This window comes from Lysobacter sp. Soil_N_23, from assembly GCF_057656135.1.
Window position 1 is genome coordinate 171,396 of record NZ_JBDGKY010000002.1, and the last position, 57,671, is coordinate 229,066.

Sequence of the window (57,671 nt, forward strand, 5' to 3'; positions counted from 1 at the left end):
TCTGCGTGTCGGTGCCTGATGTCGAGGCGGCCTGTGCGCGCTTCGAACAGTTGGGTGTTGCCTTCCAGAAGCGCCTGACCGACGGGCGCATGAAGGACATCGCCTTCATCAAGGATCCCGACGGCTACTGGGTCGAGATCCTGCAGCCGACCGCGCGGGCTTGAGCTGCAACATGGAACTGCCCACCGCCTCTTGAGCCAATTTCTGAAATTGACATGAGGGGCCTTCTGAGGGTGCGGGAAATACCAAGGTGAAAAACTTTGGGCTCGTAAATCCTCGAGGAATATTGATGAAGAGCGGGCATGCAAGTGCGAATGGGATTCTGAAATATGTATGGGTCGTGTTTGTCGTCGTGTCGGGCCAGGCCATATCTCATGAGGGTGCCAATCAGAAGACTCAAGCCAACCGGGCGACTCACATCGATTTGGATGAACAGGTGCAGCAATATTGGGTCGAGCCTCGTCTTGGTGCGTCCTGCTTCAGGTTTAATGAAATCACCGGGGAAATCACGCTGTGCCCTCCCGTAGAACCCAAGCCGTGGAATGGCAAACGTCCGTTTCCAGTTAAGCCACTCGCAGACCGCCCATAACTTGAGCTGAATCCTGGGGCTTCGGGCGGCGTGACACCGTTGGGTGTCGCGCCGGGCGCATCACCCCTCCCGCAACGCCTTCAGATAGCTGCGCCGCCACGCCGTGATGTCATGCGCCCGCAGCAGCGTCATCATCGCCTGCCAGCGCTCGCGTCGCTCTTCCAGCGGCATCGTCATCGCGGCGGCGATGGCATCGGCAACACCGTCGAGGTCATACGGGTTCACGAGCAGGGCGGTATCGAGTTCGCGCGCGGCGCCTGCGAAGGTCGACAGCACCAGAACGCCCGGGTCCTCGGCGTTCTGCGCGGCGACGAATTCCTTGGCGACCAGGTTCATGCCGTCGCGCAGCGGCGTGACCAGGCCGACGCGGGCGAGGCGATAGAAGCCGGTCAACGAGGGGTGCGGGTAGTTGCGGTTGACGTAGCGCACCGGCGTCCAGTCCGGCTCGGCATGGGCGCCGTTGATGTGCCCGGCCAGCTGCTCCAGCTCGCTGCGAAGTTGCTGGTACTCGATCACCTCGCCGCGCGAGACCGGCGCGATCTGCAGATACGTCAACTTGCCGCGGTGCTCGGGGTGTCGCTTGAGGAAGCGGCCGAAGGCGCGGAAACGTTCGGGTAGTCCCTTGGAGTAGTCGAGGCGGTCGACGCCGATCGCCAGCGCCCGCCCGGACAGGCTCGCCGCCAGCCGTCGCACCGCCGGCTTGTTCACCGCGACCGCGGCCTGGTTGGCTATGTGCCCGGTATCGATGCTGATCGGGAATGCGCCGGCGCGCAGGCGGCGTCCGTGCTCGGTCTCCAGGATGCCGTTCTCGATCACGCGACCGCGGCCGAACAGGCGCACGTAGTCCTGGAAGCGCTCGAGATCGCGCCCGGTCTGGAATCCGATCAGGTCGTACGACGACAGTCCCTCGAACAGGCGCTGGTGCTGCGGCAGTGCCGCCAGCAAGTCCGACGACGGCATCGGCACGTGCAGGAAGAATCCCAGTTTGCAGCGCACGCCCAGATCGCGCAGCAGCTTGGCCATCGGGATCAGGTGGTAGTCGTGCACCCAGACCAGGTCGTCGTCGCGCAGCAGCGGCGCCAGCTTCTCGGCGAACAGGGCGTTGACCCGGCGATAGGCGGCATAGGTGGCGCGGCTGTAGTCGACCAGGTCGACGCGGAAATGCAGCAGCGGCCACAGCGTGCGGTTGGCGAAGCCGTTGTAGTAGTCGTCGTGGTCGCGCTTGGACAGGTCGACGGTGACGTAGCGGATGTTGCCTTGCTCGACCTCGTGGGTCTTGCCGGACTGTTCGGCGTCGATCTTGCCGCTCCAGCCGAACCAGAGGCCGCCAGTCTCTTCCAGCGCTGCCTGCAGGGCCACGGCGAGACCGCCGGCGCTGTCGATGCCAGGCAGGGCGACGCGGTTGGAGACCACCACCAGCCGCCCTGTCATGCCGCATCCTGCCAGGGCCGCGACAATCGCATCGCCGCATTGATCAGTCCGACATGCGAGTACGTCTGCGGGAAATTGCCCCAGGCCTCGCCGCCGCCGAACTCCAGGTCCTCCGACAGCAGGCCGAGCGGATTGCGCCGCGCCAGGATGCGTTCGAACAGCGACCGCGCTTCCTCGTGGCGGCCGATCGAGGCCAGTGCATCGATGTACCAGAAGGTGCAGATCGTGAAGCTGGTCTCGGGCGAACCGAAGTCGTCCGGCGCGACGTAGCGGAACAGCGCATCACCACGACGCAGCCCCTTTCCGATCGCCTCCACCGTGCGCACGAAGCGCGGATCGTCGGCCTTGATGAAGCCCAGGTCGGCCAGCAGCAACAGCGATGCATCCAGGCGGTTGCCGTCGAGGGCTTCGACGAAATGGCCCAACTCGCTGTTGTAGGCATGCTCGGTGATGCGCGCGTGCATTTCGTCGGCACGCTGGCGCCAGAACTTCACCTGCGGCGCCAGGTTCAGGTGCACCGCGATCCTGGCCAGGCGATCGCAGGCGGCCCAGCACATCACGCTGGAGTAGGTATGCACTTCGGCGCGCCCGCGGAACTCCCACAGCCCCGCATCGGGCTGGTCGTGCAGCTTGTAGGCCAGCTCGCCCAGCGGTTCGATGCGGGCGAAGATGGCCGCGTCGCCCACGCGTGTCAGGCGCTGGTCGAAGAACAGCTGCGTCGCCGCCAGCACGACGCTGCCGTAGACATCGTGCTGGGCCTGCAGCCAGGCCAGGTTGCCGCGACGCACCGGGCCCATGCCGCGATAGCCGGCCAGGGACGCCACTTCCGACTCGGCCAGTTCGCGCTCGAAGCCGATGCCGTACAACGGTTGCAGCGCACCGTCGTTGGCGGCGACGTTGGCGACGTAGCGCAGGTAGTCCTCCATGCTGCGAGTGGCACCGAGGCGGTTGAGCGCGCGGACGACGAAGGCCGAGTCGCGCAGCCAGCAGTAGCGGTAGTCCCAGTTGCGCACGGTGTTGGCCGCCTCGGGAATGGAGGTTGTCATCGCGGCCACTATCGCGCCGGTTTCCTCGTACTGGCACAGCTTCAGCGTGATCGCGCTGCGGATCACCGGATCCTGCCATTCCAGCGGGATCGACAGATAGCGCACCCAGTCGCGCCAGTAGGCGATGGTCTTCTCCTCGGACTGGCGGACGAAGGTCGCCACCGGCTGGGTCAGCGTTTCGTCGGGGCCAAGCACCAGGTGCAGGTCGCGGTCGAGCACGAACGGCAGGCAGTCGCGGATCAGGCGCACCGGCACGTCGCTGGTCAGTCGCAGGGTGAAGTCGGGGATCAGGAAGCGGATGTGGTTGCTGCCCCAGGTCGTTTCGGGCTTGCTGGCGCCGTAGTCGGCGAGCGGGCGCAGGCGGATGCGGATGCGCGGCAGGCCCGACAACGGGCGTACGTGCCGCAGCAGCATCACCGGTCGATAGAAGCGCTCGTTCTGGTGCCAGCGCGGGGCGAAGTCGATGATCTCGATGGCGCCGCCCTTCGTGTCACGGAGCACGGTGCGGATCACCGCGGTGTTGATCAGGTATTCCTGCTCCGAAGAAGCGAAGTCCTCCAGTTCGATGGCGTAGTCGCCGCCCTGGTGCTGCCGCGGCGACAGCAGGGCGCAGAAGGTGGGGTCGCCGTCGAATGCGGGAACGCAGCCCCAGACGATGCGGGCTCGGGCGTCGATGAGGGCGGCGATGCTGCCGTTGCCGATGATGCCCAGGTCGAGGCTGGTCTGGAGGTCTGCGATTGAAGTCATTCCTGATCAACTCCTGTTCTGTCGTCCCGTCCTGTTCTGTCATCCCGCTCTGTCCTGTCATCCCGAGCGCAGCGAGGGATCTGTTTTCCGCGGCGAAGCAGCAGGTCCCTCGCTGCGCTCGGGACGACGTTGGGCGTTGTCCTAGGCAATCGAGTCATCCAGCCAAGCGCGCACCGCGGCCGGGTCGTGCAATCCGTAGCGCGCGGCACTGGGCTGGCGCGAACCGACCAGGATGCCGAAGCCGCCGTGGCAATTGACCGCGCCAAACCCATGCTCGTCGGTGAGGTCGTCGCCTACGAATACCGGGCGGCGTCCGTGGAATGGCGGCAACGCCAGCAGGTCGAGCACCGCGGCACCCTTGTTCGCACCATCGGGTCGCAGCTCGATGACGCGATTGCCCGGTTGCAGGTGGTAGCCGGGCAGGTCGATCAGGGCGGAGGTCGCGAACTCGTGCAGCGGTTCCTCCGCGGCGGGCGCGCCACGCCAGTGCAGTGCCAGGCCAATGCCCTTGTCCTCGATGCGCGCGCCGGTGTACTTCGCGGCCAGCGCCCGCGCCGAAGCGAGCACGTCATCGAGTGCCGGCGCGCGCGGATGCTGCTCGAGATGGCCGTCGTCGCGCCGCTCCAGCCCATGCAGGCCGACGGCAGGCAGGTGCAGGGGCGAGAACAGCGCATCGAGCTGGACCAGGTTGCGCCCGCTGACCAGCGCCAGCGCACCGTCGAGGCGGCCGTGCAGGATCGCCAGGGTGTCGATCAGGCTCGCTTCGACCGCGACGTCACCGGGGGCGTCGGCGAAATCGAGCAGGGTGCCGTCGACGTCGAGGAACAGGGCCCAGTCGGGCGCGACCGCCGGCGGCAGCGGCAGGTGGGGATGTCGGGAACTCATACACGCCATTGTGAACAAGCGCATGTAAGCATGAGGTGGACGCGCCGCTGCGCGCTTGAATCGCCGCTGGCCGGCCCGCATCTGATGGCCATTGCGGCCTGCCATTGTGGGCTGCCTCAGATATCGAGAGGGATACCATCCATGCGAATGGACAAACTCACATCGCGTTTCCAGCAGGCGCTGGCCGACGCGCAGTCGCTGGCGGTCGGTCGTGACCACAGCGTGATCGAACCGGTGCATCTGCTGACGGCCTTGCTCGAACAGAGCGGCGGCAGCACACGACCGCTGCTGGCGCAGGCTGGCGTCAACGTGCCGCTGCTGCGCGAGCGCCTCGGCGAGGCGCTGGAGAAGCTGCCCAAGGTCAGCGGCCAGGCCGGCAACATCAGCGTCGGCAACGACCTGGCGCGACTGCTCAACGTCACCGACAAGCTGGCCCAGCAGCGCGGCGATGCCTTCATCGCCAGCGAGCTGCTGCTGCTCGCCGCGCTCGACGATGGCGGCGAAGCAGGCCGCGCACTCAAGGCGGCAGGCGCGAATAAACCCAAGCTCGAAGCGGCGATAGAAAAACTGCGTGGAGGCGAGACCGTGCAATCGGAGAATGCCGAGGACCAGCGCCAGGCGTTGGAGAAGTACACCATCGACCTCACCGCCCGCGCCGAGAGTGGCAAGCTCGACCCGGTGATCGGTCGCGATGAGGAAATCCGCCGCACCGTGCAGGTGCTGCAGCGTCGGACCAAGAACAACCCGGTGCTGATCGGCGAGCCCGGCGTGGGCAAGACCGCGATCGTGGAAGGCCTGGCCCAGCGCATCATCAACGGCGAAGTGCCCGAGGGCCTGCGTGGCAAGCGCGTGCTCAGCCTGGACATGGGAGCGCTGATCGCCGGCGCCAAGTTCCGCGGCGAGTTCGAGGAGCGGCTCAAGGCCGTGCTCAACGACCTGTCGAAGAATGAAGGCCAGATCATCCTCTTCATCGACGAACTGCACACCATGGTCGGCGCCGGCAAGGCCGAGGGCGCGATGGACGCGGGCAACATGCTCAAGCCCGCGCTGGCGCGTGGCGAGCTGCACTGCATCGGCGCGACCACGCTCAACGAGTACCGCCAGTTCATCGAGAAGGATGCCGCGCTCGAACGCCGCTTCCAGAAGGTGTTCGTCGGCGAGCCGACGGTCGAGGACACCATCGCCATCCTGCGCGGTCTCAAGGAGCGCTACGCGGTGCACCACGGTGTGGAGATCACCGACCCGGCGATCGTCGCCGCGGCGACGCTGTCGCACCGCTACATCAGCGACCGCCAGCTGCCGGACAAGGCCATCGACCTGATGGACGAGGCGGCTTCGCGCATCCGCATGGAGATCGACTCCAAGCCCGAGGAGCTCGACCGCAAGGAGCGCCGGCTGATCCAGCTCAAGATCCAGCGCGAGGCGCTGAAGAAGGAGAAGGACGCCGAGTCGAAAAAGCGCCTGTCCGACCTCGAGGACGAGATCGGCAAGCTCGAGCGCGAGTTCAACGACCTGGAGGAAGTGTGGAAGGCCGAGAAGGCCATGCTGCAGGGCGCTACCCGCATCAAGGAGCAGATCGAACAGGCCAAGCTGGAACTGGAGGCCGCGCAGCGTCGCCAGGATTTCACCGCGATGAGCGAGATCCAGTACGGCCGCCTGCCAGAGCTGGAGAAGCAGCTCAATGCAGCGCAGGAAGCCGAGACCAAGGGCTTCACCCTGCTGCAGGACAAGGTCACCGCCGAGGAGATCGCGCAGGTGGTGTCGCGCTGGACCGGCATCCCGGTGGCGAAGATGCTCGAAGGCGAGCGCGAGAAGCTGCTGCGCATGGAAGAGCACCTGCACACGCGCGTGGTCGGCCAGGACGAAGCGATCAAGGTCGTGTCCGATGCGGTGCGGCGCTCGCGCGCGGGCCTGTCGGATCCGAACCGTCCCAGTGGCTCGTTCCTGTTCCTGGGCCCGACCGGCGTCGGCAAGACCGAGCTGTGCAAGGCGCTGGCCGAATTCCTGTTCGACTCGACCGATGCGATGGTGCGCATCGACATGAGCGAGTTCATGGAGAAGCACTCGGTCAGCCGCCTGGTCGGCGCGCCCCCGGGCTATGTCGGTTATGAGGAAGGCGGCTACCTGACCGAAGCCGTGCGTCGCCGTCCCTACAGCGTGATCCTGCTGGACGAGGTCGAGAAGGCGCATCCGGATGTGTTCAACATCCTGCTGCAGGTGCTCGACGACGGTCGCCTCACCGATGGCCAGGGCCGCACGGTCGATTTTCGCAACACCGTGATCGTAATGACCAGCAACCTGGGCTCGCACCAGATCCAGGAGCTTGCCGGCGATGGCTCAGCCGAGGCCTACACACAGATGAAGGCAGCGGTGATGGGCGTGGTGCAGGCGCACTTCCGTCCGGAGTTCATCAACCGACTCGACGACATCGTCGTGTTCCACCCGCTCGACAAGGCGCAGATCCGTCAGATCGCGCGCTTCCAGATCGGTGGCCTGGAGAAGCGTATGGGCGAGCGTGGGCTGGGCCTGGAGCTGACCGACAACGCGCTGAACCTGCTCGGCAACGTCGGCTTCGACCCGGTGTACGGCGCAAGGCCGTTGAAGCGGGCGATCCAGCAGCAGCTGGAGAATCCGCTGGCGCAGAAGATCCTTGCCGGCGAGTTCGTCAGCGGCGATACCGTGAAGGTGGATGCCGCGGGTGGACAGCTGACCTTCGCGAAGGCCTGAAGATCGTCGAGCCCCTCTCCCGCATGCGGGAGAGGGGTTGGGGTGAGGGCCGCCGCGCCAGCACCGCCTGCCAGAAAAACCCGCTCTGGAACGCGATCAGCAGGCACACCAGCGTCGCCGTCTCGCCATTGAGGGTGAAATCGCCGACCAGCAGCACGATCACCATGGCGAGCGGGCCGACCATCAGCGCCCGCCTGCATGCCTCGGTGCGCAGACGCCGACGCAGCGGCAACCTTGCCTTGCCCTCGAACGCCTGGCGCGTGGCGACGCCAAGCACGACGAACACCGCCGACAGCATCAGGATCCAGCCACGCCCATGCCAGGGAAGGCCGTCGGCGCTGTCCGACGCCGCGGGCCGGTCACGCGCCATCGCCAGTGAAATGAAGCGGAAACTGCCCGCGGCCGTGCGCGGCGCCGACAGGTCGGTGGCCCCCAGATATGCCCAGCCGCTGATGCCGCCATCGAACTGCACCCGCAACCACGTGCGCGTGCCGATCCCGAACTGGCCGACCTTGCGTGTCTGGCAGACGTGGATCTCGGAACCGGCAGGCAAGGAAGCGATGACTTCGCCCAGGCGCCATCCCGCGCGGGTCGACAGCGTGGGTACGCCGCTGTGGACGGTGGTCTCCACGACGGTATGCGCCACCAGGCTGCATTGCGCCCGGGCCGGAGACGGCAGGCAAGCGAGCACGAGGAAAAGCAACGGCGCGCAGATCCCCGTGCAAAGCCTGTTCATGCCGATCATGCCCGTCAACCGCAAATGCCACGGCATCCGTTGTATTGGGCTACGGATAACACCGCACCCGTCGGCCACGCCGCGCGCCTTTTGCTTTTTTGTAGGAGCGAGCTTGCTCGCGAAACACGCCCCAGCAGCGGAAACGTGGGTTCGCGAGCAAGCTCGCTCCTACAGGGTACGCAGGGGCCTCAGGCCGGCGCAGCCGGCGGCAGGTGCCGCTCGCCACGGAACTGCGGCGTCGCCATGACCATCTCGGCCAGGCTGTGGGCCAGCTCGCGCTCGGCCATCACCGCGCCATCGGCGCCGTGGTCGAGCAGGTGCTTGACCTCGGCGTCGCTGTGGGCACGGGCAACGATCGTCAGCGCCGGATTGATCTCGCGCAGCTTGGCGATGATCTCGCCGGCTTCCAGTGCATTGGGGATGGCCATCATCACCATGGTCGCGCGCTCGGGCGCGGCTTCACGTAGCACGCGCTCGTTGGCAGCGTTGCCGCGGATTGCCGGGAGGCCGGCCGCGCGCGCCTTGGCGACCAGGTCTTCTTCGTCGTCGATGACGACGATCTCGACGCCACGCTCGGTCAGCAGACGGCCCAGTTCGCTGCCGACGCGGCCATAACCGATCTGGATCACGTGGTTGCTCAGGCCCGGGCGGATCGGCGGCGAGATGTGCTCTTCCGGTTCTGGTGCGCGGTTGGCGGCCTCGCGTGCCTCGCGCCGGTCGAGCCAGGCGAACAGCAGCGGATTGACGATGATCGACAGCAGCGCACCGGCGAGGATCAGGTCCTGGCCTGCGCTGGGCAGGATCTCGAGCTGCAGCCCGAGACCGGCGAGGATGAAGGAGAACTCGCCGATCTGCGCCAGGCTGGCCGAGATCAGCAGCGCGGTCGAATTGGGTTTGCCGAAGGCGCGGACGATCGCGTAGGCCGCCAGCGACTTGCCGAAGACGATGATCAGGAAGGTCGCGATCACCTCCAGCGGGCGCTGGACCAGGATCATCGGGTCGAACAGCATGCCGACCGAGACGAAGAACAGCACCGCGAACGCATCGCGCAGCGGCAGTGTCTCGGTCGCGGCCTGGTGGCTGAATTCCGATTCGTTGAGCAGCATGCCGGCGAAGAACGCACCCAGCGCGAAGGAAACGCCGAACATCGCCGCCGAGCCGAAGGCCACGCCCAGGGCGATGGCCAGCACGCACAGGGTGAACAGTTCGCGCGAGCCGGTGCCGGCGACGCGCTCGAGGATCCACGGGATCACCCGGCGACCGACGATCAGCATCACCGCGACGAAGGCACCGACCTTGGCGAGGGTCATGAACAGCGCCTTCCACACCTGGACGGCATCACCGCTGTCCCCCTTGAGCACACCGGCCAGCGCGGGCAGCAGCACCAGCGCCAGCACCATCGCCAGGTCCTCGACGATCAGCCAGCCGACCGCGATGCGGCCGCGCCCGGTTTCCACCAGGCGGCGTTCTTCCAGTGCGCGCAGCAGCACCACCGTACTGGCCACCGACAGCGACAGGCCGAACACGATTCCTGCGCCGTGCGACCAGCCCAGGAAGCGCGCCAGGCCCCAGCCCAGCACCGTCGCCAGGGCGATCTGCGCGACCGCGCCGGGCAGGGCGATTGCCTTGACCGCCATCAGGTCGCGCATCGAGAAATGCAGGCCGACACCGAACATCAGCAGGATCACGCCGATCTCGGCCAGCTGCGGTGCCAGCGTCTGATCCCCGACGAATCCGGGTGTGAACGGTCCGGCGATCACGCCGGCCAGCAGGTAGCCCACCAAAGGCGACAGCCGCAGGCGTTGCGCCAGCGAGCCAAAGATGAACGCCAGCACGAAGCCGGCCACGAGGATTGCGATCAGGGACGTGTGATGCATCGAGTATCCGTTTGCGGTCTGCCGTTCAGGATGTGGGCCGAAGGCGGGTGATGCAACCCGGGCCTCGAGCGGGCGGGCCCGGTCGCCAGACTGCGCCAAGGCGTGTCAATCGGCGGTCAGTGGCCCTTCCATGGCTGCGTCTGCGTGTGGCGGCACCCCTCAGACCCGGATCGGAGCCCCCGAACCGCTAGACTAGTGGGGTTTCGAGCCTCCTTCTGGTCCCCCCGTGATTTCCTTCCGTAATTTCGCCCTCCGCCGGGGCGAGCGCCTGCTGTTGTCCAACGTCGACCTGACCCTGCATGCCGGCTGGCGCGTGGGCGTGATCGGTCGCAACGGCACCGGCAAGTCGTCGTTGTTTGCCGCCATCCAGGGCCACGTCGAAGCCGACAAGGGCGATATCGACGTGCCTGCGCGCGTGCGCATCGCCAGCGTCGCCCAGGAAACCCCGGCGCTGGACGATCCGGCGCTCGATTTCGTCCTGTCCGGCGATGCCCTGGTGCACGCCGCGATCGTCGCCGAGCGCGAAGCGGTCGAGCGCGAGGACTGGGAAGCCGTCGCCGAAGCGCATCACCGCCTGGAGGAACTCAATGGCTACGACGCCACCGCGCGTGCCGGCAAGCTGCTGCACGGCCTTGGCTTCTCGCCCGACACGCACGAGCGTGCCGTCAAGGAATTCTCCGGCGGTTGGCGCGTGCGCCTGAACCTGGCGCGCGCGCTGATGACGCCGTCGGACCTGCTGCTGCTTGACGAACCGACCAACCACCTCGACCTCGACGCGGTGCTGTGGCTGGAACAGTGGCTGCTCAAGTATCCGGGCACGTTGCTGCTGATCTCGCACGACCGCGAGTTCCTCGACGAGATCACCACCCACACGCTGCATCTGCACGACGGCAAGGGCAAGCTCTACACCGGCGACTACACCGCCTTCGAGCGCCAGCGTGCCGAACACCTGCGCCTGCAGCAGATCACCCACGAAAAGGTGCAGGCCGAGCGCGCCCACCTGCAGAGCTTCATCGACCGCTTCAGCGCCAGCGCGGCCAAGGCCAAGCAGGCACAGTCGCGGGTCAAGCGCCTGGCCAAGATGGCCGACACCGAGGCGGTGCGGGTGGAGCGCGCGCTGCGGATCGAATTCCCGGCGCCGGCCAAGCTGCCGCATGCGCTGCTGCGCGTCGTCGATGCCGATTGCGGCTATGGCGATCACACCGTGCTGCACCAGATCGGCTTCATCCTCGAAGCCGGCGACCGCGTCGCCCTGCTGGGCCCCAACGGCGCCGGCAAGTCGACCCTGGTGAAGTCGCTGGTGGGCGAGTTGCCGCTGCTGAGCGGCGAGCGCGGCGGCCATCCCGACCTGCGCATCGGCTACTTCGCCCAGCACACGGTCGAGTCGCTTCGCGAAGGCACCACCGCGATCGACCACCTGGCCGACATCGCGCCGGGCGTGGCCACGCAGCAGTTGCGCGACTTCCTCGGCAAGTGGAATTTCCCCGGTGATCGCGCGTTCGAGAAGGTTGATGTGTTCTCCGGTGGCGAGCGGGCGCGTCTTGCGCTGGCGCTGATCGCGTGGCGCAAGCCGAACGTGCTGCTGCTCGACGAACCGACCAACCACCTCGACCTCGACATGCGCGAGGCGCTGGCCGAGGCGCTGAGCATCTTCGAAGGCGCGATCGTGATGGTCAGCCACGACCGCCATCTGATCGGCCTGGTCTGCGACACGTTCTGGCGCGTTGCCGACGGCGTCGCCCAGCCGTTCGACGGCGATCTCGACGCCTATGCGTCGTGGCTGCGCACGCGCGACAGCAGTGGCGACGGCAAGGTGCCGGCCAAGGTGGCCGCCGCAGCGCCGGCGCCGGTGGCAAAACCCGCCGCCAAGGCAGTCAAGGTCAACGCGCACAAGCTGGCGCAGGCCGAGTCGCGCGTGGCCGAGCTGGAATCGAAGCTGCATACGCTCGACATGGACCTGGCCGATCCGGACCAGTACGCCGGCGGCGGTACCGATGCGGCCGAACTTTCGCGCAAGCGCGAACAGGTTGCGGCGCAGTTGGCGCAGGCGGAAGAGGCGTTGCTGGGGTTGTACGAGGGCTGAGGTTGTTTGCCCTCACCCCAACCCCTCTCCCGCCAGCGGGAGAGGGGCTTCAAGTCCCTTCTCCCTTCAAGAGGAAGCAGGAGTTTGAAGTCCCTTCTCCCGCTTGCGGGAGAAGGTGCCCGAAGGGCGGATGAGGGCGCTCTTGAAGTCCCTTCTCCCGCTTGCGGGAGAAGGTGCCCGGAGGGCGGATGAGGGCGCTTTGGCTTGAAAAGCCCACAGTTGCCTCCAGAATGCCCATCTGTCTTCGCAATGCGTCGTGCCATGCCGATCTATGCCTTCGAGTGCGCCGCCTGCGGCCACGCCTTTGACCGCCTGCAAAAGTTGTCCGAGGCCGACCCCACGCAATGCCCGGTCTGCGGCGAGCCGCACGTGCGCCGTCAGCTGACCGCGCCGCAGTTCCGCCTGGCCGGTGGCGGCTGGTACGAGACCGACTTCAAGAAGGACGGCGACAAGAAGCGCAACCTGGCCGGCGAGGGGTCCTCATCCTCGGGCGGTGGCGACAGCAAGCCGGCCGAGAAGCCCGCCGAGAAGAAGGTCGAAGCGACGTCGGCCAAACCGGCCAAGCCCGCCGACTGAGTGCCGCCGGGGTCAGGCCCCGATGCGCATGAACACCGCGCCGCAGCCCTGGTCGACCCAGATCGCGCCGTCGTGCCAGCCCCAGTTGCGATCCTCGATGCAGCGCGTGCCGGTCACCTCGCGCGAAAGCTTTACCGGCCCGCGGAAGGGCGTGCGGCATTCGCGATAGCCGTGGTCGGGGCTGTGGCACAGCACGGCATTGGGCGATGCCGGAAAGTCGAGGCTGGCCGGATCGGGTGGCTGCGCAGCCGGCGCGTCGGGTGAGACCAGCGTCAGGCCGACCCGCATCTGTGCGCTGGCACTGGTCGCCATCATCGGGGCGGCGATGACGCCGGTCGCGCTGTTCGCCGGAGAAGGTACGGGCGTCGCAAGCAGGGTAAGGCTCAACAGCCAGACCGCTTGCTTGGGCACTGTCGCCATGACGGTCTTGCTCCTGGATTTCGCTGCCGGTTGCGGCAGAGGAGGCTGGCGTAGGTCGCTCGGCGCCAGCGCTTCTTCTATAGGCCTGCAGGCGTGGAGGCAGCGTCAGTAGCCAAAGCGCGCGCTGCAGCCCTGGCTCACCCAGATCGCGCTGCCGGTGAAACCCCAGGTCCGGCCCTGCACGCAGGGTTGGCTGGACAGCTGCTGCAGCAACCGTGGCGTGCCGGTTCCGGCTGGCCACTGGCAGGCCTTGGGGCGGGCGTCGACGCTGCTGCACACCACCGACGGCGTGCCCGGCAGCGGGGCGGCGGGTTGCGTGGCGCCAAGGGCGACGAATACTGCACGGCAGCCACGGCCTACGTAGACCTGGCCGTTCTGCGATTGCCAGGTCTGGCCCTCGATGCACGGCTGGCTGCCCGACGACTGCCGCAACAGGCGCGACGGGCCCGACCAGGGCACGCGGCAGATGCTCGCCTGGTTGTTGAAGCTTTCGCAGGTCACGCTCTGGCCAACCGGTCCCGGTAGCGGCACCGGCCCGGCCGCGGCGAATTCGCCCCAGCAGTTGTTGCCGACATAGACCTGGCCCCGCTGCGATTGCCAGGTGCGGCCTTCGTCGCACGGCGCGCTGGACAGCTGCCGCACCAGCCTCGAGTCGCCGCTCCACGGCACCCGGCAGATCTGTGCCCGGCCATTGCGGCTTTCGCAGCGGACCGTGGCCGAGGACGTCGGCGGCGAGGCGCCCAGCGACACGGCGATGTCGGCCTTGATCTGGCTGAAGCGCCAGTTCGAGCGGTTGACCTGGTCGAGGTAGAACTGCAGCTGGTCGTCCGGGATCCGGCGCCCGTGGGACTGCTCCTCGTACTCCATGCCGATGACCCGCATCTGGTCCTCGTAGGACAGGCTGCGCAGGTCCTCGGGCGCGTAGGCGCGTTGCTGGGCGGCAGCCGGGAGGGCAATCACCGCCAGGCACAGCGCCAGCAACCAGGGCTTGATCGGGCGATTCATGCGACCCCCACCTTGGGAGAAACAGGTCGAAATGGCCGCAGCGGCCACGTCCGCTGCGATCCTGCGGGCAAGTAACCCGCCGCTGCCGTTAAAATGACGTGTTGTCCGGCCCAGGCCGGCATGCACCGTTTTCCGGCCCTGGCCGGTGTGTCCAATTTTCCGGCCCCGGCCGGAGTGTCCAGATTTCCGGCCCTGGCCGGATGCGTAACCCGGAGCCCCCATGCGTACCCATTACTGCGGCCTCATCGATGAGGCCCTGATCGGACAGACTGTCACTTTGTGCGGCTGGGCCGACGTTGCCCGTAACCTCGGCGGCCTGTGCTTCATCGATCTGCGCGACCACGAAGGCATCGTCCAGATCGTGGCCGAGCCGACCCAGGATCCGGCGCTGGGCGCGGGCGAGGTCAATGCCGCGGTGATCGCGGCGGCGGCGCAGGTGGGCTACGAAGACTGCCTGCGCATCACCGGCGTGGTGCGCAAGCGCGAAGCGGTCAACGCCAGGATCCGCACCGGCCAGGTCGAAGTGGTCGCAACGAAGATCGAGCTGCTCAACAAGGCCGAGCCGCTGCCGTTCCACGCCCATGAGAACCCGGGCGAAGACATCCGCCTGCAGTATCGCTACCTCGACCTGCGCACCCCGGAAATGCAGCGCAAGATGCGCACCCGCATCAAGCTGGTGCAGGCCCTGCGTCGCTACCTCGACGAGCGCGGCTTCCAGGACATCGAAACGCCGATCCTGACCAAGGCCACGCCGGAAGGCGCGCGCGACTTCCTGGTGCCGGCGCGCATGCACCACGGCGAGTTCTACGCGCTGCCGCAGTCGCCGCAGCTGTTCAAGCAGATCCTGATGATGGCCGGCTTCGACCGGTACTACCAGATCGCGCGCTGCTTCCGCGACGAGGCCCTGCGTGCCGACCGCCAGCTCGAATTCACCCAGCTCGACATGGAGTTCGCGTGGGTGTCCGAGCGCGACGTGCAGGACCTGACCGAGGAGATGATCCGTTCGGTCTTCCGCGAAGTCATGGGCGTCGAACTGGCCGCGCAGTTCCCGCGCATGACCTACGCCGAGGCGATGCGTCGCTACGGTTCGGACAAGCCGGACCTGCGCATCGCGATGGAGTTCACCGACATCGCCGAACTGGTCAAGAACTGCGAGTTCAAGGTCTTCACCGACTGGGCCAACCACGAAGACGGTCGCGTGGTCGCGCTGCGCGTTCCGGGTGCGGCGACGCTCAGCCGCAAGCAGATCGACGACTACGGCGCGCATGCCGCCAGGCACGGCGCCAAGGGCCTGGCGTGGATGAAGGTCGAGGACACCGGCAAGGGCCGCGAAGGCGTCAATTCACCCATCGCCAAGTTCCTCGACGACGCCACGCTGGCGGCGATCCTGGCCGCCACCGGCGCGCAGAGCGGCGATGCCATCTTCTTCGGCGCCGCCACCTGGAAGTCGGCCAGCGATTTCATGGGCGCGCTGCGCCTGAAGCTGGGCAAGGACCTGGGCATGGTCGCCGACACCTGGGCGCCGCTGTGGGTCACCGACTTCCCGATGTTCGAGTGGGACGACGAGGAGAACCGCTACGTCGCCCTGCATCACCCGTTCACCGCGCCGGCGGTGGACTCGATCGCCGACCTGCGCGCGAATGCGAAGACCGCGGTGAGCCGCGGCTACGACATGGTGCTCAACGGCAACGAGATCGGCGGTGGTTCGATCCGCATCCACAACTCGGCGATGCAGTCGGCGGTGTTCGAGCTGCTGGGCATCGGCGCGGAAGAAGCCGAAGGCAAGTTCGGCTTCCTGCTCGACGCGCTCAAGTACGGCGCGCCGCCGCACGGTGGCATCGCCTTCGGTATCGACCGCATCGCCGCGCTGATGGCCGGCACCGAGTCGATCCGTGACGTCATCGCCTTCCCCAAGACCACGACCGCACAGTGCCTGATGACCGGTGCGCCGTCGCCGGTGCCGGACGCGCAGCTGGCGGAAGTGCACATTCAAGTTCGCCCGAAGAAAGAAGGGAAGTAAAAGCAATGACGGAAGTTGATATGGATCAGGTTGCCTTGGAGCTCGAGTGGGAAGCGCTGGTCGAGGCCGGTTCGGCCGCGGGTGCCGGCCTGGTGACCGAACGCGCGCAGGTGTTCGGCGGTTGGCTGGTGCGCACGCGTACCAGTGCCGGACAGCTGTCGATGACCTTTGTCGCCGACGGCCAGTTCCGCTGGGACGGTGAGGACTTCGGCGACGAGGACTACGAGGAAGAAGAGGACGAGGACGCCGAGGAAGACGAAGGCGAGGAGTCCGACGAGGAAGAGGACGAAGAGGAAACCTGACCGTGGCGACTGTCCGGCGCGCCACCGTGGCCGACGCGGAAACCGTGTCGGCCCTGGCCGCGCAAACCTTCACCGAGACCTTCGGGCACCAGTACCCGCAGGCCGACCTGCAGTTCTTCCTGCGCGACAGCTATGCCGTCGACAAGCAGAAGGTGATCCTCGGCCACCCGGACTATGCGGTGTGGCTGCTGGAGGTGGAGGGCAAGGCCGTCGGTCACGCGGCGGCCGGGCCCTGTGGGTTGCCGCACGCCGAGGTCGCCGATGGCGATGGCGAGCTCAAGCGCCTGTACGTGTTGCGCGAGCATCAGAACAGCGGCTGCGGCGCGCGGCTGTTCGAGACGGCGCAGGAATGGCTGCTGCGCGACGGGCCGCGGACGTTGTGGATTGGTGTCTGGAGCGAGAACCTGGGGGCGCAGCGGTTTTATGCGCGTTACGGGTTTGAGCGGGTGGGGGATTACGACTTCATCGTCGGCGGCACTCGCGATCACGAGTACATCCTGCGGAAGGCAAAGTAGTTCCCTTCTCCCGCGCGCGGGAGAAGGTGCCCGGAGGGCGGATGAGGGCGCTTTTGCTAGCACTGGCTATGCTCATGGCCGCCACTTCGCTTGCCCTCACCCCAACCCCTCTCCCGCAAGCGGGAGAGGGGCTTCAAGCAAACGCCCGATGCCCACCAACCGCGTCATCCTCCTCCACGGCCTCTGGATGCCTCGCCTGTCGATGCACTGGCTGGCCCAGCGACTGCGCGAGGCCGGCTTCGCCCCGGAGTTCTTCGGCTATGCCACCGTCGCCGGCGGCCCGGACGCGGCGATCCCGCGCCTGGCCGAGCACCTGCAGCGGGCGCCGGCGCATGTGGTGGCCCACAGCCTCGGCGGGCTGGTCGCGCTGACGACGCTGGAACGCCACCCGGCTGTCGCGGTCGAGCGCGTCGTCTGCCTGGGCTCGCCCCTGTGCGGCAGTGCCGCCGCCAGCGGCATCGCCGGCTACGCCTGGACCGCGCCGACACTGGGCCGAAGCGCATCCCTGCTGCGCAAGGGCTGTGCGCCCTGTTCGGGCAAGGCCGAAGTGGGGATGGTCGCCGGCCGTACCTCGCTGGGGCTGGGCAAGTACTTCGGCCACTTCCATGAGGAGAACGACGGCACCGTGTCCGTCGCCGAAACCCGGCTCGCCGGCCTGACCGACCACATCGTGGTCGACACCAGCCATACCGGCCTGGTCTATTCCCGCCAGGTCGCCGGTCTGGTCGCCGGCTTTCTGCGCAACGGCCGCTTCAAGTCCTGAGCCGGCGAATCGCGAGCGGCGGCCCGACGGCGGCACATTCGGCCCAATCGAGTAAAATCGCCGCTTCGCCAAAGCAACAGCCTGGAACAGTTCATGGGTAGAGGTCCCTCGATCGAGGCCCGCAAGAACGCGGTAGACGCGCAGCGCGGCAAGATCTTCACCAAGATCATTCGTGAAATCGGCGTGGCCGCCCGCGCCGGTGGCGGCGACCCGTCCGGCAACCCGCGCCTGCGCGTGGCTGTCGACAAGGGTCTGTCGGTGAACATGACCAAGGACGTGATCGAGCGCGCCATCAAGAAGGCCACCGGCGAACTTGAAGGCGTCGTCTACGAAGAGATCCGCTACGAGGGCTACGCCCCCGGCGGCGTCGCCGTCATCGTCGACTGCCTCACCGACAACAAGGTCCGCACTGTCGCCGACGTGCGCCATGCCTTCGGCAAGTTCGGCGGCAACCTCGGCACCGACGGCTCGGTCTCGTTCATGTTCAGGAAGGTCGGCGTGCTGTCGTTCGCCGCCGGTGCCAGCGAAGACCAGGTCACCGAGCTGGCGATCGATGCCGGCGCCGACGACGTGGTCGTTTACGACGACGGCGCGATCGACGTGGTCACCACGCCGGACGCCTTCGCCACCGTCAAGACCGCCATGGAAGCCGGCGGCCTCAAGGCCGACATCGCCGAAGTGACGATGCGCGCCGACAACGACATCGCCGTCAGCGGCGAGACCGCGCAGCAGGTGGTCAAGCTGCTGCGCTGGCTGGAAGACATGGACGACGTCCAGAGCGTCTACTCCAATGCCGACCTCGGCGAGGATGCCTACGCCTGACGGCGTAAGCTGACCACGTGATCAGAATCCTCGGGATAGACCCCGGTTCCCAGCGCACCGGTGTCGGCGTCATTGACGTGGCCGCCGACGGCCGCTGCACCTTCGTGCATGCGCGCGCGCTGGTCCTGCTCGAAGCCGAGGACTTCCCGTCGCGGCTCGGGCTGCTGTGCGAGGGGCTGGAGGCGCTGCTGGACGAGTGGCAGCCGCAGCAGGTCGCGATCGAGACCGTGTTCATGGCCAAGTCGGCGACTTCGGCGCTCAAGCTCGGCCACGCCCGCGGTGCGGCGCTGGCGACAGTAGTGCGCCGGCGCATTCCGATCAGCGAGTACGCACCGCGCGTGATCAAGCAGTCGCTGGTCGGTCGCGGCGCGGCCGAGAAGGACCAGGTCCAGCACATGGTCCGATTGCTGTTGAACCTGCCGGATACCAAATTGCAGGCCGATGCCGCCGATGCACTGGCAGTGGCGCTGACCCACGCGCACATGAGTGCGACCGCGGCACGCACCGGCGTGGCCACCCACCTGTTGCGGAGACGCGGCGCATGATCGGTCGTCTGAAAGGCATCCTCGTCCACAAGCAGCCGCCGTGGCTGGTGGTGGACGTGAACGGCGTCGGCTACGAGCTCGAGGCGCCGATGAGCACCTTCTACGACCTGCCCGACCTCGGCCGCGAAGTCGCGCTGTTCACCCATTACGCGCAGAAGGAAGACAGCGTTTCGCTGTACGGCTTCCTGCGCGAGGGCGAGCGCCGCCTGTTCCGCGACGTGCAGCGGGTGTCCGGCATCGGCGCCAGGATTGCCCTGGCGGTGCTCTCGGGCACTTCGGTGGACGAGTTCGCGCGCCTGGTACAGGTCGGCGACATCACCGCGCTGACCCGCATCCCCGGCATCGGCAAGAAGACCGCCGAGCGCATGGTGGTGGAACTGCGTGACCGCGCTGCCGACCTTGCCGGCGTGGGCGCCACCCTGTCGGGCAACGGCGCCGCCGCCGACCCCCAGAGCGAAGCCGTGATTGCCCTGCAGCAGCTGGGCTACAAGCCGGCCGAAGCCGTGCGCATGGCGCGCGAAGCGACCGCGGCCGGCGATGACGCCGCCGCCATCATCCGCAAAGCGCTAAAGTCCGCGCTCCGTTGACGCCACGGCGGCCCCGGCCGCCCCGAGCAACCCACTCCATGTCCTCTCCCGCTACCCACTCGACCTCCGCCAACGGCGCGCAGCACGGCCATGGCAAACAGGGGCTGGGCGGCCTGGTCATCGGAGCGATCGGCGTTGTCTTCGGCGACATCGGTACCAGCCCGCTGTACACGCTGAAGGAGGCGTTCTCGCCGCACTTTGGACTGATCGGCAACCACGACACGGTGCTGGGCATCCTGTCGCTGGTGTTCTGGGCGCTGATGATCACGGTGACCCTGAAGTACGTGACCATCATCATGCGCGCCGACAACGAGGGCGAGGGCGGCATCATGGCGTTGATGACGCTGGCCCAGCGCACCCTGCCAAAGGGCTCGCGCTCGGCGTATGTCATCGGCATCCTCGGCATCTTCGGCGCCTCGCTGTTCTTCGGCGACAGCGTGATCACGCCCGCCATCACCGTCCTCGGCGCGGTCGAGGGCCTGGAGGTCGCCGCGCCCGGACTGCACCGGTTCATCGTGCCGATAGCGGTTGTCATCCTGGTGATGGTGTTCTTCGCCCAGCGCTTCGGCACCGAGAAGGTCGGCCGGATTTTCGGACCGATCACCACGGTCTGGTTCCTGGCGCTGGCTGCGATCGGCGTCCACAACATCGTCGAAGCACCGGAAGTGCTCAAGGCGCTGAACCCGATGTGGGGCGCGCGCTTCTTCGTCGAGCACGGCTCGCACTCGGTGCTGATCCTGGGCGTGGTCGTGCTGGCGGTGACCGGCGGCGAGGCGCTGTACGCCGACATGGGCCACTTCGGGCCGCGGCCGATCCGCTACGCCTGGTACACGCTGGTGCTGCCGTGCCTGATGCTGAACTACCTGGGGCAGGGCGCGTTCGTGCTCGGCCACCCGGATGCGGTCAAGAACCCGTTCTTCGAGGCGGTGCCGGCGTGGGCGCTGTACCCGATGATCGTGCTGGCGACGATGGCCGCGGTGATCGCCTCGCAGGCGGTCATCACCGGTGCCTATTCGGTCGCCCGCCAGGCCATGCAGCTGGGCTACATCCCGCGCATGCAGGTCAAGCACACCTCGCAGTCGACCATCGGCCAGATCTACGTGCCGTACATCAACTGGCTGCTGATGATCGCGGTGCTGGCGGTGGTGCTGATGTTCCGCAGTTCGACCGCACTGGCCACGGCCTATGGCATCTCGGTGTCGGCGACCATGCTGATCGACACCCTGTTGCTGGCGCTGGTCGCGCGCGCGCTGTGGCCGCGCTGGCGCACTTGGGTGCTGCCGCTGTGCCTGCTGTTCTTCGTGGTCGATGTCGGCTTCGTCGTCGCCAACGGCGCCAAGTTCTTCGACGGCGCCTGGTTCCCGCTGCTGCTGGGCCTGGTCGTGTTCACCCTGCTGCGCACCTGGCGTCGCGGCCGCGAGCTGCTGCATGACGAGGTGCGCAAGGAAGGCATCTCGCTCGACAGCTTCCTGCCCGGCCTGATGCTGGCGCCGCCGGTGCGGGTGCCGGGCACGGCGATCTTCATGACCGCCGACAAGGGCGTGGTGCCGCATGCGCTGCTGCACAACCTCAAGCACAACAAGGTGCTGCACGAGCGCAACGTGTTCCTGACGGTGGAGACGCTCAACGTCCCCTATGCGCCGCGCGACAAGCGCCTGAAGATCGAGGCGATCGGCGACGACTTCTACCGCGTGCTGATCCGCTTCGGCTTCATGGAAGTGCCCGACGTGCCGCTGGCGCTGATGCGCTCGTGCGACGCGGGCGGCACCTACTTCGACCCGATGGACACCACGTATTTCGCCAGCCGCGAGACGGTGGTGGCCAGCCGCCACCGCGGCATGCCGATCTGGCGCGACCGGCTGTTCGCCTTCATGCACCGCAACGCCGCGCCGGCCACGGGCTTCTTCCGCATCCCGGGCAATCGTCTGGTGGAGCTGGGGGCGCAGGTAGAGATCTGACCGCGCTCAGCCCGTCGCGTATCCGCCCCATCACCGTCATCCCGGCGTGCGCCGGGATGACGGTGAAAGATCGTTTACGCCACCACCCCGTCATTCCCGCGTAGGCGGGAACCCAGCGACTGTCGAGCAACGTAAAGGGCAAATGGATCCCGGCGTTCGCCGGGATGACGGGAAAAGGGGCGGCTTGTTGTGAGGCAATGCGGAGTTTCGCCCCGCGCGCCATGCCTGCGACCCCATGCCCATGCGAACATACGGGCATGAACGACTCCCGCATCATCGCTGCCGGCGCCACCCGCGAGGACGAGGCCATCGAGGCGTCGATCCGGCCCAAGCGGCTGGACGAATACCTCGGCCAGGCGCCGGTGCGCGAGCAGATGAAGATCTATATCGAGGCCGCCAAGGCACGCGGCGAGGCCCTCGACCACGTCCTGATCTTCGGCCCGCCCGGCCTGGGCAAGACCACCCTCAGCCATGTCATCGCCAACGAGCTCGGCGTCGGCCTGCGCCAGACCTCCGGCCCGGTGATCGAGAAGGCCGGCGACCTGGCCGCGCTGCTGACCAACCTGCAGCCGCATGACGTGCTGTTCGTCGACGAGATCCATCGCCTGTCGCCGGCGATCGAGGAAGTGCTCTATCCGGCGATGGAGGACTACCAGATCGACATCATGATCGGCGAGGGCCCCGCGGCCCGCTCGATCAAGCTCGACCTGCCGCCATTCACCCTGATCGGCGCGACCACCCGCGCCGGCCTGCTGACCGCGCCCCTGCGCGACCGCTTCGGCATCGTCCAGCGCCTGGAGTTCTACAGCGCCGAGGAGTTGACGAAGATCGTGCGCCGTTCGGCGCAGATCCTCGGCATCGCCTGCGAGCCGGAAGGGGCGGCCGAAATCGCCCGCCGTTCGCGCGGCACCCCGCGCATCGCCAACCGCCTGCTGCGGCGTGTGCGTGACTTCGCCCAGGTCCGCGCCGGCGGCGACATCACCCGCGATGTCGCCGATGCGGCGATGGCCATGCTCAAGGTCGACCCGGAGGGTTTCGACGAACTCGACCGGCGCATGCTCAAGATCATCATCGAGTCCTTCGACGGCGGCCCGGTCGGCGTCGAATCGCTGGCCGCGGCGCTGAGCGAGGAGCGCGGCACACTCGAAGACGTCATCGAGCCCTACCTGATCCAGCAGGGCTACCTCATCCGCACCGCGCGCGGCCGGATGGCCACGCCCAAGGCCTACCGCCATATCGGCCTGAGGCCGAAAGCCAGCAACGGCGGGCTTTTCGAGGAGGCCGGCAGTGACGGTTGATGTGGCGTTCAGTTGGCCGACACGGGTCTACTGGGAAGATACGGACGCTGGCGGCGTGGTCTACCACGCCCAGTACCTGGCGTTCCTCGAGCGCGCGCGGACCGAGTGGATGCGTGCGCAGGGGTATGGCCAGGAGCTTTTGCGGATCGAGTACGGGCTGGTGTTCGCCGTGCGCGCCATGCAGCTGGACTTCCTCAAGCCGGCACGGCTGGACGATGCGCTGGCGGTGTCGGTGGGGCTGCAGGAATGCCGCCGCGCCAGCGCCGTTTTCACCCAGTCGATCGTCCGCAGCGGCGACCTGCTGCTGACCGCGCAGGTACGGGCGGCGGCGCTGGATGCGGACGGGTTCCGCCCGCGCCCGATCCCTCAGCCGGTGTACGACCAGCTCAAGGCGCTCGAGCAACCGCCGCTTTAACCACGTTGACCCCGATTCAGGCTTCACCCGTTTTTACCGTTCGCAGTCCCCCAAGTTGCACACAGTCCCGCGTGGCGGGCACGGAGAACCAGGCATGACCCCATTGTTGACAGCACTGCAGGCCACCGCGGTGGAGCCCCTGCCGGAAGAGGCCGCCAATGCCGCCAACACAGCGGTGCAGGCGCTGTCGACGGGCGCCGTCGACAACAACAGCCTCAACCTGCTGCAACTGGTGCTGCACGCCAGCCTCCCGGTGCAGTTGGTCATGCTGTTGCTGCTGTTCGGTTCGATCGCCTCGTGGGTGATCATCTTCCGCAAGAAGCGCGTGCTCGACCGCGCCGCGCGCGAGGCCGACCAGTTCGAAGAGCGCTTCTGGTCCGGTGCCGAACTGTCCAAGCTCTATGCCGGCACCACCGAGCGCAACCGCGAGATCGGCGGCCTGGAAGCGATCTTCGAAGCCGGCTTCCGCGAGTTCGGCCGCCTGCGCCAGCGCCGCGGCGCCGACAGCCGCATGCAGCTCGAAGGTGCCCAGCGCGCCATGCGCGCGACCGGCTCGCGCGAGATCGACGGCCTCGAGCACAACCTGGAATTCCTCGCCAACGTCGGTTCGATCAGCCCGTATGTCGGCCTGTTCGGTACGGTGTGGGGCATCATGATTTCGTTCCAGGGCCTGGCCAACATGAAGGAAGCGACCATCGCCACGGTCGCCCCCGGTATCTCCGAGGCGTTGATCGCCACGGCGATGGGCCTGTTCGCGGCAATCCCGGCGGTGTGGGCCTACAACCGCTACGCGACCAAGGTCGAACGCATGTCGGTGCGTTACGACGCGTTCTCCGAAGAGTTCTCCTCGATCCTGCAGCGCCAGGCGAACCTCGACGAGACCTGATGCGATTCCCTCGCAACGTCCCGCACAACCTGTGCGGACTTTCATCGGCCCCGTTGGGGTCGTGAACCAACTGATTACGAGAGGAAGGCCATGGCCGGTATCACCGCGCGCCGCCATCGCAAGCGCAAGCTCAAAGCCGAGATCAACGTCGTTCCCTATATCGACGTGATGCTGGTGCTGCTGATCATCTTCATGGTCACCGCACCGCTGTTGAATCTCGGCGTCGACATCGACCTGCCGCAGTCCAATGCCAAGTCGATCCAGGAAAAGAAGGACCCGGTCGTCGTCAGCGTCGACCCCAACGGACATTACTTCCTCGCCCTGAAGGCAGGCAGCAACGAGGCGGTCACCGCCGAGGCGCTGCAGGCCAAGGTGTCGGCGATCGTCGCGCAGAACCCGGATGTCGCCGTGTTCGTGGCCGGTGACGCCAAGGCCAATTACCAGAAGGTGATGGACGCGCTGGTGCTGCTGCAGGGCGCCAACGTGAAGAAGGTCGGCTTGATGAGCCAACCGGATCAGGCCCAGAGCCGGGCCACCAAGGCGGGTCGCTGATGCGGGAGTCGCGCGCCGACACCGCGCGGGCGATCTGGCAGGCGCTGGGGCTGCACGCACTGCTGTTCGCCCTGATGTTCGTCGGCCTGCTGTGGACCCGCGCCGCCGCGCCGGTATCGGCTGCGGGCTCGCCCGTGACCGCCGAACTGATCGACGCCGACGCCCTGTCGCCGGCGATGCAGCGCACGTTGCTCAAGCGACCCAAGCCGGTCGAACTGCCGCCGCCGCCGGAACCGGAAGAGGCCGCACCGCTGCCGCAGCCGTTGCCGGAGCCGCGGCCGGAAGATTCCGTCGCCACGCCGCAGCCGCAACCCCAGGACTTCATTCCGGTTCCGGACAACGAGAACCAGGAAGCGGTGGTCGACCAGCCGACGCCTATTGCCGCCGCCGAGGAAGACAAGGTCCAGGAAGCCAAGCGCAAGCAGGACCAGGTCGACCTGACCGAGCGCGAGCGCCAGGAGCAGGTCGAAAAGCAGCGTCGCCTGGCCGAGCAGCAGGACCAGGAGCGTGAGCAGAAGCTGGCCGAGATCCGCCGCAAGCGCGTCGCCGCCGCGCGCGAGGCCGACCTGGCCGAACAGCGCCTGCGCCAGATCGCCGACGTCCGCTCGCGTCCTGCGCCTGCCGAATCGGCCGGCAGCAGCGATGCCAGTCCACCGCCGGGTAACAGCGGCACCGACACCGGCCTGCAGGCGCGCTATGCCGCTGCATTGCAGGAAGCGATCCTGAGCAAATGGACCCGCCCGGAAACGGTGCCGGTTGGCGCCCGCTGCACGCTGCTGATCCGGCAGTTGCCGGGTGGGCGGGTGATGAGCGCGGAAGTGTCATCGCCGTGCGCCTACGATGAGCAGGGACGTCGCTCGATCGAAGCCGCCGTGCTCAAGGCACAGCCGCTGCCGTATGCCGGGTTCGAATCGGTGTTCGCGCGCAATCTGACGCTGAACTTCACGGCGCAGGATCGCTGAGGCGGGCGCCCTCACCCCAACCCCTCTCCCGCAAGCGGGAGAGGGGCTCAAGAGTCCCTTCTCCCGCTCGCGGGAGAAGGTGCCCGAAGGGCGGATGAGGGGCTTTTGCCCGGAGGGCGGATGAGGGCAATTTTCGCAGCCGAGCTTGAGCCCACGTTCACCCACTGCCTGTTAACAATTGCAAAGCTGAATGACCGCATCACTGGAGCACCGATGAACCGACCCGTTGCCTGGCTTGCCTCGCTGCTCGCCCTGCTGCTTCCCGTCGCCGCTTTCGCCCAGCAGGGGCTCGAGATCGACATCGTCGGCGGCAATGCCGCTGCCCTCCCGATCGCCGTGGTGCCGATGCCCTACCAGGGCAGCGGGACAGCGCCGGAAACCGACATCGCCCAGGTGGTCGGCGCCGACCTCGCGCGCTCCGGGCAGTTCCGGCCGCTTCCGGACAAGGACATCATCGAGAAGCCGACCAAGGGCGGGGAGATCAACTATCCGACCTGGCGCGCGTTGAACCAGGACTTCATCGTCGTCGGCCGCGTGCTCGACGCCGGTGCCGGCAGCTACCGCCTCGAGTACGAGCTGTTCGACGTGGCCAAGCAGGAGCGCCTGCTCGGCTTCGCCCTGACCGCCCGCGCCAACGCGATGCGTGATGTCGCCCACCAGGTCGCCGACGCGGTCTACGAAAAGATCACCGGCATCCGCGGCGCGTTCTTCACCCGCATCGCCTATGTCACCGCGACCGGCACCGGCAAGGGCGCCCAGTACGCGCTGATGGTCGCCGACTCCGACGGCTTCAACCCGCAGACCGTGGTGCGCTCACCCGAGCCGCTGCTGTCGCCGTCGTGGAGCCCGGACGGTGGTCGCCTGGCCTATGTCAGCTTCGAGGGCGGCAACTCCTCGATCTACATCCAGAACATCACCTCCGGCAGCCGCGAGCTGATCGCCAAGTTCCGCGGCATCAACGGCGCCCCGTCGTTCTCGCCCGACGGCCGCCGACTGGCCCTGACCCTGTCGCGCAGCGGCAACCCCGAGATCTACGTGATGGACCTGGGCAGCAAGGCGCTGACCCAGCTGACCAACCACTTCAGCATCGACACCGAGCCGAGCTGGAGCGCCGACGGTGGCACCATCTACTTCACCTCCGACCGCGGCGGCCGCCCGCAGATCTATTCGGTCCCGTCCAGCGGCGGCAGCGCCACCCGCGTGACCTTCCAGGGCAGCTACAACGCCAGCGCCAGCATTTCGGCCGACGGCAAAAAGATCGCCACCGCCCAGGGCGCCGGCAACACCTACCGCATCGCCATGATGGACAGCACCCTCGGGTCTGCGCGCTGGAGCACACTTTCGCCCGGATCCCTGGACGAGTCGCCCAGCTTTGCCCCGAATGGCGCAATGATCCTTTATGCTGCGCGCGAGGGCCGCCGGGGCGTGCTCTACGCCGTTTCGTCCGATGCCCGGGTGCGCCAGCGCCTGGTGCTTGCGGATGGGGACGTGCGTGAGCCGGCTTGGGGGCCGTTCCGCTTGCCTCGCTGATCTTGTCGGAGCGATCCGCAGGATTGGCGGCGCTGCAGTACGTTCTTGTTTTACTTCCGCTTGCCCCGTATCTGTCCCACGCTTGAATGACGAGGAACACACAAACCATGAACAACACCGCTCGCATCCTGCTCACCGCCGTGCTGTGCACCGCCGCTGTGGCCTGCTCCAAGAAGGTCAAGGAAACCCCGCCGCCGGCAGAAACGCCGACCACCACCCCGGCTCCGGAAGCTCCGGTCACCTCGGGCGTGTACGGCCCGAACGACCTCGACACCGACGCCTGCCTGCGTCAGCGCGTGGTTTACTTCGACTTCGACCAGGACAGCCTGCGTCCGGAGTTCCAGGCCATCGTCGGCTGCCACGCCAAGTACCTGCGTGACCGTCCGTCCTCGCGCATGACCCTGGAAGGCAACGCCGACGAGCGCGGCAGCCGCGAGTACAACCTCGGCCTCGGCGAGCGCCGCGGCAATGCCGTGTCGTCGGCCGTCCAGGCCAATGGCGGCTCGGGCAGCCAGATCACGGTCACCAGCTACGGCGAAGAGCGTCCGGTCTGCACCGACTCGAACGAAGATTGCTGGGCCAAGAACCGTCGCGTCGAGATCGTGTACACCGCCAAGTAATAGCTGGCGATGATGCGCAAGACGTTACTTGCCATGGCGTTCGCGGCGACCCTCGTGGTCGCCGCGCCCGCTGTCGCGCAACGGGCCAGCCTGGCTGACCGGGTGACCGTGCTCGAGCAGCAGGCCGCCAACAACCAGGGCAATGTCGACCTGCTCAACCAGGTCAGCCAGTTGCGCAACGAAGTGCAGGCCCTGCGTTCGCAGATCGAAGAACTGCAGCAGCAGAACAACCAGCTGCTGGAAAGCGGCAAGGCCCAGTACCTCGACCTCGACGGCCGCATCAACCGGCTCGAGAGCGGCGCGGTCACGCCACCGGCCACCGGGATCCCGGCACCGGCGGCGGCACCGGCCAAGTCGACCAAGCCCGCGGCGCCGTCCGCATCGGTCAAGGACCGCCCACCGGCGGTCTACGGCGACAAGGGCGCACTGGCCCAGGGCGCCGACGAACGCGCCGCCTACGATGCCGCCTTCGGCGCGCTCAAGAGCGGCGACTATGTCGAGTCCTCGCGCCTGTTCCAGGCCTTCGTCGAGACCTATCCGCAGGGCGCCTACGCGCCAAACGCGCTGTACTGGCTCGGCGAGAGCTACTACGTCACCCAGAATTACGAGCTGGCGCAGATCCAGTTCCAGTCGCTGCTGGACCGTTACCCGACCCACGACAAGGCCCCGGGCGCGATGCTCAAGGTCGGCCTGTCGCAGTTCGGGCTCAAGCAGGTCGAAGCGGCCGAGCGCACGCTGGCCGAGGTTTCGGCGAAATACCCCGGCTCCGACGCTGCCCGCACCGCCAGCGACCGTCTCAACGCGATCCAGCTCGGCCGGCTGCGCTGAGCCCGGCCGCTACGCCAGCGTGAGCAACCCCGGTTGTTATCAAGCCCGGTCCCGCAAGATCCTTTAAAATCAGCGCCATGAACGCACTCCCCGCCGAAGCGGCCGCAGCGTCGCCGGAGCGGCTGCGGATCACCGAGATTTTCCTGTCCCTGCAGGGCGAGGCCCGCAGCATCGGCTGGCCGACCGTATTCGTGCGCCTGACCGGCTGCCCGCTGCGCTGCCAGTACTGCGACACCGCGTACGCCTTCCATGGCGGCGAGTGGCACCAGATCGACGACATCCTCGCCGAGGTCGCCGGCCACGGCGCCCGTCATGTCTGCGTCACCGGTGGCGAACCGCTCGCGCAGAAGCGCTGCATCGGCCTGCTGCAGCGGCTGTGCGACGCCGGCTATGAGGTATCGCTGGAGACCTCCGGCGCGATCGACATCAGCCAGGTCGACCCCCGCGTCTCGCGCATCCTCGACATCAAGACGCCGGGGTCGATGGAGGTCCACCGCAACCTGTGGTCGAACCTGCCGCTGCTGACCCCGCACGACCAGGTCAAGTTCGTGATCTGCTCGCGCGAGGACTACGACTGGGCCAAGGGCGTGGTCGCCGAACACGGCCTCACCGCGGTCTGCGATGTACTGTTCTCGCCCAGCTTCACCCAGATCAAGCCCAGCGACCTGGCCGACTGGATCGTCGCCGACAAGTTGCCGGTGCGGTTCCAGCTGCAGTTGCACAAGATCCTGTGGAACGACGAGCCGGGCCGCTGACCGCGGCCGGCTCCGTTCCGCAGTGACTCCCCCAGTGGAAGCCAATGAGATGAAGAACGCTGTTGTCCTGGTATCGGGCGGGATGGACTCCGCCGTGGTCATCGCGATCGCGCGCGAGCAGGGCTTCGCCGTGCATGCGCTGAGCGTGCGCTACGGCCAGCGCCACACCTCCGAGCTCGATGCCGCCGACCGCGTGTCGAAATCGCTCGGCGCGGTCGCGCACAAGACGGTCAACGTCGACCTGCGCAGCATCGGCGGATCGGCGCTCACCGACGAAACCATCTCGGTGCCGACCGACGACGACGGCCACGCGATCGGCCAGGCCGCGGCCAAGGACGCGATCCCGGTGACCTACGTGCCCGCGCGCAACACGATCATGCTGTCGGTCGCGCTGGGCTGGGCCGAAGTGCTGGGCGCGGCCGACATCTTCTGCGGCGTCAATGCCGTCGACTACTCCGGTTACCCGGACTGCCGCCCTGAATTCATCGCCGCATTCCAGAACCTGGCCAACCTCGCCACCAAGGCGGGCGTGGAAGGCGCCGGCCTGCGCGTGCACGCGCCGCTGCAGTTCATGAGCAAGGCCGACATCGTCCGCGAGGGCGTGCGCCTGGGCGTGGATTTCGCCGAGACCGTCTCCTGTTACAAGGCCGACGATCAGGGCCGCGCCTGCGGCCATTGCGACGCATGCCGCCTGCGTGCGGAAGGCTTCATCGCGGCCGGCGTGCCCGACCCGACGCGTTACGTATGAACGACGGACGCCGCCGCAGACTCCATCGCGGCGGCGCCGTGCGCTAGAATGCACGCCCCGGCGCAAGGCCGGGCGCGCCGCCCGCAACCACCGCGAGCGCAGGAAAGTTCCAAGTGGGCCGTTAGCTCAGTCGGTAGAGCATCGGACTTTTAATCCGCTGGTCGATGGTTCGAATCCATCACGGCCCACCATCCTTCAAGGCGGTTGCGGCGTAGGGCGCATTTCCGCAAACCCGGAATTTTTCCCGCAGTTCGCCAAGGGTTGCGGTGCACGTGCAGGGTAGGGACGGTCAGTGGAGCATGGAGCGTCCTATGGCGACGATCCCAACCCTCCGAAGGGTTGACACGTCGTTTGTGGCGTGGGCGTCACCATCGAGGGACAATGCGGTGGCGCGCGACTCCTGCACGGGGGGCGGCACCTTGACTCAAGTCGACACAGCTCGTCCTGCCAGCACCACTTGTGGAAACTGCGGAGCCACGACCACGGGTGCGTATTGCCCTGCGTGTGGCCAAGATACAAAGGTCGTGCCACCTACGGTCGCCGAATACATTCACGAGCTGCTGGATCACTTCATACACTTCGATGGAAAGCTCTGGCACACGCTCTGGCCGCTAATCTTTCTACCGGGAAAGCTCCCTCTCGACCATCTCAAAAACAAGCGTGCGCGCTACGTCAAGCCATTGAAGCTTTACCTTGCCGCGATCGCACTTGCCTTCGCTGCCTTCCAGTTCCTGGGTTGGGATCTGGGTCTCAGGTTCGGCGCGGGCGACTTTTCCCTGCGCTTCGATCTGTTGAGCCAGGCGCCGCCAGGCACAACCGTCACCCAAAGCCGGCTGGGCGCGGATTCGGTTCCCTGGGTGCTCGATCATTTCGATACGCCTGGCATTCGGCGGCTCAAGGCCTTGCCACCTGAAGAGCGGCTAAGGGTGACGCGCGAACGGGGCATTCACTTCCTGCCGTACCTGACGCTTGGTCTCGTGCCCGTCTACGCCGGACTGCTGCAGTTGGTATACCGCGATCGCCGCCGGCGCTACGGTGTGCATCTTGTGTTCGCTCTATACGTCCATAGCTTCCTGCTGCTGATGCTAGTCGTAGAAGCAAGGCTCCCCCTGGTGCTCGCCAGCATCCTGTCCACGTGGTCGATCGCCTACTACGCGCTCGCGCTCAAGCGTGTGCACGGAGGAACATGGACGGAGACTGTTGGGCGTGGTGCTCTTCTGGCGACGCTCTACTTCCTGGCAACGCTCGCCATCGTATTGCTGGTGACTGTCATGCTGCTTTCCGTGTGAGCTGCTGCCGGGCAGCGTGCTACCGATTGAAAGCACGGCCAGAAGCGGCCATTCGCCAATGCCTGGGTCAAGCCGGGCCGCGAAGCGGCTTCGGCTTGAACGAGTTGTCAGGCCCGCGGCCGATAAGCCTCAGGGCAGCGCGCCTTACTGCGGAAGTGCCATGGATTGCCGCGAGAAGTGCATAGAGCCATGCCTTTTGCCAGCGCCGGCGAATAACAAACACGTGCATGTGCAGGTTATGACGCTTTCTGACGAAGCCGCCACTGTGAATGATGACGAATGAGTGGGCATTGCCCGTGACTTTAGCCGAGAGCTCATGTGCTTCGGCCATGAAAAAACTCATGACCGAAAGGTCAATGCTGGGGTGATCCGGATCGCCGGGCTCATGGCAGAGCACAAAGCAATGGCTGCACAGGGGAAGCTTGTAGGACACAAGGAAGCACTCCCGCTCTTGATAGCCGGGTGGAGTAGAGACGCTTCTTTGCCTGACGAGAAGGTTCACGAGTGCGCCTGATGCCGGAGTTGAGCCGCGCCACGGAGCGGCTCGACTTTAATGATTGTAAGTGCCCACCCATGACTCCCCGCCCGCGCTTGCGATTTTCCGGATTTCCATGGCGCGATCTGGAGCGCGCAAGGCACGCACCGGTACGAAGTGGGCACAACGTTCGCTGAAGTAACCCTCTGGTTCGGCGTGAGCTTAAGCAAGCTGGGTCCAGCTAACAAGGTGGCGTATGACCGGACCCCGCGGGCCGGTGCGCGCGGCTCGATCAGGTCACGGTCAATCAAGCCGGCTCAGGCCGCGAACGCGCACCTGCGCCGGCTTGACGGCATGCGCATCGGCCGCCTGTGCGCGGATGCGCACTAGGACCTCAGCCGGATCCAGCTCGTCGCCCGGTGCAACCGTGTGCACCAGGGTCGACTGGCCCCAGATCCGGAGGTGGTCGTTCAGTTGTATTTCGTAGTCAGCGAAGTAGCAGTAGCGCATGGCGGATCACGTGCCAACGTGGATGTTGTTCTCGCATTCGCTGCAACCCAGGCGCTCCAGTGCGATGGACAGCGCGAGCACATAGCCTTGCGCGCCATAACCGTCGATGACGTTGAGCGGGGTGCCAACGCAGCGGTGCTGGAGCGATCCGGCTCCGTCGGCATGCACTTCGATGTAGGGGACGCCGGCGTGATGGAGCGCCGCGCCGAGTTCACCGCCGACTCGCGCGTCGGGGCCCGGGTCGAGCAGCAGGAACTCGGTGTTCCTGCCATCGATGCGGCGCAGCCGATCCAGGATGTCCGACGCGTTGCGACAACTGCACACCGCGACCGTCTTGCCGGCGAGGGACGCCCTTTCGACCAGTTGCGACACGACTTCCCGCGGAAGGCCATGGGTACCGGATCGAGCACCATCGGGCGCGGCGAGAATGGCAATGGACATCGTTTGCTCCGTTTTGACCAGTGCGTTTGACCAGTGCGCAGTTTCTGGCGGGCCCGCGTAAAACCTCCATTCGGATACCAGCCTGCTGGCGTAAGCATGGCGTAAATTCACTGGCCAATGCGCGGAACGATGCGCCAGGCGCTCGCGCACATGGATCGCATCGCAGCCGAGCGCGATGTCCGCATCATCTATGGCATCGGGTGACGCAGTGCGCACTCAACAGAACGAAGCACGAATCTCGTCGACGGTCCGCTTGCGATCCTGCAGGTGCGGGTAGTGGCCGATACCGGGCAGCACGGTGAGTTCGAGGTTGGCCTTCGCGCTGAACTCCTCCGCCATTCCCCGGTTGATGTAGAGATCCTTCTCGCCCCAGACCACCTTCACCGGCGTCCTGAGGCGGGTGAGATTCGACTCGAAGTACTGCTGATCCCGGGTGAAGTGGGAGTAGTAGTGGTAGAAGGCATCCACCGAGGTCATGTCTTCCCGGGTCCATCCACGCGCCATGTCGTCGCGGAACTCCGGGGATATCTCGTACCGCGCATCCTCGGGAAGGCCGCGGAAGAAGGTGTTGGCCAGGATCTCGTCGCGATGGTTGTTCATGTAGGCGCGAGTCGGCTCGGCCGTGGGGCCCGCCTTGAGGTTCTGCAGGCTCTCGTACATGTACTGGGGCCGGTCGAACGGCGCGAAGTCGCCGACGATGATCGTCCGGGCAATGTCAGGCTGTTCGAGTGCCAGCAGCAGCGCCGGCAGCGCGCCGATGTCGGTGGCGTAGATCGTCAGGTTCGAGCGGTCGATGCCTGCCTTGTCGATGTATTGCTTGAGGACCTGTGCATAGTCCGCGGGGGCATAGGAGAACCTGTTGGCCGCGGGCCGGGATGACAGCCCGTAGCCTGGCCAGTCGAAGGCATGCACTTCGTAGTCGTCGCCCAGTTCGATGGCGATCTCCTTCCAGGCGTACACGGTCTCCGGGAAGCCGTGCAGCAGAAGCACGGTTCCCTTCGCTGCCGCGTTGTGCACGACCATGTTGCGCAACGACATGTCCTTGTCGATCTCGACGACTCCGATGTCCGCTTTCCGCTCCGGTGTACCGGGGTCATGGGCGCAGCCGGATGCAATCAAGGTGCCGGTCATGAGGACGCTCCCGATCAGTTGCTTCAAGGATGGCTTGAACACGGTCTGTTGCCTCGTTGCAAGGCTACGGGATCAGCCGATCGACCTGCGCCTGCAGGCGCGGGCCGATGAGCAGGATCGCGGGAATGACGATCAGGTAGCCGATGCCCCACGAACGCAGCCATGTCAGGGCGAAGTCCTCGGAGAACCCGAGGTTCAGGGCGAGCAGGGCGAAGGAGATGACGCCCGTAGTGACGACGCCCATGGAAAGGGCGAAGGCGATCTTGCGTTTGAGATGGGTGTTCATGGCGTGATCCGGGAGGTTTGATACCGAGCGGTATATTTGTGGTCGAAAAAAATCACGTCAGGGCGACGATGGAGCTCTCCACCGAGGACATGACGAGCTTGCTGTACCTGGTGTTGCCGGTCAGCCGGGAAAGCATGATGGAGCCTTCGATCGTGGCGATCAGCGTCACCGCGGTCTGCTCCGCATCGATGTCCTTGCGGAATTCGCCGGCGGCGATGCCTGCCTCGATGACCGCGACGAGATGCTTCTTCCAGCCCAGGAACGCAGCCTTGGCTTTCTCCCTGAGGGCAGGGTGGGTGTCATCGGCCTCGATGGCGGTATTGAGCAGGGGGCAGCCGCCCTGCGGAAAGCCGCTGGGCAGCCTGGTGTAGGCGCCGGTGATGGCGAGCAGCCGGTCCTTGTTGGAGGCGTGCCTGTCCATCTGCGCGCGAACCGCCGCCTGTGCCTGCGCCCAGTTGTGCTCGAACGCGGCCAGGGCCACTTCTTCCTTGTTGGCGAAGTTGCCGTAGATGCTTCCCTTGGTCAGCCCGGTGGCCTCTTCCATGTCGGCCAGGGACGTGCCGGCATAGCCCTTCACGTTGAAGACGGGGGCGGTCTTCTCGACGATCAGGTAGCGGGTTCTTTGCGCCTTGTTCATGCCGGCGAAAATATACCGATCGGTATTGCCTGTCAACATCTTTCCGGGCGGGGTGTCCAGCGCCGTCTGCGGCCCGCGTTCAGGCCGGCGCTGGCCTGAGGCCGTCCCGGTCGCGTTCGGCCGGCATGGTCGGGAACAGCATCGCGATCGCCGCTGCCGCCAGGCCCACGGCCATCGATCCCACATACAGCCACGTATAGCTGCCGAAGCGGTCGTACAACCAGCCGCCCATCAGCGGGCCTGTCGCCATGCCGAGGCTGGAGAGCATGTTCATCGCGCCAAGCACGGTGCCGAGGATGGCAGGACTGAACGCATCGCGTGCCAGCGAGGCATACAGCGGCATCGTGCCGCCATAGGCCATGCCGAACACGATGGCCACTGCGTAGAAGCCGTCGATCTGGCTGACCTTGAGATAGGTCACTGCGGCGAAGGCCTGAACCAACAGGCCGACCACCAGCACCGGCTTGGCGCCGACGCGATCGGCGAGGGCGCCGCACAGCAAGCGACCGCCGAGACCGGCCGCGCCTTCCATGCTGTAGATGGTGACGGCCGCGGTAACGCTGAGGCCGCAACCGACCGCATAGCTGACGGTATGGAAGATCGGTCCGGAATGCGCCGCGCAGCAGGCAAAGAACGCCAGGGCCAGCACGATGAACGGTCGCGAGCGCAGCGCCTGCGCGGCAGTCATCTGCTGCGTGGGTGCGGCGATGGCGTCGGCCGTCGTCGTCGGCGCAGCTCGGATGAACCACACGGCCGGCAACGTCAGCATCCACGCCACCACGCCGACGATCAACAACGTCTCGCGCCAGTCGTAATGGCTGATCAGCCACGCCACCAGCGGTGACATCGTCATCGGCGCCACGCCCACGCCGGCCGAGACCAGCGAGATGGCCAGGTTCCGATGCCGGTCGAAGGACGCCGCAGTCGCGGCAATCACCGGGGCGAAGAAGCTCGACGTTGCCACGCCCAGCAACACGCCGTAGGCGAGCTGGAACTGCAGCAGGCTGGTGGCAAGGCTGGCCAGCACGCATGACAGGCCCAGCAGCAGCGATCCCGCCAGAACCACGATCCTGGGTCCGACCCGGTCGCTGAGCATGCCCCAGCCAAAGCTGCCGAAGGCGCCGCTGACGAAGGCCAGGGTCATGGCGCTGGAGAGGCCGGCGCGCGTCCAGCCGGTCGCCGCGCCCATCGGCGCCAGCAGCACCGCCAGGGAGAAGATCGTGCCGATCGCGACGCAGCCCAACACTGCGCCGGCGGCGACGAGCGCCCAGTTGCGGTCCATGGACGGTGAAGCAGCGGCGCCGGATCCTTTCATGCGGTGTCTCCTCATGGCAGATACCAGGGAGACGAACCGGGGCGACGCAAATCGACACGTGGCCCGGCAGGAGGCCCACGCGCGCACCGCTCGGGCGGTCAGGTCCCCGGGTTCTTAGCCACCACGATGATCCCGCGCGCATGCAGGCTGGCCAGGTCGTCGCGCGCAATCTCGATGTTCTTTGTCATGTCGTAGCGGATCCCCTCGGCGATGGCGCTCTCCAGATAGCGGTAGGCGCGGCGCTTGCTGGGAGAACTGTCCACCGCCGGATGCGCCATGATCCGGTCGGGGAAGACTTCTTCCACGCGCATCAATCCGTAGATCGCAGGCGATGCGGTCGCGCCGTGCAGCGCGTTGATGCGTGCCATGTAGATGTCACCGGGGCTGGGGTCGTCAAGGCAGCGGCGAGTGCGGTTCTCGAAGCTGCCCATGAAGATGATGATCGATGCCGTGGCCAGCACCACGATGGCGGCGGCCACCTTGTACGTCGTCCTGCTCATGCATTCCTTCCCGCGCGCCGGGCGTGACGCGTCGACGCAATTCTGGCGAGCGTGCGAGCGCGATCACATAGGACCAGTCTCAAACGACACAGGCACCACCGGACCAAGCCGGTGAACGACGGCTGACGTAGCGCCTGCGCTTGAGAATCGCCTGATGGAAACAGGCCCGATACGGCACCTACGCTGTCGCGCCTGCGCTTGCAGGTCGCGGCGCATGCCTGCGCAAATCAACAACATCAGTGGCGCGTGCGCCGGGGAGAGATTGCATGATCAAACGATTGTCCGCCGAGTTCATCGGCACGTTCTGGCTGGTGCTCGGGGGCTGCGGAAGCGCCGTGCTGGCAGCCCATTTCGGGGGCGACGGCAATCCGCTGGGAATCGGACTGCTCGGTGTGTCGCTGGCGTTCGGCCTGACGGTGCTGACCGGCGCGTATGCGCTGGGCCACATCTCCGGTGGTCACTTCAACCCGGCGGTCAGCGTCGGCCTGTGCGCGGCGGGACGTTTCCCGGCGCGTGACGTGTTGCCCTATGCGGTGGTGCAGGTACTGGGCGCGATTGCAGCTGCCTTCGTCATCCAGCACATCGCCGCCGGCAGCGCGCAGGTCGTGATCGATCTCAACGCACCTGGTGCGTTCGCCAGCAACGGCTACGGCACGCTGTCGCCAGGTGGCTTCAGCATGACGGCGGCGCTGCTGTGCGAAGGGGTGCTGACGGCGATGTTCCTGATCGTGATCCTCGGCGCCACCGACGGCCGGGCGCCGGCCGGCTTCGCGCCGATCGCGATCGGACTGGCGCTCACGCTGATCCACCTGATCAGCATCCCGGTGACCAACACGTCGGTGAATCCGGCGCGCTCGACCGGCATGGCGCTGTTTGCCGGCAGCGGAGCGATCAGCCAGCTGTGGCTGTTCTGGCTGGCGCCGATCGTCGGCGGCGTGCTGGGCGGCCTCGCCCATCGCGGTCTCAAGAGTTGAAGCCTGGGTCCCCACGCACGCACGTCGTCGTGCGTGGGGGCACATGGTTCGGCAGCCAGGTGGTTCGGCGTGTAGCCGAGGACACCGTCAGGGTGCGCTGTCGAACAGGTGTTGCAGCACGGCCTCGCCGTAACGGTCGAGCTTGCTCGCGCCGATGCCGGGGATGCGTGCAAGTTCGTCCAGGTCGTCGGGTGCGGCTTCGGCGATCGCGCGCAGCGTGCTGTCGTGGAAGATCACATAGGCCGGGACGTTCTGCTCGCGCGCGGTGGTGGCGCGCCAGTGGCGCAGCGCGTCGAAGCGCAGCTGCGAATCGACGTCCAGCTCGATCATCTGCACCGTGGTCGCGCCGCGCGCCTTGCGTCCGCGTGCCGGCTTGGGCGCTTCGTGACGGAAGCGAAGTTCGCGTTCGCCGCGCAGCACCGGGCCGCTGGCCGCGGTCAGGCGCAGGGCGCCGTGGTGTTCGACGTCGGCTTCGAGCAGGCCGTTGGCGACCAGCTGGCGGAATACACCGCGCCATTGGCGCTCGTCGAGGTCGTTGCCGATCGCGAAGGTGCTCACGCGCTCGTGGCCCCATTGCCGCACCTTCTCGGTGTCGGCGCCGCGCAGCACGTCGATGACGTGGCCGGCGCCGAAACGCTGGCCGGTGCGGTACACGCATGACAATGCCTTGCGCGCGGCCTGGGTACCGTCCCAGCTGCTGGGCGGTTCCAGGCAGTTGTCGCAGTTGCCGCAGGCGCCCGGGTGCGGTTCGCCGAACCAGCCCAGCAGCGCCTGGCGACGGCACTGGGTGGATTCGCAGTAGCCCAGCAGGGCGTCGAGCTTGCCCAGCTCCAGGCGCTTGCGGTCCTCGCCGGCCTCGCCCTGCTGGATCATCGTGCGCAGGTTGACCATGTCGCCCAGGCCGTAGCTCAGCCACAGTTCGGCCGGTTCGCCATCGCGGCCGGCACGGCCGGTTTCCTGGTAGTAGCCCTCGATCGACTTGGGCAGGTCGACGTGGGCGACGAAGCGCACGTCGGGCTTGTCGATGCCCATGCCGAAGGCGATCGTCGCCACCATCACCACGCCGTCTTCCTGCAGGAAGCGGCGCTGGTTGCCGGCGCGCAGCTGCGCGTCCATGCCGGCGTGGTAGGGCAGGGCCTTGATGCCGGCGGCCTGCAGTTGCTCGGCCACGCTCTCCACGCGCTTGCGCGAGAATGCGTAGACGATGCCGCTTTCGTCGCGATGGCCGGACAGGAAGTCCAGCAGCTGGCGCACGCCGGCGCCGTCCTTGTGGACGACGCGGTAACGAAGGTTGGGGCGGTCGAAGGAGCTGACGAACTGGCGCGCGTCCTCCAGCGCCAGGCGCTCGGCGATCTCGCGCCGGGTCGGCGCGTCGGCGGTGGCGGTCAGGGCGATGCGCGGTATCTCGGGCCAGCGCTCGTGCAGGACGGTGAGCTGGCGGTACTCCGGGCGGAAGTCGTGGCCCCATTGCGATACGCAGTGCGCCTCGTCGATGGCGAACAGGCCGATCCGGGCGCGCTCGAGCAGCGACAGGAAACGGCCGGTGAGCAGGCGCTCGGGGGCCACGTAGAGCAGGTCGAGCTCGCCGGCGAGCAACTGGCGTTCGACGTCGGCGGCGGTGGCCGCATCCAGCGTGGAGTTCAGGTAGGCCGCGCGCACGCCGAGCTGGCGCAGCGCCTCGACCTGGTCCTGCATCAGCGCGATCAGCGGCGAGACGACCAGGCCGCAGCCGTCGCGCAGCAGGGCCGGGAGCTGGTAGCACAGGGACTTGCCGCCGCCGGTGGGCATCAACACCAGGGCGTCGCCGCCGCTGCTGACGTGTTCGACGATCTGCGCCTGTTCGCCGCGGAAAGCAGGGTGGCCGAAAATGCGGCGGAGCAGATCGAGTGCGGGGTCGGACATGCGCCTAGTTTAGCGGGCGCGGGGCGTCAGGCCGTCGGGAAAGAGGTCAGCAGCGCATCGGAAGGCAGCAACTCCCTCTCCCGCGTGCGGGAGAGGGCTGGGGTGAGGGCAGGCGGCCGAGATGCCGCGAAAAGAGGTTCTCTTCCCCTTGCGTGGAGGTTGGCGTTGCCTGTCGTCCCGAACGCAGTGAGGGGCCTGCTGGTGCTGTTGCGTGTTGGGCTTGCGTCTGCGGAACGGCGTCGTCCGCCGGGCCGGGGATTGCTCCGCCCCTTAGTCACATCCTGTCCGAATGCGGGGCGTGGGCCATCCATGGCCCACTGCGGGGCAATCCCCGGCCCGGCGGACGACGCTCTGGTGCTTCGTTGCCCGGTCTTCGGTGGCCCTCACCCCAACCCCTCTCCCGCACGTGGGAGAGGGGCTCTCACCGTTGCTGGAAGACCGTCATCCCCGCGAAGGCGGGGACCCAGTGTCGTTGCTCTGATGCCCGTCATTCCCGCGAAGGCGGGAACCCATGGACGTTGCTCCACCGAATCTCACCAACACGTGTCAGGAACGCGGGGTTGCGCACCCAAGCGGGTTTGAAACCACCTGATCCTCCAGCGGGCGTGCGGGACCGAGCTCCCGACCGAGCGAGGGCACGGACACCGCCCTGTATCGGCACAGCCCGAGCCCGACCCTTGCAGTCGTGTAGGGGGTGAGGGTTGCCCGTCACTCCAGCAGCGAGCGCAGCATCCAGGCGTACTTCTCGTGGGTCTGCAGGCGCTGGGTCATCAGGTCGACCGTCGGGTCGTCGCCGGCGTCATCGGCCAGCTTGAGCACCTTGCGCGCGGTGCGGGCCACGGCCTCGTTGCCGACGGTGAGCTGGCGGACCATCTCGCGCCAGTCCAGCGACTCGGTCAGGCCGGGTTCCTCGGGAATCGAGCTCAGACGGATGAACTCGGCGTACGAACCCGGGGCGTTGAAGCCCAGGGCGCGGATGCGCTCGGCGGTCTCGTCCAGCGCATTCCACTGCTCGGTGTACTGGCCCTCGAACATCAGGTGCAGGCTGTTGAACATCGGCCCGGTGATGTTCCAGTGGAAATTGTGGGTCTTCAGGTACAGCGTGAAGCTGTCCGAAAGGAAGCGCGACAGGCCCTCGGCAATCTTCTTGCGATCGCCACCGCTGATCCCGATGTCAATGGCCGTGGAGCTGGCCGCGGGCGTTGTCGGCGTCTTGGACTTGGCGGTTTTCTGTTTAGCCACTGTTTTTCTCCCTTCGATGAGGATTGCGGGCGACAATAGACCTCGCCGATCGCAATTTGAAATGGTTTTTGGCTTGCAGTTTGATCGATGAAATCAATGGACCCGGCGCAGTCTAGACAGCCCGATGTCAGTAACGCGTTACGCCAGGCCCGGCGCGCCATCGATGGTGCGCTGAGTCGCGACCGTGGGCGGCTGCAAGGGTTGTGGTCGCGCTGGAGCGGGAAGCCGGCGGACGAACGTGCACGCGAGGCCTTCGTCCAGGCCCTGAGCGCATCGGTCGCGCAACGCCAGGCGCGGGCCGCGGCGCTGCCGCAGGCGCCGGTCGACCCTGCTTTGCCGATTGCGGCCGAAGCCGAGCGCATCGTCGAGCTGATCCGCAAGCACCAGGTCATCGTCATCGCCGGCGAGACCGGCTCGGGCAAGACCACGCAGTTGCCCAAGCTGTGCCTGGCGGCCGGGCGTGGCGCCGCCGGCATGATCGGCTGCACCCAGCCGCGCCGCATCGCCGCGCGCGCGGTCGCCCGTCGCGTGGCCGAGGAGCTGCAGACCCAGCTCGGCGGCGCGGTCGGTTACCAGGTGCGGTTCACCGAGAACGTGGGCGAGCAGACCGCGGTCAAGTTCATGACCGACGGCATCCTGCTGGCCGAGATCCAGTCCGATCGCTGGCTGTCGCGCTACGACACCATCCTCATCGACGAGGCGCACGAACGCAGCCTCAACATCGACTTCCTGCTCGGCTACCTCAAGCAGTTGCTGCAGCGTCGCCCTGACCTGAAGGTCATCGTCACCTCGGCGACGATCGACACCGAGCGTTTCGCCCAGCACTTCGGCAACGCACCGGTGGTCAATGTCGAAGGCCGCGGCTATCCGGTGTCGGTGCGCTATCGCCCGCTCGGCGAGGGCGAGGAAAACGGTGAACAGCCCGGCGAACAGAACCGCGATCGCAGCGTCAACGACGGCATCGTCGCCGCTTGCGATGAAATCACCCGCGAGGACCCACGCGGCGACGTGCTGATCTTCCTGTCCGGCGAGCGCGAGATCCGCGACGCCCACCAGGCGCTGGAGCGTCGCAAGTACCGCGAAACCGAAGTGCTGCCGTTGTATGCGCGGCTGTCGGTGCGCGACCAGGATCGCGTCTTCAATCCAGGCCCCAAGCGCCGCATCGTGCTGGCCACCAACGTCGCCGAAACCTCGCTGACGGTGCCGCGCATCCGTTACGTCGTCGATCCGGGCCTGGCCCGCGTCAAGCGCTACAGCCCGCGCGGCAAGCTCGACCGGCTGCACATCGAGCCGGTCAGCCAGGCCAGTGCCGACCAGCGCAAGGGCCGCTGCGGACGCATCAGCGAAGGCACCTGCTATCGCCTGTACTCCGAAGCCGACTTCCTGTCGCGGGCGCGCTACACCGATCCGGAAATCCGCCGCGCCGCGCTGGCCGGCGTGATCCTGCGGATGCTGTCGCTGGGGTTGGGCAACATCGAGGACTTCCCTTTCCTGGAGCCGCCGGATCCGCGCGCGGTCGCCGACGGCTGGCAGCAACTGGGCGAGCTGGGCGCGGTCGACGAGTCGCGCAAGCTCACCGCCACCGGCAAGCTGATGTCGCGCCTGCCGGTCGACGTGAAGCTGGCGCGCATGCTGGTCGCCGCCAACCAGCACGGCGTGCTGCGCGAGATGCTGGTGATCGCATCGTTCCTGGGCATCCAGGACCCGCGCGAGCGTCCGGCCGATCAGCGCGCCGCCGCCGACAATGCCCACGCCCAGTTCGCCGATCCCAAATCCGAGTTCGTCGGCATCCTCAAGCTATGGGAGGCCTACCAGGCCGCGCACGAAGAACTCACCCAGTCGAAACTGCGTGGCTGGTGCGAGAAGCACTTCGTCGGCTTCCTGCGCATGCGCGAGTGGCGCGAGCTGCACCGCCAGCTCAGGCTGATGGGCGATGAGCTGGACTGGAATAGCGAGCCGCGCGCCGGCGAGTTCGACCAGGCCGTGTACACGACCCTGCACCGGGCCCTGCTTGCCGGCCTGCCGACGCAGATCGGCTTGCGCAGCGAGCGCGGCCAGTACGACGGCCCGCGCGGTCGCAAGTTCCAGTTGTTCCCGGGCTCGCCGTTGGCGAAGAAGCCGCCGCCGTGGGTATTGTCGGCGACGTTGCTCGACACCGAGCGCGTGTGGTCGCTGACCAACGCTGCGATCGAACCGGACTGGGCGATCGCCGAGCTTCCGCACCTGCTGGCGCGGCGCCAGCACGACCCGCGCTGGGCGCGCTCGCAGGGACGCGTGGTCGGCAGCGAGCAGATCAGTCTGTTCGGCCTGGTGCTGGCGCCCAAGCGCCCGGTGCACTACGGCGCGTTGTTCCCGGAAGAGAGCCGGGTCATCTTCGCCCGCGACGCGCTGGTCACCGGCGAGATCAACACCCGCAGTGCGTTCCTGGCGCGCAACCTGGCCACCCTGGCCAAGGCGCGCGACGAGGAAGCCAAGCAGCGTCGCAGCGGCCTGGTCGTCGAAGAAGAATGGATGGCGCAGTGGTACCTCGACCGGCTGCCGCCGCAGGTGCACAACGCGCAGGCGCTCGATGCCTGGTACGGCAAGCTGCCGCCGGCGGAGAAGACGGCGCTGGAGTGGTCGCTGACGGACCTGATGGTGGTCGACGAAAGCGACGCGCAGCGCTTCCCGCCCTACCTGGCACTGGGCAACGCGCGACTGGCGGTCAAGTACCGCTTCGAACCCGGTGCCAGCGATGACGGCATGACGCTCGCGGTGCCGCTGCATCTGCTCAACGCGCTCGATCCGGTGCGGCTGTCATGGCTGGCGCCGGGCTTCGTCGCCGACAAGGCGGCGGCGCTGATCAAGACACTGCCCAAGACCTTGCGCCGCAACTTCGTGCCGGCACCGGATTTCGCCCGGGCCTTCTTCGAGGCCCATCCGCAGGCCAGCGCCGACAGCATCACCGGTGAACTGGCCCGTTTCCTTTCGAAGCTCGGTGGCGTCGCGGTCGCGGCACTGGACTTCGATGAGGCGGCGCTGGAGCCGCATCTGCGCATGAACCTGCAACTGCTCGAAGGTGGCGGCAAGGGCGAGAGTCGCAACGTGCTGGCCGAATCGCGCGACCTCGAGGACCTGCGTCGCCGCTTCGGCGAACGCGCGGCGGCGGCCTTCGCGGCCCGTGCCGCCGACGGCCTGGCGCAACAGGGACTGACGACGTTCCCGGATGCGCCGATTCCGGCCTCGGTGGCCGGTGCCGGCGGCGTCCCAGCGTACCCGGCGTTGCACGACGATGGCGAGAGCGTGTCGCTGCGCGTGCATGCGCAAGCAGAGGTCGCACGCCGTGAGCATCCGCGCGGCGTGCGCAGGCTGCTGGCGATCGCGCTGGCGGACAAACTCAAGCAGGCGCGCAAGCAGTTGCCGGTCACACCCAAGATCGGGCTGTTGTACGCGGCCATCGAGTCGGCCGCACCGCGCAACGATGGCCTGAAGGAAGGCGACCGCCTGCGCCTGGACCTGGTCGACGGCGCGTTCGCCTCGCTGGCCGCCGATGATGCCGGGGCTGACATCCGCGACGCAGGCACATTCGCCGCCCATCGCGATGCCATCGCGCGGCAGCTGTTCGCCGACGCCATGGAGCGCTTGCGCCAGGCCGAGACCATCCTGGGCGCCGTCGCCGAGGCGCGTGCCAAACTTGAGTCGCCGCTGATGGGCTGGGCCAGCGGCAACCTCGACGACATGCGCGCGCACCTGGCGTCGTTGACGCCGCCGGGCTTCCTGCGCAACGTCCCGGCGCAGGCATTGCGCGAATATCCGCGCTACCTGAAGGCGTTGGCCCTGCGCGGCGAACGCGCGCTGCGCGATCCGGTCCGCGACCAGGCGCGGATGCTCGAGATCAAGCCGTTTGCCGACGCGCTGGCCAAGGCCGGGGCGGAAGGCGTCGGCGACCAGCCCGAGTGGCAGGCCCTGCGCTGGGACCTGGAGGAACTGCGGGTGTCGCTGTTCGCGCAGGAACTGGGTGCCCGCGGCGGCGTGTCGCCGAAGAAGCTGGCGCAGCGCCTGGTGCAACTGCGCCGATGAATTGCCGCGGCGAACCGCAACGCGCTGACTCGCCGTAACCGCGCCGGCGGCGGCGCGCCTCTGGCGAGCAACGCACCATGGTGGCTTACTTGACTCGCTGCACCTTGGCGCGGGTATTGAAGCCTTCGACCGACAGATACCAGCCCGAGCCGATCACGCTGGGAGTGATCTTGACCTTGGGATTGGCGTCCTTGATGCCGGAGAGCGAGGCATCGTCGACCTGCTGCCAGACCTGGCCGTTGTCGAGGGTGAAGCTGCGACCCTTGCCGAAGCCGGTGAAGTTGCTGGTGATCTTGCCGTCGACCGGTTCACGAGATACGGAAGCGAACAGGCCGCGACGGTCGCCCTCGCCATTGTCCTGCCTGGCGGTCTCGGCGGCCTTGGCGGTTTCGACCTTGAGCTTGCCATCGAGCCAGTCGTTGAGGCTGGCCAACTGCTCGGGACTCAGGCGGTCCAGGCCGGCGGCCTTGAACTGGTCCTGGCTCATCTGCTGCTCGATCTTCTGCTGGGCGAGCGACGCTCCGGCAAGGGGCAGCAGGACAGCAATCCCGAGCAGGCGCAGTGCGGTCTTGCGGAGCGCGCTGTTACCGAGCGTGCTGTTACGGAGCGTGGTGCAGGGGTGGGTCGGGCGCATGCGCTGTTCCTCCAGACGGTTGCCCGCTAGTGTAGACCGCGTCGTCCAGGATCGTTCCACGCCACTCCCCCGCCATGGTCACCGAGACTCCACAGCTTGCCGCCGTGCTGGCGCATCCGGTCGCCGCCGGCATCGCTGCGCCCTTGCGCAAGGCGATGGAGAAGGCGGCGGCCGCGCCCGCGGCGTTGGACGATGCCGACGATCCGCCCCAGGTCGTGGCGAGCATGCTCGAGGCGCTGGTGCTGCTCGGTGCCGATGGCGACACTGCGGCGGCGGCGATCCTGCACACGTATCCGGGCTGGCGGGCCGCACTGGGCCCGGTCGAGCGCGACTTCCCGGCGGTCGCCCCGCTGATCGAAGGTCAGCGCGCGGCCGCGCAGGTGTGGGCGCTGCATGCCGAGCGCCATGGCCAGGCCGGCAACGAAGGCCTGCGCCGGCTGCTGCTGGCCATCGTGCGCGACCTGCGCGTGGTGCCGATCCTGCTGGCGCGCCAGCTGGCGCGGATGCGCCACGCCGAACCGTTGCCGGACGAGCAGCGTCGCGAACTGGCGCTGCTCACCCGCGACATCCACGCGCCATTGGCCAACCGGCTGGGCATCTGGCAACTCAAGTGGGAGCTGGAGGATCTCGCGTTCCGCTACCTGGAACCGCAGACCTACCAGCAGATCGCGCGCCTGCTCGACGAGAAGCGCGTCGATCGCGAACGCTACATCGAACAGGTCAAGGGCACCTTGCGGGAGGCGATGGCGACACAGGGCGTCGCCGCCGAGATAGCCGGCCGGCCCAAGCACATCTACAGCATCTGGAAGAAGATGCAGCGCAAGAACGTGCCGATCGGCGAGCTCTACGACCTGCGCGCGGTGCGGGTGCTGGTCGACAGCCTGGCCGATTGCTACGCCGCGCTCGGCGTGGTCCATGCGACCTGGGCGCCGATCCCGAGCGAGTTCGACGACTACATCGCCCGGCCCAAGCGCAACGACTACCGCTCCCTGCACACCGCCGTGGTCGGGCCGGAAGGCAAGACCCTGGAAGTGCAGATCCGCACGCACGACATGCACCGCCAGGCCGAGCTGGGCGTGGCGGCGCACTGGAAGTACAAGGAAGTCGGCAGCCACAGCGCCGACGCCGCCTTCGACCGCAAGATCGCCTGGATGCGACGCCTGCTGGAAGGCTCGGGCGAAGGCGGGCGCGAGGACGGATCGCTGTCGGGCGAGTTCGATACCGAACTGGTCGAGGACCGGATCTACGTGCTGACGCCCAAGGGCGAGGTCATCGACCTGCCCACTGGGGCGACGCCGCTGGATTTCGCCTATCACGTCCACACCGAGGTCGGTCACCGCTGCCGCGGCGCCAAGGTCGACGGCCGCATCGTCCCGCTCGACCACAAGCTGCGTACCGGCGACCGCGTCGAGATCATGACCGCCAAGACCGGCGAACCCCGTCGCGACTGGCTGATCGCGGCCAACGGTTTCCTCGCAAGCAGCCGCTCGCGCGACAAGGTGCGGGCGTGGTTCCACAAGCTCGATCGTGCCCGCAACGAGAGCGCCGGCAAGGACCTGCTCGACAAGGAGCTGCGCCGGCTCGGCCTGCTCGGCGCCGACCTTGCCCCGGCCCGGGAGAAGTTCAACCTCGGCAGCGATGGCGAGGTCTACGTGCAGGTCGCGCTGGGCGACATCGGCCCGCACCAGGTCGGTCGCGCGCTGCTCGAGCACGAGCGCGCGGCGACTGCGGCGGCGGCCGATGCAGCTACCTCCGGCACCATTGCCACGCCGACACCGCCACGACGGGTCCCGCGCAGGACCACCGACTTCACCGTCGAGGGTGTCGGCAACCTGCTGGTGCAACTGGCGCGTTGCTGCCAGCCGTTGCCGGGCGAGCCGATTGTCGGCTACCTCACCCGCGGCCGCGGCGTCACCGTGCACCGCCCCGACTGCGCCGCCTTCCAGCGCCTGGCCGCGTCGCAGCCGCAGCGCGTGCTGCCGGTGGAGTGGGGGCGCGCGGGCAGCGGCTACGAGGTCGACATCGAGGTGCTCGCGCTCGACCGCAAATGGCTGCTCAAGGAAGTGACCAACCTGATCGCCCAGGGCAACGCGCACGTGCTGAGCATCAGCAGCGACGTCGAACGCAATGGCGCCCGCGTACGTCTGCGCCTGCGCCTGCGCGTGGGCGATTACGGCCAGCTGTCGACGTTGCTGGGCAAACTGGCGTCGCTGCCCGGGGTGGAGCATGCGCAGCGACGCTGAACGCCGGGCATCGCCGTCCACATCCTCTCACCGACATGACGCTATGCTTGGCGCGTGACATCAGCAACGCCACATGAACCGGGGAAATTCAGCGCCGGCGGCGCCGACGGCGATGACGGCCGGTCGGCGCGTCGCGACCGGGTCGAGCCGCAGTCGCCGCGCTGGAACGACTGGCAATGGGGCGAGGACGAGCGCGAGAACGACCGCGGTGGTCGCTGGGCCGACAACACCGCAAGGCGCATCCGCTGGCGCGGCTGGGGCATCGGCGTCATGGCCGTGGTCTCGCTGGCGCTGCTGTTGCTGCTGCTGCGGCAACCGCTGTCGAACTGGCTGTGGCCGGATACGCGCGCACAACAGTTGCAGGCCGATGCCGCCCGCGCCCTGCAGCAGGGGCAACTGACCTCGGCCGACGGTCGTGGCGCGCGCGAGCTGTATGCGGCCGCGCTCGCGCTCGATCCGGATCGCAGCGAAGCGCGCCAGGGCATGGCCAGGGTCGGCCAGCAGGCGCTGGTCCAGGCCGAGCGCGCGCTGCAGCAGCGCAATTACCAGCAGGCCCATCGCATGATCGCGCTCGCCCGCGAGCTGGCGGTTCCGCGGGCACGCGTCGATGCGCTGGAGCAGCGCGTGCGCGAACGCGAGGCCGGCGATTCGGGCGTCGACAGACTGCTCGCCCAGGCCGCCGCCGCGCGCAAGGCCGGGCTGCTCGACGGCGGCGACAATGCCGCGCTGCCGCTGTACCAGCGTGTGCTGGCACTGGAGCCGAACCGGACCGAGGCGCTGGAAGGCCGCGAGGATACCCTCGCCGACCTGCTGCAACAGGCGCGGACCTCACTGGCGCGGGGCGAACTGGCCGAAGCCTCGACGCGGACGCGGCGCGTGCAGGCCGCCGACCCGGGACACGTCGACCTTCCCGATGCATTGGCCGGACTCAACCGCGCCGCCGAGCAACGCCGAGCCAGTGCCGATGCCGAACTCCGCCGCGGCCGCCTGGGCGAGGCGCTCGAGGGATACCGCGCAGTCCTGGCGGCGATGCCCGACGATGAGCGTGCGCAGCGCGGCATCGCCGCGGTCGCCAACGCACACGCCGGCCGCAGCCAGCGTTATGCCGGCGACTTCCGCTTCGGCGATGCCGAGAACGAACTGGCGCAGGCGCGCCGCATCGACGCCAATGCGCCGGGCGTCGCCGCTGCCGAACAGCGCCTGGTGCAGGCGCGGCAGTCGCAGCAGCGCTACGACCAGAAGGTACCGACCGCCGAACGCCAGCGTCGCCTCGACCAGTTGCTGGCCGATGCCGCCCAGGCCGAATCGCGCGGCGACCTGCTGACGCCACCTGGCGACAGTGCGTTCGACAAATTGCGCGCGGCGCAGTCGATGGCGCCGCAGGATCCGGCGGTGCGCTCGGCGATGAAGCGCCTGCTGCCGGCGGCGCAGCGTTGCTTCGAAGCAGAACTGCGTGGCAACCGCCTCAGCCGCGCGCGTGAATGCCTGGATGCGCGCGCCGTGCTCGAGGGCGATGGCGCGGCAGTGCGCGACGCGCGCCGGCGCCTGGCCCAGCGCTGGATCGCCGTCGGCGACGAGCGCCTGGGCGCGGGCGAACTGGGCGCCGCGCAGGCGGCGCTGGTGGCCGCGCGCGAACTGGATCCGCAGGCCAGCGGCCTGGGCGAATTCGCCGACCGGCTGCGCCGCGCCTCCGCGGCGAACTGACCGCTTTTGCGTAGGAGCGAGCTTGCTCGCGATCAAGCTTGTCAGCAGTGTCACCGCCTGATCGCGAGCAAGCTCGCTCCTACATGAGAGGCATCAGCCGGCAGACCGCAGCAGCACCCGTCGTACCACCTCGCGCCCGGCATCGAGCGAGAAATGCCGCTCGACGTTGGCCAGGCCGTTGTCGGCCAGGCGCTGCCACAACGCCTCGTCGCGATACAGCCGCAGGACCGCTTCGGCGAAACCGGCGGCATCGTCGGCCACCAGCACGTCCTCGCCGTTGCGCAGGTGCATGCCTTCGACCGCACAAGCGGTGGCCACCACCGGCTGGCCGTGGGCCATGCTGAGGTTGACCTTGCCCTTGACGCCGGCGCCGAAGCGCAAGGGCGCGACGGCGATGCGTGCGCCATCCATGTAGGGCGACAGGTCGGGCACGTGGCCGTGGATACGCACGCCCGGTTGCGATGCCAGCGCATCGATCTCGGCAGTGGTGTCGCTGCCGATGCAATGGAAAACGATGTCCGGTGCCTGTGCGCGAACCTGCGGGAAGACCTCGGTGACGAACCAGCGCACGGCATCGACGTTCGGCGGATGGCGGAATCCGCCGACGAACACCAGGTCGTTGCGTTGCCCATGCGGCTGGCCACGGCCGTGGACGTGGTGCAGGTTGGAGAGGATCTCCACCTTTGCCGCCGGTGCATCGACTGCGAGCAGGCGGCGCTCGACATCGCTGACCACCAGCGTCGCGTCGCTGCGCGCGATCATGTCCAGTTCCAATGCGCGGGTGCGCTCGGATGCGCGCATCAGCGCCTGGTCGTGCGCCAGCTCTGCGCCGCGGCGCTCGCGCAGGTAGTGCAGATCGACGGTGTCGAACACCAGCCGCGCCTGCGGCGCATGCTTGCGCAGCAGCGGCAGCCATTCGCGCAGGACGTAATGGCGGCAGACCAGGACCGTGTCGAAGCGATGGCCGTGCTCGCGGATCCAGCAGGCCGGCGTGCCGAAGAACGGCGCGTACCAGGCCTGCACGCCAAGCTGCTGCAGTCGCTGCGTGTGTGCGCCGGCATGGTTGAGGTCGGTGGGAACGAAGGTGACGTGCGCGCCTTCGTCCAGCAGCAGGCGCATCAGGTTGACCATGCGCAGCGAAGCCGAGTCGTGGTCAGGCCGCGGCGTGGCGCTGTCGATGATGAGGATGCGTCGCTGGCCCTTGGCGGCCGAGGCCAGGTCGGGCGGGGTGCCATCGGACCATTGCCGTGACAGGGCGGTGCGCCACTTGTCGGCAAAGGTATGGCGGTTGCGCACCTGGTGCGCCTTGACGCCCTGGTTGACATCGGTGCCGGCCGTCACGCCTTCCAGGTGCACGACCTGGGAGGCCGGCTGGTACAGCACCCGATAACCGGCGTCACGCACCGCGAAGGCGAGATCGGTGTCCTCGAAGTAGGCCGGGGCATAGCGCGAGTCGAACGCGCCGATGCGCTCGAACAACTGGCGCGGAACAGCTACTGCCGCGCCGGAACAGTAGTCGGCGGCGCGGACGTGCGAATAGCGCGGGTCGTTGGGACTTTCGAACTTGCCAAGGTTGTGGGCGTTGCCGTCGGCGAACACCAGCCCGCCGGCTTCCTGCAGCCGCCCGTCCGGATAGACGAGCTGCGCGCCTGCGAGCCCGGTGCCCGGGTGCTGGTCGAACGTCGCCAGCAGCGCATCCAGCCAGCCCGGCTGCGGCAGTGTGTCGTTGTTGAGGAACACCACGTACTCGCCACGCGCCAGTGCGGCGCCGTCGTTGCAGGCGGCGATGAAGCCGCCGTTCTGGCGGCGACGGTGGTAGGTCAGGCCGTCGACCTGCGGCAACGCGGCCTCGGTCTCGTCCGACGAGCCATCGTCGACGACGATGATCTCGATCGCGCATTCCGGCGGATACGCGGCGATCGCGCGCAGGCACGACAGCGTGTGCGCGAACTGGTTGTAGACGGGGATGACGATGCTGGCCCTGGGCTGTTCCGACCGTGGCACCGCGAACGGCGCAAACGGGGCCCGGTCCGGCAGGAAGAGCTCGGGCCGGTGCGCGGCCGGGACGCGGTGGAACTGACGGGCGACACGCTGCCAGGTGGCCTCGATGCCGCGCGTGCGCAAGCTGGTCAGGCCACGCCGGAGCAGGCCGGTCCCCCGATCGAAGTAGAACCGCACCTCGGTCCAGCTCAGGCCCATCGAACGCTCGTCATTCTGAAGATTCCTTAACGCAGACTTTGCCGCCGCCCCGTCCGCGCGGGGCGGCGGGCCGGCTGCGATAGACTCGCGGCCACGAGGGCGCAGCCCCAACATTGTCCCATGCCGTGGCCCGAATCGATTACGACGAAGACGAAACCGCAGACGACAGCCAGTCCCCGCAATGGCGGCGACGCCTGGTCACCTGGCTGCTGGCCGCGGTGGGCCTGGGCCTTGGCTTCCTCATTCCCTACACGCTGTACCTGAACCACGAAGTCAGCGAACGCTTCGGCCAGCTGCGCTGGCAGATTCCGACCCGGGTCTATGCGCGGCCGCTGGAACTGGCCCCGGGCCTGACCCTGGACGCGGCCACGCTCAAGACCGAACTCGACGCCGCCGCCTACCACGCCGGCGATGGCGTGCGCCCGGGCAGCTACTCGCGCACCGGCGGACGCTGGCTGATCTCCAGCCGCGGTTTCAACGATGTCGACGGCGCGGTGCCGGCGCGACGCATCGACGTCGTGCTGTCCGGCAGCCGCGTGGCCTCGGTGCGCGATGCCGGGAAGAAGCGCGAACTCAAGACGGTGCGGCTCGACCCGGCGCGCATCGCCACGCTGTACGGCCAGAAGCAGGAAGAGCGGCGCCTGGTGCGCCTGAAGGAAGTACCCGAGCTGCTCGTCACCGGCCTGCAGGCCGTCGAGGACCGCGACTTCAACAGCCACCACGGCATCGACGTGACCGGCATGATCCGCGCCGCCTTCAAGAACGTCGCCGCCGGCCGCGCAAAACAAGGTGCCAGTACCCTGACCCAGCAGCTCGCCCGCAGCGGCCTGCTCGGCATCGGCCGCGAGCAGACCCTGACCCGCAAGGGCAAGGAGATCCTCTACGCGATCCTGATCGAGGCCCGTTACGACAAGGGCACGATCCTGGAGGCGTATTTCAACCAGGTCTACCTCGGCCAGCGCGGCGCGCAGGCCATCCACGGCGTCGCAGCCGGCGCCGAATTCTGGTTCGGCCGCGACCTGGCCGACCTGAGCACCGAGCAGATCGCGCTGCTGATCGGCATTGTCCGTGGCCCCTCGTACTACGACCCGCGGCGCAATCCCGAGCGCGCGCTGGAGCGGCGCAACTTCGTCCTCGGCGAAATGCACGAGACGCAGCTGATCAACGACGCCGAGTACCAGCGTGCGCTGAAGGCGCCGCTGGGCGTGACCAGGGATCCGGGCAGCATCGCCGCCAATCGTTTCCCGGCCTATGTCGATCTGGTCCGCCGCCAGCTCGCCCGCGACTACCCGGCCGATGCATTGGCCGGCGCCGGACTGAGCGTGATGAGCGGCATGTCGCCATCGGCGCAGGCGATGGCCGAAGGCGCGGTCGCCCGTACCCTCAAGAGCCTGGACAACAAGCGCCGACCGCCGCTGCAGACCGGCCTGGTGGTGACCGACGTCCACAACGGCGAAGTCGTCGCCGTCGTCGGCAGCCGCAGCGTTGCCGAGCACGGTTTCAACCGCGCGGTCGAAGCGCAGCGCCCGGTCGGTTCGCTGCTCAAGCCGTTCGTGTACCTGCTGGCGTTGGCGCAGCCGGGCAAGTACTCGCTGGCCAGCTGGGTCGACGACTCGCCGGTCACTGTCGCGCTGGGCAAGAAGAAGAACTGGAACCCGGGCAACTCCGACGGCCGCAGCCACGGCACCGTGCGCCTGATCGATGCGCTGGCGATGTCCTACAACCAGGCCACGGTGCGCGTGGGCATGCAGGTCGCGCCCGAGCGCATCGCCAGCCTGATCAAGACCCTGGCCGGCATCGACACCGAGCCCAATCCGGCGCTGATCCTCGGCGCGGTCGACCAGAGCCCGTACGCGATGGCGCAGCTGTACCAGTTCCTCGCGTCCGGCGGCGAGATCCAGCCGCTGCATGCGGTGCGCGGCGTGCTCGACGCCAACGGGCGCGCGCTCAACCGTTATGACAAGGACCCGGCGCCTGCGCAGGAAGGTGACGCGATCGCCGCGCGCCTGATCACCATCGCCCTGCAGCAGGCGGTATCGAACGGCACCGGCACCCAGCTGGTCCGCGACGGCCTCGGCCGCCTGTCGCCCGCGGGCAAGACCGGCACCAGCAACGACGGCCGCGACAGCTGGTTCGCCGGCTGGACCGGCGACCATCTGGCGGTGATCTGGGTCGGCAACGACCAGAACCAGACCACCGGCCTGTACGGCGCCACCGGTGCGATGCGGGTGTGGTCGGCGATCTTCTCGCGCCTGCCCAGCGCACCGCTGAAGGTCGGCGACAAGGGCCTCGACTGGCAGTGGACCATCGCCAGCAACACCACCGATCCCGATTGCGTGGGTTCACGTCGCTTCGCCTATGTCGCCGGCTTCGCTCCCGCCTATGCGCCGTGTCCTGCGCCGGAACCGGTGGCCGAAGACGGGCAGGGCGGTTGGCGCGAATGGTTCGGTTTCGGCCGCAAGGATGAGGAGCAACCGGCCGAGCAGGCTGCGGAGGCGCCGCCGCCGCAGCAGCAGGAGAATCTCCCGTGAGGAGCTGGCCGTGAGGATGTTGAAGTCGCCCGTCGCGCTGGCGCTGACGGGCTTGCTGGTGGCGGCCTGCAGCACCACGCCGCCACCGTTGCCCGAGCCGATGTTCGATGCGCCCGCCGCGGTGCGCGCCGTTCGCGCCGCCGGCGGTGCCGCCAGCAGCGAGCTGGACGTGCAGCCGCTGCGCGATCCGCAGGTCGAGGATCTGCGCAAGGAGGCCGAGCGCCTGGAGCGGGCGGGCCAGAACCCGCAAGCGGCGGCGGCGCTGGACCAGGCGCTGCAGATCACGCCGGACGATCCGGCGCTGCTGCAGGAGCGCGCGGAAGCGGCGCTGCTGAACGATCAGCTCGATGACGCGGAACGATTTGCCCGCAAGGGCCTCGACGGCGGTTCCAGGGTCGGGCCGCTGTGCCGTCGCCATTGGGAAACGATCGCGCAGGTCCGCCAAGCCAAGGCCCGGGCGTTGCCGGTGGAAGTCCCGGGCAACCCCAGCGCCGCCGATGCCCGCCGCGAGCGCGATGCCTGCACCGTCGCGGCACCGTCGCGCTACTGAAATGCGAGCGACAATGCAGGACCTGCAAGGCTGATCGATTCGTGGGAAGGGCTTGAGCCCAGACCCGGTCGCCAGCAAGCTGGCTCCTACATTGGATGGCAAATGAACCTGCTTCGTAAGCTGCACGCGGAACACACGGAACACGCTGAAATGGCCGCCCGCGCATGAGCAACCGCCTCAGCGAGGCGAGCCGTGCGGCCCTGGCCGACGGCGGCGAACTCTCGCGCAACATCCCGGCCTTCAACACCCGCCTCGCCCAGCAGGACCTGGCGGCGGCGATTGCCGACGCGGTCGACAGTCGCGGCACGCTGCTGGCCGAAGCGGGCACGGGCACCGGCAAGACCTTTGCCTATCTGGTGCCGGCGCTGTTGTCGGGCAAGAAGACCATCGTGTCGACCGGCACGCGCGCGCTGCAGGACCAGCTCTACCACCGCGACCTGCCGCGTGTGCGCGATGCCCTTGGCATCGGCCTGAAGACCGCGCTGCTCAAGGGTCGCGCCAATTACCTGTGTCATTACCGGATGCGCCAGGCGCAAGGTGAGCCACGCTTCGCCACGCGCGAGCTGGCCGCGCAGTTCCAGCGCATCGTGGCCTGGTCCGGGCGCACTCGCATGGGCGACCTCGCCGAGCTCGACGCGCTGCCGGAAGACTCGCCGCTGCTGCCGATGGTCACCAGCACCGCGGAAAACTGCCTGGGCAGCGAATGCCCGTTCTTCGCCGACTGCTTCGTCGTGCAGGCGCGCCAGCGCGCGCAGGCGGCCGACCTGGTCGTGGTCAACCACCACCTGCTGCTGGCCGACCTGGCGCTCAAGCAGGAAGGCTTCGGCGAGATCCTGCCCGGCGCGCAGACGTTCGTGGTCGACGAGGCCCACCAGTTGCCGGAGCTGGCCGCGCAGTTCTTCGGTGAAGCGTTGAGCGCGCGGCCGCTGGTCGAGCTGGCCCGGGATGCGCTGACCGAGTGCAAGCAGGTGCCTTCGGCGCTGGCCGCGGTGCAGGAACCTGCGCGTGCGCTGGAGCAGTGCGTGCGTGCGCTGCGCGCGGCAATGGACGAACTGCCGGTACGTGGCACACGCAGGCGTGCCGCCGAAGAGCCGGCGGTCGAGGAGGCCTTCGACGCCCTTGCCGATGCGTTGCGGAAACTGCACGGCGTGCTGCAGCCGCTGGCGCCGGCATCGCCGGGCTTCGATGCCTGCGCGGCGCGCGCGGTCGAGTTCGAAGGGCGGCTAAAACGCTGGCGCGACGACTCTGCCGATGCGGAAACCGGCGAAGACGACGAGTTAGCCGACGACTTTGCCCAGGTCGACGCCGACGCTGGCGAGGCGGAGGACGACGACGCGACGGCGAAGGCAAAGGCCGCGAAGAAGAAACGCGACGATGGCAGCGTGCTCTGGTACGAGCTGACCGCGCGCGGATTCCGTCTCAGCCGCACCCCGCTCGACGTCGCCGGTCCATTGGCACAACACCGCGCGCAATCGCATGCGGCCTGGGTGTTCACCTCGGCCACGCTCGCCGTCGGTGGCCGCTTCGAGCATTACGCGATCAAGCTCGGCCTCTACCTCAAGGGCGAAGACCCGCCGCAGACGCTGCTGGTGCCCAGTCCGTTCGACTGGGAGAGGCAGGCGCTGTGCTACCTGCCGCGCGGACTGCCTGACCCGACCGTGCGCAACTACAACGAAAGCATGGTCGAGAAGATCCGGCCGGTGCTGGAGGCCTCGCGTGGGCGCGCCTTCGTGCTGTTTGCCTCGCATCGCGCCTTGCGCGAGGCAGCCGAACTGCTCAAGGGCGGGCCGTGGCCGCTGTTCGTGCAGGGCGAGGCCCCGCGACCGGTGCTGCTCGAACGCTTCCGCGCGTCCGGTAATGGCGTGTTGCTCGGTGCGGCCAGTTTTCGCGAAGGCGTCGACGTCGCCGGTGATGCGCTCAGCGTCGTCGTGATCGACAAGCTGCCGTTCGCCGCGCCCGACGATCCGGTGTTCGAGGCGCGGCTGGACGCAATCCGGCGCAACGGCGGCAACCCGTTCCGCGACGAGCAGTTGCCGCAGGCGGTGATCGCGCTCAAGCAGGGCGCCGGCCGGCTGATCCGCAACGAACACGATCGAGGCGTGCTGGTGCTGTGCGACCCGCGCCTGACCACCAAGACCTACGGCAGCGTCTTCCTCAACTCGCTGCCGCCGCTGCCTAAGACGCGGCATGTGGAGGATGTCGAGGCATTCTTCGTGGAAAGCCCGGAGTCGCTCGCGGTGGAAGACGGGCAATAGGGCCGTCCGGCGCCGGCTGGTTTTCGTAGGAGCGAGCTTGCTCGCGATCGGGCCTTGCCGCCGCGGTTGCGCGTGATCGCGAGCAAGCTCGCTCCTACGAAGACCAAGAGCAGGTCGGGCCGGATGTACGGCGGGGCACAGTAGAATGTCTCGTCGCCTCGGGGTTTCGGCCCGGTCAACCTCATGAACCTGCTCGCCTTCGAAACCGCCACCGAAGCCCTCTCAGTCGCCCTGCTGGTCGACGGCCAGGTGCACGAGCGTTTCGAGCTTGCGCCGCGTCGCCATGCCGAGCTGGCCCTGCCGTGGGCCGACGAACTGCTGGCGCAGGCCGGCATCGCCCGCTCGCAGCTCGATGCCATCGCAGTCGGCCGCGGGCCGGGAGCCTTCACCGGCGTGCGCCTGGCGATCGCGGTGGTGCAGGGCATCGCCATGGCGCTCGATCGGCCGGTGGTGCCGGTGTCGACACTCGCCGTGCTGGCGATGCGCGCCGAACCGCTGCCGGTCCCGCCGTCGGCAACGAGTCGCCATGTGCTTGCAGCGATCGATGCGCGCATGGGCGAGGTGTA

Annotated in this window: 50 protein-coding genes and 1 tRNA gene (2 of these 51 cut by a window edge); 32 read left to right on the forward strand and 19 right to left on the reverse strand. The window is 67.7% G+C overall.

Translation table 11 applies throughout. The features are described from left to right. A protein-coding gene (gloA, locus tag AC3A3X_RS02590) for a lactoylglutathione lyase (RefSeq protein ID WP_487581493.1) crosses the window boundary here: on the forward strand, positions 1-164 show its final stretch. 367 nt of this gene lie to the left of the window's left edge; the window shows 164 of its 531 coding nt (coding positions 368-531); its start codon lies beyond the left edge, outside the window; it ends in the stop codon at positions 162-164. Between the two features lie 485 nt (positions 165-649). Here gloA and otsA read toward each other — a convergent pair whose 3' ends face one another. The 3 genes from otsA to otsB form a co-directional block, all read right to left on the reverse strand. Continuing rightward, entirely contained in the window at positions 650-2,020 is a 1,371-nt protein-coding gene (otsA, locus tag AC3A3X_RS02595) for an alpha,alpha-trehalose-phosphate synthase (UDP-forming) (protein WP_487581494.1), read from the reverse strand. Continuing rightward, positions 2,017-3,813, reverse strand: a complete 1,797-nt coding sequence (locus AC3A3X_RS02600) for a glycoside hydrolase family 15 protein (RefSeq protein WP_487581495.1) — start codon at positions 3,811-3,813, stop codon at positions 2,017-2,019. The genes otsA and AC3A3X_RS02600 overlap by 4 nt, the downstream gene beginning before the upstream one ends. Positions 3,814-3,954: 141 nt before the next feature. Then, a complete protein-coding gene (gene otsB / locus AC3A3X_RS02605; RefSeq protein ID WP_487581496.1) occupies positions 3,955-4,698 on the reverse strand; it encodes a trehalose-phosphatase in 744 nt (247 codons plus the stop codon). Between the two features lie 141 nt (positions 4,699-4,839). On the opposite strand from otsB, the gene clpB reads away from it, so the two are divergent. Then, positions 4,840-7,425: an ATP-dependent chaperone ClpB gene (gene clpB, locus AC3A3X_RS02610; protein WP_487581497.1), complete on the forward strand. Its 2,586-nt coding sequence runs from the start codon at positions 4,840-4,842 to the stop codon at positions 7,423-7,425. Here clpB and AC3A3X_RS02615 read toward each other — a convergent pair. Both AC3A3X_RS02615 and ybaL read right to left on the reverse strand, forming a co-directional pair. Next, positions 7,364-8,179 carry an SH3 domain-containing protein gene (locus tag AC3A3X_RS02615; protein WP_487581498.1) on the reverse strand — a complete coding sequence of 272 codons (816 nt, stop codon included), beginning with the start codon at positions 8,177-8,179 and terminating at the stop codon, positions 7,364-7,366. The genes clpB and AC3A3X_RS02615 overlap by 62 nt on opposite strands. Before the next feature lie 170 nt (positions 8,180-8,349). Continuing rightward, on the reverse strand, positions 8,350-10,038 hold the full coding sequence (gene ybaL, locus AC3A3X_RS02620) for a YbaL family putative K(+) efflux transporter (protein WP_487581499.1): 1,689 nt from the start codon (positions 10,036-10,038) through the stop codon (positions 8,350-8,352). Positions 10,039-10,264: 226 nt separating this feature from the next. Between ybaL and abc-f the strand changes: the two genes are divergently transcribed. Both abc-f and AC3A3X_RS02630 read left to right on the forward strand, forming a co-directional pair. After that, entirely contained in the window at positions 10,265-12,121 is a 1,857-nt protein-coding gene (gene abc-f, locus AC3A3X_RS02625; RefSeq protein WP_487581500.1) for a ribosomal protection-like ABC-F family protein, read from the forward strand. Between the two features lie 261 nt (positions 12,122-12,382). Then, the gene (locus AC3A3X_RS02630; RefSeq protein WP_487581501.1) at positions 12,383-12,697 is read left to right on the forward strand and encodes an FmdB family zinc ribbon protein; all 315 of its coding nucleotides are present in this window, start codon (positions 12,383-12,385) and stop codon (positions 12,695-12,697) included. A gap of 12 nt (positions 12,698-12,709) precedes the next feature. Here AC3A3X_RS02630 and AC3A3X_RS02635 read toward each other — a convergent pair whose 3' ends face one another. Together AC3A3X_RS02635 and AC3A3X_RS02640 are read right to left on the reverse strand one after the other, a co-directional pair. Next, on the reverse strand, positions 12,710-13,117 hold the full coding sequence (locus AC3A3X_RS02635; RefSeq protein WP_487581502.1) for a DUF3011 domain-containing protein: 408 nt from the start codon (positions 13,115-13,117) through the stop codon (positions 12,710-12,712). A 105-nt stretch (positions 13,118-13,222) separates the two neighbouring features. Continuing rightward, positions 13,223-14,122 (reverse strand): DUF3011 domain-containing protein, encoded by a 900-nt coding sequence (locus AC3A3X_RS02640; RefSeq protein ID WP_487581503.1) that lies wholly within the window; start codon positions 14,120-14,122, stop codon positions 13,223-13,225. Positions 14,123-14,342: 220 nt separating this feature from the next. Between AC3A3X_RS02640 and aspS the strand changes: the two genes are divergently transcribed. The 20 genes from aspS (at position 14,343) to AC3A3X_RS02740 (ending at position 31,517) form a co-directional block, all read left to right on the forward strand. Further along, positions 14,343-16,142, forward strand: a complete 1,800-nt coding sequence (gene aspS, locus AC3A3X_RS02645) for an aspartate--tRNA ligase (RefSeq protein WP_487581504.1) — start codon at positions 14,343-14,345, stop codon at positions 16,140-16,142. Between the two features lie 20 nt (positions 16,143-16,162). Next, a complete protein-coding gene (locus AC3A3X_RS02650; protein ID WP_487581505.1) occupies positions 16,163-16,444 on the forward strand; it encodes a DNA primase in 282 nt (93 codons plus the stop codon). Between the two features lie 2 nt (positions 16,445-16,446). Then, positions 16,447-16,959 (forward strand): GNAT family N-acetyltransferase, encoded by a 513-nt coding sequence (locus tag AC3A3X_RS02655; protein ID WP_487581506.1) that lies wholly within the window; start codon positions 16,447-16,449, stop codon positions 16,957-16,959. A gap of 148 nt (positions 16,960-17,107) precedes the next feature. Beyond that, the gene (locus AC3A3X_RS02660) at positions 17,108-17,722 is read left to right on the forward strand and encodes an esterase/lipase family protein (RefSeq protein ID WP_487581507.1); all 615 of its coding nucleotides are present in this window, start codon (positions 17,108-17,110) and stop codon (positions 17,720-17,722) included. A 93-nt stretch (positions 17,723-17,815) separates the two neighbouring features. Continuing rightward, positions 17,816-18,544: a YebC/PmpR family DNA-binding transcriptional regulator gene (locus tag AC3A3X_RS02665; protein WP_487581508.1), complete on the forward strand. Its 729-nt coding sequence runs from the start codon at positions 17,816-17,818 to the stop codon at positions 18,542-18,544. Between the two features lie 17 nt (positions 18,545-18,561). Then, entirely contained in the window at positions 18,562-19,089 is a 528-nt protein-coding gene (ruvC, locus tag AC3A3X_RS02670) for a crossover junction endodeoxyribonuclease RuvC (protein WP_487581509.1), read from the forward strand. After that, on the forward strand, positions 19,086-19,676 hold the full coding sequence (gene ruvA / locus AC3A3X_RS02675; protein WP_487581510.1) for a Holliday junction branch migration protein RuvA: 591 nt from the start codon (positions 19,086-19,088) through the stop codon (positions 19,674-19,676). Before ruvC ends, ruvA begins: the two co-directional genes overlap by 4 nt. 38 nt (positions 19,677-19,714) lie before the next feature. Further along, complete coding sequence (locus AC3A3X_RS02680; RefSeq protein ID WP_487581511.1) at positions 19,715-21,634, forward strand: potassium transporter Kup; 1,920 nt, start codon at positions 19,715-19,717, stop codon at positions 21,632-21,634. Positions 21,635-21,891: 257 nt separating this feature from the next. Then, positions 21,892-22,932 (forward strand): Holliday junction branch migration DNA helicase RuvB, encoded by a 1,041-nt coding sequence (gene ruvB / locus AC3A3X_RS02685; RefSeq protein WP_200606713.1) that lies wholly within the window; start codon positions 21,892-21,894, stop codon positions 22,930-22,932. Then, on the forward strand, positions 22,922-23,347 hold the full coding sequence (gene ybgC, locus AC3A3X_RS02690) for a tol-pal system-associated acyl-CoA thioesterase (RefSeq protein WP_487581512.1): 426 nt from the start codon (positions 22,922-22,924) through the stop codon (positions 23,345-23,347). Before ruvB ends, ybgC begins: the two co-directional genes overlap by 11 nt. Before the next feature lie 94 nt (positions 23,348-23,441). After that, on the forward strand, positions 23,442-24,233 hold the full coding sequence (gene tolQ, locus AC3A3X_RS02695; RefSeq protein WP_487581513.1) for a protein TolQ: 792 nt from the start codon (positions 23,442-23,444) through the stop codon (positions 24,231-24,233). Positions 24,234-24,323: 90 nt separating this feature from the next. Continuing rightward, positions 24,324-24,785, forward strand: coding sequence for a protein TolR (gene tolR, locus AC3A3X_RS02700; protein ID WP_487581514.1), 462 nt, complete (start codon positions 24,324-24,326; stop codon positions 24,783-24,785). Next, entirely contained in the window at positions 24,785-25,747 is a 963-nt protein-coding gene (locus AC3A3X_RS02705) for a cell envelope integrity TolA family protein (RefSeq protein ID WP_487581515.1), read from the forward strand. Before tolR ends, AC3A3X_RS02705 begins: the two co-directional genes overlap by 1 nt. Before the next feature lie 213 nt (positions 25,748-25,960). After that, positions 25,961-27,277 (forward strand): Tol-Pal system beta propeller repeat protein TolB, encoded by a 1,317-nt coding sequence (gene tolB, locus AC3A3X_RS02710; protein ID WP_487581516.1) that lies wholly within the window; start codon positions 25,961-25,963, stop codon positions 27,275-27,277. Between the two features lie 107 nt (positions 27,278-27,384). Then, positions 27,385-27,897 carry a peptidoglycan-associated lipoprotein Pal gene (pal, locus tag AC3A3X_RS02715; protein WP_487581517.1) on the forward strand — a complete coding sequence of 171 codons (513 nt, stop codon included), beginning with the start codon at positions 27,385-27,387 and terminating at the stop codon, positions 27,895-27,897. A 12-nt stretch (positions 27,898-27,909) separates the two neighbouring features. Then, positions 27,910-28,725 carry a tol-pal system protein YbgF gene (gene ybgF, locus AC3A3X_RS02720; RefSeq protein ID WP_487581518.1) on the forward strand — a complete coding sequence of 272 codons (816 nt, stop codon included), beginning with the start codon at positions 27,910-27,912 and terminating at the stop codon, positions 28,723-28,725. Positions 28,726-28,802: 77 nt separating this feature from the next. Further along, the gene (queE, locus tag AC3A3X_RS02725) at positions 28,803-29,480 is read left to right on the forward strand and encodes a 7-carboxy-7-deazaguanine synthase QueE (protein WP_487581519.1); all 678 of its coding nucleotides are present in this window, start codon (positions 28,803-28,805) and stop codon (positions 29,478-29,480) included. 49 nt (positions 29,481-29,529) lie between these two features. Further along, positions 29,530-30,228 carry a 7-cyano-7-deazaguanine synthase QueC gene (gene queC, locus AC3A3X_RS02730; protein ID WP_487581520.1) on the forward strand — a complete coding sequence of 233 codons (699 nt, stop codon included), beginning with the start codon at positions 29,530-29,532 and terminating at the stop codon, positions 30,226-30,228. A 115-nt stretch (positions 30,229-30,343) separates the two neighbouring features. Then, positions 30,344-30,419: transfer RNA gene (locus tag AC3A3X_RS02735), tRNA-Lys, on the forward strand. A 333-nt stretch (positions 30,420-30,752) separates the two neighbouring features. Beyond that, positions 30,753-31,517, forward strand: a complete 765-nt coding sequence (locus tag AC3A3X_RS02740) for a DUF3667 domain-containing protein (protein ID WP_487581521.1) — start codon at positions 30,753-30,755, stop codon at positions 31,515-31,517. Between the two features lie 67 nt (positions 31,518-31,584). Here the strand turns inward: AC3A3X_RS02740 and AC3A3X_RS02745 are convergent, their stop codons facing one another. From AC3A3X_RS02745 to AC3A3X_RS02780, 8 genes are all read right to left on the reverse strand, one after another. Next, a complete protein-coding gene (locus AC3A3X_RS02745) occupies positions 31,585-32,019 on the reverse strand; it encodes a hypothetical protein (RefSeq protein WP_487581522.1) in 435 nt (144 codons plus the stop codon). 276 nt (positions 32,020-32,295) lie between these two features. Continuing rightward, positions 32,296-32,502: a hypothetical protein gene (locus AC3A3X_RS02750; protein WP_487581523.1), complete on the reverse strand. Its 207-nt coding sequence runs from the start codon at positions 32,500-32,502 to the stop codon at positions 32,296-32,298. A gap of 6 nt (positions 32,503-32,508) precedes the next feature. Then, positions 32,509-33,159: a hypothetical protein gene (locus AC3A3X_RS02755; RefSeq protein WP_487581524.1), complete on the reverse strand. Its 651-nt coding sequence runs from the start codon at positions 33,157-33,159 to the stop codon at positions 32,509-32,511. Then, the gene (locus AC3A3X_RS02760; protein WP_487581525.1) at positions 33,160-34,074 is read right to left on the reverse strand and encodes an alpha/beta fold hydrolase; all 915 of its coding nucleotides are present in this window, start codon (positions 34,072-34,074) and stop codon (positions 33,160-33,162) included. It lies immediately after the preceding gene. A 64-nt stretch (positions 34,075-34,138) separates the two neighbouring features. Then, on the reverse strand, positions 34,139-34,360 hold the full coding sequence (locus AC3A3X_RS02765; protein ID WP_487581526.1) for a DUF2798 domain-containing protein: 222 nt from the start codon (positions 34,358-34,360) through the stop codon (positions 34,139-34,141). A 52-nt stretch (positions 34,361-34,412) separates the two neighbouring features. After that, a complete protein-coding gene (locus tag AC3A3X_RS02770) occupies positions 34,413-34,997 on the reverse strand; it encodes a TetR/AcrR family transcriptional regulator (RefSeq protein ID WP_487581527.1) in 585 nt (194 codons plus the stop codon). A gap of 79 nt (positions 34,998-35,076) precedes the next feature. After that, complete coding sequence (locus AC3A3X_RS02775) at positions 35,077-36,312, reverse strand: MFS transporter (RefSeq protein WP_487581528.1); 1,236 nt, start codon at positions 36,310-36,312, stop codon at positions 35,077-35,079. Positions 36,313-36,410: 98 nt separating this feature from the next. Beyond that, a complete protein-coding gene (locus tag AC3A3X_RS02780) occupies positions 36,411-36,791 on the reverse strand; it encodes a hypothetical protein (RefSeq protein WP_487581529.1) in 381 nt (126 codons plus the stop codon). Positions 36,792-37,078: 287 nt separating this feature from the next. Between AC3A3X_RS02780 and aqpZ the strand changes: the two genes are divergently transcribed. Beyond that, positions 37,079-37,786 (forward strand): aquaporin Z, encoded by a 708-nt coding sequence (gene aqpZ, locus AC3A3X_RS02785; RefSeq protein ID WP_487581530.1) that lies wholly within the window; start codon positions 37,079-37,081, stop codon positions 37,784-37,786. Between the two features lie 87 nt (positions 37,787-37,873). Here aqpZ and recQ read toward each other — a convergent pair whose 3' ends face one another. Then, positions 37,874-39,688 carry a DNA helicase RecQ gene (recQ, locus tag AC3A3X_RS02790; RefSeq protein ID WP_487581531.1) on the reverse strand — a complete coding sequence of 605 codons (1,815 nt, stop codon included), beginning with the start codon at positions 39,686-39,688 and terminating at the stop codon, positions 37,874-37,876. Positions 39,689-40,396: 708 nt separating this feature from the next. Then, positions 40,397-40,930: a Dps family protein gene (locus tag AC3A3X_RS02795; RefSeq protein ID WP_487581532.1), complete on the reverse strand. Its 534-nt coding sequence runs from the start codon at positions 40,928-40,930 to the stop codon at positions 40,397-40,399. Between the two features lie 96 nt (positions 40,931-41,026). On the opposite strand from AC3A3X_RS02795, the gene hrpA reads away from it, so the two are divergent. Then, entirely contained in the window at positions 41,027-44,989 is a 3,963-nt protein-coding gene (hrpA, locus tag AC3A3X_RS02800; RefSeq protein WP_487581624.1) for an ATP-dependent RNA helicase HrpA, read from the forward strand. Positions 44,990-45,074: 85 nt separating this feature from the next. Here hrpA and AC3A3X_RS02805 read toward each other — a convergent pair whose 3' ends face one another. After that, positions 45,075-45,623: a hypothetical protein gene (locus tag AC3A3X_RS02805; protein ID WP_487581533.1), complete on the reverse strand. Its 549-nt coding sequence runs from the start codon at positions 45,621-45,623 to the stop codon at positions 45,075-45,077. 74 nt (positions 45,624-45,697) lie between these two features. Here AC3A3X_RS02805 and AC3A3X_RS02810 point away from each other — a divergent pair, with 74 nt between their 5' ends. Together AC3A3X_RS02810 and AC3A3X_RS02815 are read left to right on the forward strand one after the other, a co-directional pair. After that, positions 45,698-47,866, forward strand: a complete 2,169-nt coding sequence (locus tag AC3A3X_RS02810; protein ID WP_487581534.1) for a RelA/SpoT family protein — start codon at positions 45,698-45,700, stop codon at positions 47,864-47,866. Between the two features lie 54 nt (positions 47,867-47,920). Next, the gene (locus AC3A3X_RS02815; RefSeq protein ID WP_487581535.1) at positions 47,921-49,570 is read left to right on the forward strand and encodes a tetratricopeptide repeat protein; all 1,650 of its coding nucleotides are present in this window, start codon (positions 47,921-47,923) and stop codon (positions 49,568-49,570) included. A 93-nt stretch (positions 49,571-49,663) separates the two neighbouring features. On the opposite strand, the gene AC3A3X_RS02820 is transcribed toward AC3A3X_RS02815, so the two are convergent. Beyond that, complete coding sequence (locus AC3A3X_RS02820; protein WP_487581536.1) at positions 49,664-51,769, reverse strand: glycosyltransferase; 2,106 nt, start codon at positions 51,767-51,769, stop codon at positions 49,664-49,666. 125 nt (positions 51,770-51,894) lie between these two features. On the opposite strand from AC3A3X_RS02820, the gene mrcB reads away from it, so the two are divergent. The 4 genes from mrcB to tsaB form a co-directional block, all read left to right on the forward strand. Continuing rightward, positions 51,895-54,300: a penicillin-binding protein 1B gene (gene mrcB / locus AC3A3X_RS02825; RefSeq protein ID WP_487581537.1), complete on the forward strand. Its 2,406-nt coding sequence runs from the start codon at positions 51,895-51,897 to the stop codon at positions 54,298-54,300. 16 nt (positions 54,301-54,316) lie between these two features. Further along, complete coding sequence (locus AC3A3X_RS02830) at positions 54,317-54,850, forward strand: hypothetical protein (protein WP_487581538.1); 534 nt, start codon at positions 54,317-54,319, stop codon at positions 54,848-54,850. A 164-nt stretch (positions 54,851-55,014) separates the two neighbouring features. After that, the gene (gene yoaA, locus AC3A3X_RS02835) at positions 55,015-57,105 is read left to right on the forward strand and encodes a DNA repair helicase YoaA (RefSeq protein ID WP_487581539.1); all 2,091 of its coding nucleotides are present in this window, start codon (positions 55,015-55,017) and stop codon (positions 57,103-57,105) included. Between the two features lie 183 nt (positions 57,106-57,288). After that, positions 57,289-57,671, forward strand: the 5' portion of a protein-coding gene (gene tsaB / locus AC3A3X_RS02840; protein ID WP_487581540.1) for a tRNA (adenosine(37)-N6)-threonylcarbamoyltransferase complex dimerization subunit type 1 TsaB. The gene runs 340 nt beyond the window's last position; the window shows 383 of its 723 coding nt (coding positions 1-383); it begins with the start codon at positions 57,289-57,291; the stop codon falls past the right edge of the window.

Coding starts and splice junctions, on each gene's coding strand:
- otsA (WP_487581494.1), bottom strand. CDS start 2,020: ATGACAGGGCGGCTGGTGGTGGTCTCCAACCGCGTCGCCCTGCCTGGC.
- AC3A3X_RS02600 (WP_487581495.1), bottom strand. CDS start 3,813: ATGACTTCAATCGCAGACCTCCAGACCAGCCTCGACCTGGGCATCATC.
- otsB (WP_487581496.1), bottom strand. CDS start 4,698: ATGAGTTCCCGACATCCCCACCTGCCGCTGCCGCCGGCGGTCGCGCCC.
- clpB (WP_487581497.1), top strand. CDS start 4,840: ATGCGAATGGACAAACTCACATCGCGTTTCCAGCAGGCGCTGGCCGAC.
- ybaL (WP_487581499.1), bottom strand. CDS start 10,038: ATGCATCACACGTCCCTGATCGCAATCCTCGTGGCCGGCTTCGTGCTG.
- AC3A3X_RS02630 (WP_487581501.1), top strand. CDS start 12,383: ATGCCGATCTATGCCTTCGAGTGCGCCGCCTGCGGCCACGCCTTTGAC.
- AC3A3X_RS02635 (WP_487581502.1), bottom strand. CDS start 13,117: ATGGCGACAGTGCCCAAGCAAGCGGTCTGGCTGTTGAGCCTTACCCTG.
- AC3A3X_RS02640 (WP_487581503.1), bottom strand. CDS start 14,122: ATGAATCGCCCGATCAAGCCCTGGTTGCTGGCGCTGTGCCTGGCGGTG.
- aspS (WP_487581504.1), top strand. CDS start 14,343: ATGCGTACCCATTACTGCGGCCTCATCGATGAGGCCCTGATCGGACAG.
- AC3A3X_RS02650 (WP_487581505.1), top strand. CDS start 16,163: ATGGATCAGGTTGCCTTGGAGCTCGAGTGGGAAGCGCTGGTCGAGGCC.
- AC3A3X_RS02660 (WP_487581507.1), top strand. CDS start 17,108: ATGCCCACCAACCGCGTCATCCTCCTCCACGGCCTCTGGATGCCTCGC.
- AC3A3X_RS02665 (WP_487581508.1), top strand. CDS start 17,816: ATGGGTAGAGGTCCCTCGATCGAGGCCCGCAAGAACGCGGTAGACGCG.
- ruvA (WP_487581510.1), top strand. CDS start 19,086: ATGATCGGTCGTCTGAAAGGCATCCTCGTCCACAAGCAGCCGCCGTGG.
- AC3A3X_RS02680 (WP_487581511.1), top strand. CDS start 19,715: ATGTCCTCTCCCGCTACCCACTCGACCTCCGCCAACGGCGCGCAGCAC.
- ruvB (WP_200606713.1), top strand. CDS start 21,892: ATGAACGACTCCCGCATCATCGCTGCCGGCGCCACCCGCGAGGACGAG.
- tolQ (WP_487581513.1), top strand. CDS start 23,442: ATGACCCCATTGTTGACAGCACTGCAGGCCACCGCGGTGGAGCCCCTG.
- tolR (WP_487581514.1), top strand. CDS start 24,324: ATGGCCGGTATCACCGCGCGCCGCCATCGCAAGCGCAAGCTCAAAGCC.
- AC3A3X_RS02705 (WP_487581515.1), top strand. CDS start 24,785: ATGCGGGAGTCGCGCGCCGACACCGCGCGGGCGATCTGGCAGGCGCTG.
- tolB (WP_487581516.1), top strand. CDS start 25,961: ATGAACCGACCCGTTGCCTGGCTTGCCTCGCTGCTCGCCCTGCTGCTT.
- pal (WP_487581517.1), top strand. CDS start 27,385: ATGAACAACACCGCTCGCATCCTGCTCACCGCCGTGCTGTGCACCGCC.
- ybgF (WP_487581518.1), top strand. CDS start 27,910: ATGCGCAAGACGTTACTTGCCATGGCGTTCGCGGCGACCCTCGTGGTC.
- queE (WP_487581519.1), top strand. CDS start 28,803: ATGAACGCACTCCCCGCCGAAGCGGCCGCAGCGTCGCCGGAGCGGCTG.
- queC (WP_487581520.1), top strand. CDS start 29,530: ATGAAGAACGCTGTTGTCCTGGTATCGGGCGGGATGGACTCCGCCGTG.
- AC3A3X_RS02750 (WP_487581523.1), bottom strand. CDS start 32,502: ATGCGCTACTGCTACTTCGCTGACTACGAAATACAACTGAACGACCAC.
- AC3A3X_RS02760 (WP_487581525.1), bottom strand. CDS start 34,074: ATGACCGGCACCTTGATTGCATCCGGCTGCGCCCATGACCCCGGTACA.
- AC3A3X_RS02765 (WP_487581526.1), bottom strand. CDS start 34,360: ATGAACACCCATCTCAAACGCAAGATCGCCTTCGCCCTTTCCATGGGC.
- AC3A3X_RS02770 (WP_487581527.1), bottom strand. CDS start 34,997: ATGAACAAGGCGCAAAGAACCCGCTACCTGATCGTCGAGAAGACCGCC.
- AC3A3X_RS02775 (WP_487581528.1), bottom strand. CDS start 36,312: ATGAAAGGATCCGGCGCCGCTGCTTCACCGTCCATGGACCGCAACTGG.
- aqpZ (WP_487581530.1), top strand. CDS start 37,079: ATGATCAAACGATTGTCCGCCGAGTTCATCGGCACGTTCTGGCTGGTG.
- recQ (WP_487581531.1), bottom strand. CDS start 39,688: ATGTCCGACCCCGCACTCGATCTGCTCCGCCGCATTTTCGGCCACCCT.
- hrpA (WP_487581624.1), top strand. CDS start 41,027: ATGGACCCGGCGCAGTCTAGACAGCCCGATGTCAGTAACGCGTTACGC.
- AC3A3X_RS02805 (WP_487581533.1), bottom strand. CDS start 45,623: ATGCGCCCGACCCACCCCTGCACCACGCTCCGTAACAGCACGCTCGGT.
- AC3A3X_RS02810 (WP_487581534.1), top strand. CDS start 45,698: ATGGTCACCGAGACTCCACAGCTTGCCGCCGTGCTGGCGCATCCGGTC.
- AC3A3X_RS02820 (WP_487581536.1), bottom strand. CDS start 51,769: ATGGGCCTGAGCTGGACCGAGGTGCGGTTCTACTTCGATCGGGGGACC.
- AC3A3X_RS02830 (WP_487581538.1), top strand. CDS start 54,317: ATGTTGAAGTCGCCCGTCGCGCTGGCGCTGACGGGCTTGCTGGTGGCG.
- yoaA (WP_487581539.1), top strand. CDS start 55,015: ATGAGCAACCGCCTCAGCGAGGCGAGCCGTGCGGCCCTGGCCGACGGC.